The organism is Acinetobacter sp. SK-43 (assembly GCF_015351505.1).
GTDB lineage: Bacteria > Pseudomonadota > Gammaproteobacteria > Pseudomonadales > Moraxellaceae > Acinetobacter > Acinetobacter junii.
Window position 1 is genome coordinate 1 of record NZ_JADKPY010000031.1, and the last position, 42,718, is coordinate 42,718.

The 42,718-nt window shown below is 38.1% G+C and carries 37 protein-coding genes, 1 tRNA gene and 4 pseudogenes; 28 read left to right on the forward strand and 14 right to left on the reverse strand.

The features are described from left to right. Positions 1-63: 63 nt before the first annotated feature. Positions 64-1,407, reverse strand: a complete 1,344-nt coding sequence (argG, locus tag IRT38_RS07390; protein WP_004913003.1) for an argininosuccinate synthase — start codon at positions 1,405-1,407, stop codon at positions 64-66. Positions 1,408-1,700: 293 nt separating this feature from the next. Here argG and IRT38_RS07395 point away from each other — a divergent pair, with 293 nt between their 5' ends. The 3 genes from IRT38_RS07395 (at position 1,701) to IRT38_RS07405 (ending at position 5,287) form a co-directional block, all read left to right on the forward strand. Then, positions 1,701-3,731 carry an NADPH-dependent 2,4-dienoyl-CoA reductase gene (locus IRT38_RS07395; RefSeq protein WP_004913000.1) on the forward strand — a complete coding sequence of 677 codons (2,031 nt, stop codon included), beginning with the start codon at positions 1,701-1,703 and terminating at the stop codon, positions 3,729-3,731. A gap of 86 nt (positions 3,732-3,817) precedes the next feature. Next, positions 3,818-3,907, forward strand: a tRNA-Ser gene (locus tag IRT38_RS07400). Positions 3,908-4,075: 168 nt separating this feature from the next. Beyond that, positions 4,076-5,287, forward strand: a complete 1,212-nt coding sequence (locus IRT38_RS07405) for a tyrosine-type recombinase/integrase (protein ID WP_194597333.1) — start codon at positions 4,076-4,078, stop codon at positions 5,285-5,287. Between the two features lie 97 nt (positions 5,288-5,384). Here IRT38_RS07405 and IRT38_RS07410 read toward each other — a convergent pair whose 3' ends face one another. The 5 genes from IRT38_RS07410 to IRT38_RS07430 form a co-directional block, all read right to left on the reverse strand. Continuing rightward, positions 5,385-6,437, reverse strand: a complete 1,053-nt coding sequence (locus tag IRT38_RS07410; protein ID WP_194597334.1) for a hypothetical protein — start codon at positions 6,435-6,437, stop codon at positions 5,385-5,387. 359 nt (positions 6,438-6,796) lie between these two features. Next, positions 6,797-7,060 carry a Txe/YoeB family addiction module toxin gene (locus tag IRT38_RS07415; protein WP_194597335.1) on the reverse strand — a complete coding sequence of 88 codons (264 nt, stop codon included), beginning with the start codon at positions 7,058-7,060 and terminating at the stop codon, positions 6,797-6,799. After that, entirely contained in the window at positions 7,044-7,307 is a 264-nt protein-coding gene (locus IRT38_RS07420) for a type II toxin-antitoxin system Phd/YefM family antitoxin (RefSeq protein WP_194597336.1), read from the reverse strand. Before IRT38_RS07420 ends, IRT38_RS07415 begins: the two co-directional genes overlap by 17 nt. Positions 7,308-7,713: 406 nt before the next feature. Further along, complete coding sequence (locus IRT38_RS07425) at positions 7,714-7,980, reverse strand: helix-turn-helix transcriptional regulator (RefSeq protein WP_194597337.1); 267 nt, start codon at positions 7,978-7,980, stop codon at positions 7,714-7,716. A 22-nt stretch (positions 7,981-8,002) separates the two neighbouring features. Next, positions 8,003-8,290, reverse strand: coding sequence for a pyocin activator PrtN family protein (locus IRT38_RS07430; protein WP_194597338.1), 288 nt, complete (start codon positions 8,288-8,290; stop codon positions 8,003-8,005). Positions 8,291-8,353: 63 nt separating this feature from the next. Between IRT38_RS07430 and IRT38_RS07435 the strand changes: the two genes are divergently transcribed. Continuing rightward, positions 8,354-9,628 carry a hypothetical protein gene (locus tag IRT38_RS07435; protein ID WP_194597339.1) on the forward strand — a complete coding sequence of 425 codons (1,275 nt, stop codon included), beginning with the start codon at positions 8,354-8,356 and terminating at the stop codon, positions 9,626-9,628. A 64-nt stretch (positions 9,629-9,692) separates the two neighbouring features. Here IRT38_RS07435 and IRT38_RS07440 read toward each other — a convergent pair whose 3' ends face one another. Further along, entirely contained in the window at positions 9,693-10,625 is a 933-nt protein-coding gene (locus tag IRT38_RS07440) for a hypothetical protein (RefSeq protein WP_194597340.1), read from the reverse strand. A 548-nt stretch (positions 10,626-11,173) separates the two neighbouring features. Here IRT38_RS07440 and IRT38_RS07445 point away from each other — a divergent pair. From IRT38_RS07445 to IRT38_RS07465, 5 genes and pseudogenes are all read left to right on the forward strand, one after another. Beyond that, positions 11,174-12,094, forward strand: a pseudogene (locus IRT38_RS07445) (inovirus-type Gp2 protein). Positions 12,095-12,184: 90 nt separating this feature from the next. After that, complete coding sequence (locus tag IRT38_RS07450; RefSeq protein ID WP_194597341.1) at positions 12,185-12,451, forward strand: hypothetical protein; 267 nt, start codon at positions 12,185-12,187, stop codon at positions 12,449-12,451. A gap of 17 nt (positions 12,452-12,468) precedes the next feature. Continuing rightward, a complete protein-coding gene (locus IRT38_RS07455) occupies positions 12,469-13,515 on the forward strand; it encodes a DUF932 domain-containing protein (RefSeq protein WP_194597342.1) in 1,047 nt (348 codons plus the stop codon). Positions 13,516-13,673: 158 nt separating this feature from the next. After that, positions 13,674-14,750 (forward strand): YqaJ viral recombinase family protein, encoded by a 1,077-nt coding sequence (locus IRT38_RS07460; protein ID WP_194597343.1) that lies wholly within the window; start codon positions 13,674-13,676, stop codon positions 14,748-14,750. Between the two features lie 242 nt (positions 14,751-14,992). Beyond that, positions 14,993-15,889: a hydrolase or metal-binding protein gene (locus IRT38_RS07465; RefSeq protein WP_194597344.1), complete on the forward strand. Its 897-nt coding sequence runs from the start codon at positions 14,993-14,995 to the stop codon at positions 15,887-15,889. A 103-nt stretch (positions 15,890-15,992) separates the two neighbouring features. Here IRT38_RS07465 and IRT38_RS07470 read toward each other — a convergent pair whose 3' ends face one another. The 3 genes from IRT38_RS07470 to IRT38_RS07480 all read right to left on the reverse strand — a co-directional run bounded on the left by IRT38_RS07470 (position 15,993) and on the right by IRT38_RS07480 (position 17,610). After that, on the reverse strand, positions 15,993-16,265 hold the full coding sequence (locus IRT38_RS07470; protein ID WP_194597345.1) for a hypothetical protein: 273 nt from the start codon (positions 16,263-16,265) through the stop codon (positions 15,993-15,995). 14 nt (positions 16,266-16,279) lie between these two features. Beyond that, complete coding sequence (locus IRT38_RS07475; RefSeq protein WP_004880444.1) at positions 16,280-17,161, reverse strand: copper resistance D family protein; 882 nt, start codon at positions 17,159-17,161, stop codon at positions 16,280-16,282. A 68-nt stretch (positions 17,162-17,229) separates the two neighbouring features. Beyond that, the gene (locus IRT38_RS07480) at positions 17,230-17,610 is read right to left on the reverse strand and encodes a copper resistance protein CopC (RefSeq protein WP_005198558.1); all 381 of its coding nucleotides are present in this window, start codon (positions 17,608-17,610) and stop codon (positions 17,230-17,232) included. A gap of 281 nt (positions 17,611-17,891) precedes the next feature. Between IRT38_RS07480 and IRT38_RS07485 the strand changes: the two genes are divergently transcribed. After that, a complete protein-coding gene (locus IRT38_RS07485) occupies positions 17,892-20,255 on the forward strand; it encodes a heavy metal translocating P-type ATPase (RefSeq protein WP_017480637.1) in 2,364 nt (787 codons plus the stop codon). A gap of 73 nt (positions 20,256-20,328) precedes the next feature. Here the strand turns inward: IRT38_RS07485 and IRT38_RS07490 are convergent, their stop codons facing one another. Together IRT38_RS07490 and IRT38_RS07495 are read right to left on the reverse strand one after the other, a co-directional pair. Then, positions 20,329-21,705, reverse strand: a complete 1,377-nt coding sequence (locus IRT38_RS07490) for a heavy metal sensor histidine kinase (RefSeq protein ID WP_042893650.1) — start codon at positions 21,703-21,705, stop codon at positions 20,329-20,331. After that, positions 21,695-22,378 (reverse strand): heavy metal response regulator transcription factor, encoded by a 684-nt coding sequence (locus IRT38_RS07495; RefSeq protein WP_002058525.1) that lies wholly within the window; start codon positions 22,376-22,378, stop codon positions 21,695-21,697. Before IRT38_RS07495 ends, IRT38_RS07490 begins: the two co-directional genes overlap by 11 nt. A gap of 150 nt (positions 22,379-22,528) precedes the next feature. On the opposite strand from IRT38_RS07495, the gene IRT38_RS07500 reads away from it, so the two are divergent. The 8 genes from IRT38_RS07500 (at position 22,529) to IRT38_RS07535 (ending at position 32,705) form a co-directional block, all read left to right on the forward strand. Further along, the gene (locus IRT38_RS07500; protein WP_002058521.1) at positions 22,529-22,879 is read left to right on the forward strand and encodes a hypothetical protein; all 351 of its coding nucleotides are present in this window, start codon (positions 22,529-22,531) and stop codon (positions 22,877-22,879) included. An 88-nt stretch (positions 22,880-22,967) separates the two neighbouring features. Further along, positions 22,968-24,887 (forward strand): copper resistance system multicopper oxidase, encoded by a 1,920-nt coding sequence (locus tag IRT38_RS07505; protein WP_194597346.1) that lies wholly within the window; start codon positions 22,968-22,970, stop codon positions 24,885-24,887. Then, positions 24,874-25,755, forward strand: coding sequence for a copper resistance protein B (locus tag IRT38_RS07510; protein WP_004658646.1), 882 nt, complete (start codon positions 24,874-24,876; stop codon positions 25,753-25,755). Before IRT38_RS07505 ends, IRT38_RS07510 begins: the two co-directional genes overlap by 14 nt. Before the next feature lie 111 nt (positions 25,756-25,866). Continuing rightward, positions 25,867-26,262, forward strand: coding sequence for a hypothetical protein (locus tag IRT38_RS07515; protein ID WP_002071399.1), 396 nt, complete (start codon positions 25,867-25,869; stop codon positions 26,260-26,262). Between the two features lie 80 nt (positions 26,263-26,342). Beyond that, positions 26,343-27,647, forward strand: coding sequence for a TolC family protein (locus IRT38_RS07520; protein WP_005237512.1), 1,305 nt, complete (start codon positions 26,343-26,345; stop codon positions 27,645-27,647). After that, entirely contained in the window at positions 27,647-29,146 is a 1,500-nt protein-coding gene (locus tag IRT38_RS07525) for an efflux RND transporter periplasmic adaptor subunit (protein WP_194597347.1), read from the forward strand. The genes IRT38_RS07520 and IRT38_RS07525 overlap by 1 nt, the downstream gene beginning before the upstream one ends. A gap of 13 nt (positions 29,147-29,159) precedes the next feature. After that, positions 29,160-32,306, forward strand: a complete 3,147-nt coding sequence (locus IRT38_RS07530) for an efflux RND transporter permease subunit (RefSeq protein ID WP_194597348.1) — start codon at positions 29,160-29,162, stop codon at positions 32,304-32,306. Between the two features lie 33 nt (positions 32,307-32,339). Continuing rightward, positions 32,340-32,705 (forward strand): copper-binding protein, encoded by a 366-nt coding sequence (locus IRT38_RS07535; RefSeq protein WP_004726733.1) that lies wholly within the window; start codon positions 32,340-32,342, stop codon positions 32,703-32,705. 192 nt (positions 32,706-32,897) lie between these two features. Here the strand turns inward: IRT38_RS07535 and IRT38_RS07540 are convergent. Further along, positions 32,898-33,410, reverse strand: a pseudogene (locus tag IRT38_RS07540) (IS3-like element ISAba29 family transposase); the annotation flags it as partial. A 61-nt stretch (positions 33,411-33,471) separates the two neighbouring features. Here IRT38_RS07540 and IRT38_RS07545 point away from each other — a divergent pair. After that, on the forward strand, positions 33,472-34,176 hold the full coding sequence (locus IRT38_RS07545; RefSeq protein WP_194597349.1) for an IS6-like element IS1006 family transposase: 705 nt from the start codon (positions 33,472-33,474) through the stop codon (positions 34,174-34,176). 27 nt (positions 34,177-34,203) lie between these two features. Here IRT38_RS07545 and cadR read toward each other — a convergent pair whose 3' ends face one another. After that, entirely contained in the window at positions 34,204-34,614 is a 411-nt protein-coding gene (gene cadR, locus IRT38_RS07550; protein WP_092621670.1) for a Cd(II)/Pb(II)-responsive transcriptional regulator, read from the reverse strand. Positions 34,615-34,704: 90 nt separating this feature from the next. Between cadR and IRT38_RS07555 the strand changes: the two genes are divergently transcribed. The 9 genes and pseudogenes from IRT38_RS07555 to IRT38_RS07595 all read left to right on the forward strand — a co-directional run. Beyond that, the gene (locus IRT38_RS07555; RefSeq protein ID WP_194597350.1) at positions 34,705-35,985 is read left to right on the forward strand and encodes a cation transporter; all 1,281 of its coding nucleotides are present in this window, start codon (positions 34,705-34,707) and stop codon (positions 35,983-35,985) included. 11 nt (positions 35,986-35,996) lie between these two features. After that, positions 35,997-36,248, forward strand: a complete 252-nt coding sequence (locus IRT38_RS07560) for a ferrous iron transport protein A (protein WP_151211842.1) — start codon at positions 35,997-35,999, stop codon at positions 36,246-36,248. 7 nt (positions 36,249-36,255) lie between these two features. After that, positions 36,256-37,185 (forward strand): annotated as a pseudogene (locus IRT38_RS07565) (IS5 family transposase). Positions 37,186-37,385: 200 nt separating this feature from the next. Continuing rightward, positions 37,386-37,733, forward strand: coding sequence for a hypothetical protein (locus IRT38_RS07570; protein WP_194597351.1), 348 nt, complete (start codon positions 37,386-37,388; stop codon positions 37,731-37,733). Positions 37,734-37,780: 47 nt separating this feature from the next. Beyond that, entirely contained in the window at positions 37,781-39,592 is a 1,812-nt protein-coding gene (locus IRT38_RS07575) for a copper resistance system multicopper oxidase (protein ID WP_194597352.1), read from the forward strand. Next, on the forward strand, positions 39,579-39,917 hold the full coding sequence (locus tag IRT38_RS07580; RefSeq protein ID WP_194597353.1) for a hypothetical protein: 339 nt from the start codon (positions 39,579-39,581) through the stop codon (positions 39,915-39,917). Before IRT38_RS07575 ends, IRT38_RS07580 begins: the two co-directional genes overlap by 14 nt. Beyond that, positions 39,904-40,848: a copper resistance protein B gene (locus IRT38_RS07585; RefSeq protein ID WP_194597354.1), complete on the forward strand. Its 945-nt coding sequence runs from the start codon at positions 39,904-39,906 to the stop codon at positions 40,846-40,848. Before IRT38_RS07580 ends, IRT38_RS07585 begins: the two co-directional genes overlap by 14 nt. Positions 40,849-40,961: 113 nt before the next feature. Continuing rightward, a complete protein-coding gene (locus IRT38_RS07590) occupies positions 40,962-41,576 on the forward strand; it encodes a thiol:disulfide interchange protein DsbA/DsbL (protein WP_194597355.1) in 615 nt (204 codons plus the stop codon). Between the two features lie 158 nt (positions 41,577-41,734). Beyond that, positions 41,735-42,388 (forward strand): annotated as a pseudogene (locus IRT38_RS07595) (IS5 family transposase); the annotation flags it as partial. Positions 42,389-42,718 lie beyond the last annotated feature (330 nt).

Genomic DNA, 42,718 nt, shown 5'->3' on the forward strand with positions numbered 1-42,718 from the left:
GATATTAAAAAAGGCTGAATATATATTCAGCCTTTTCTGTAAGATAATTTACTTATCAATCGCTTACTTTGATTTGCTTTCCAATTGAGGAATTGCAGAACCTTGACCAACAGCAAGTAAACCTGTTTCAGTGTAGATACCAAGTTTTGCACGTGTATCCGTAATGTCGAGGTTACGCATCGTTAACTGACCGATACGATCCATTGGTGTAAACATTGAATCACCTTTCTCCATTGTTAAACGCTCAGCTTCATAAGTGAGGTTAGGAGATTCGGTATTCATAATCGTATAATCATTACCACGACGTAATTCTAAAGTGACAGTACCAGTAATCGCTTTAGCTACCCAACGTTGTGCTGTTTCACGAAGCATAAGCGCTTGAGAATCGAACCAACGACCTTGGTAAAGTAAACGGCCTAAACGTAAACCGTTGATACGATATTGTTCAATCGTGTCTTCGTTATGAATACCTGTAACTAAGCGCTCATAAGCGATATGTAATAGAGCCATACCAGGCGCTTCATAAATACCACGAGATTTTGCTTCGATGATACGGTTTTCAATTTGGTCAGACATACCAAGACCATGACGACCACCGATACGGTTAGCTTCTAAGATCAGCTCAACAGGATCTTCGATACGTTGACCATTTAATGCAACAGGGAAACCTTCTTCAAAAGTAATTGAGACTTCTTCTGCATCAATTTTTACATCTTCTTTCCAGAAAGCAACGCCCATAATTGGGTCTACGATTTTAATACCTGCATTGAGATATTCTAAATCCTTAGCTTCGTGAGTAGCACCCAACATATTAGAGTCAGTTGAATACGCTTTTTCCTTTGACATTTTATAGTCAAAACCGTTGTCGATGAGGAACTGTGACATTTCCGCACGACCGCCTAACTCATCAATAAAGGTTTGGTCTAACCACGGTTTGTAGATTTTTAGAGCTGGATTGGTCAATAAACCATAACGATAGAAACGTTCAATATCGTTACCTTTATAAGTAGAACCATCACCCCAGATGTTCACATCATCTTCTTTCATTGCTGTCACAAGCATAGTACCTGTTACTGCACGACCTAAAGGTGTTGTGTTGAAATATGGTACTCCGCCAGTGCTAATATGGAAGGCACCACATTGAATTGCAGCAATACCTTCAAGAGCAAGTTGTAAACGACAATCGATTAATCGAGCTTTGACTGCACCGTATTGTTCAGCTTTCTTTGGAATAGCATCATAGTCATCTTCATCAGGTTGACCTAAGTTTGCTGTATAAGCATAAGGTTCCGCACCTTTTTGCTTCATCCACAATAAAGCTGCTGAAGTATCGAGACCACCAGAAAAGGCAATCCCAACTTTTTTGCCTACAGGTACGTGCTGCAAGATAGTTGCATTATCAGTCATTGCTTGTCCTAACGTTTATTAGTAAAGACCCCGAATAGGTGGTCTTGAGAATAAAAAATCGGAGCTATTGTAACACTTTTCATTGAGCTTGTTTTCCTCAAAGAAAAACTAAGCAGAAAAATTATGTGCGCTTTCATGTGGAATATTGAATTTTTAAGATGTAAATCATAACGGTTACATTTGTTTTGACTTTAGTGTCAGCATTTTCTTAAAAAAAGTCATAAACACGTATAAAAATTCAGTTAAAGTACTATGCAACAAGTTGCAAAGCCAATAAATATAGAAGGAATACCATGACTAGCTATGCAAATATCTTAAAACCATTACATTTGGGTTTTACGACCATTAAAAACCGTGTTGTGATGGGTTCAATGCACTCTGGTTTAGAAGACCGTTTTTTTAACTATCCTAAACTTGCAGCTTATTTTGGTGAGCGTGCAAAAGGGGGCGTAGGTCTTATTATTACTGGTGGTATTTCTCCAAACCGTCAAGGTTGGTTATTGCCAGCGGGTGGTACGATGAATAGTTTGGTGGATATTCCTCATCACCGTCTTGTTACTCACGCTGTGCATAAGCATGGTTCAAAAATTCTTATGCAGATTTTGCATTCTGGTCGTTATGGATATCATCCATTTTCAGTTTCTTCTTCGCCAATTCAAGCACCAATTAACCCATTTAAACCACGACAAATGTCAGATTCACAAATTCTGGCTACAATTGATGACTATGCACGCTGTGCAAGCCTAGCTAAAAAAGCAGGGTATGACGGTGTTGAAATCATGGGTTCAGAGGGATATTTAATCAATCAATTCCTTAGCAGCCACGTGAACAAGCGCACCGATCGCTGGGGTGGTGATATTGAAAACCGTATGCGTTTTCCTGTGGAAATTGTAAAAGCAATCCGTGCCAAAGTGGGTGAGAAGTTCATTATCTGCTTCCGTTTATCCATGCTGGATCTCGTGCATGACGGAAATACAATGCAGGAAGTGATCGTAGTAGCAAAGGCACTTGAAAAAGCAGGCGTGACTTTATTAAATACAGGGATTGGCTGGCATGAAGCACGTATCCCAACGATTGTGACTTCTGTACCTCGTGCTGCATTTGTAGACTATACGGCTCATGTTAAACAGCATGTTTCTGTTCCAATCATTGCTTCAAACCGTATTAATATGCCTGATGTTGCAGAAGAAATTATTGCTTCAGGTAAAGCAGATATGGTGCAAATGGCAAGACCATTTTTAGCTGATCCATACTGGGTAAATAAAACTGCAACCAATCGTGTAGATGAGATTAATACCTGTATCGCGTGTAACCAAGCATGTTTAGATCATGCGTTTAAAAATCAACGTGTGAGTTGTTTAGTTAACCCACAAGCGTGTTATGAAACTGAATTGGTTTATATCAAGACTAAAAAACCAAAACGTATTGCTGTTGTAGGTGGTGGTGTTGCTGGAATGTCAGCAGCTACAGTTGCTGCAAGTCGTGGTCATGCAGTGACGTTGTTTGAAGCAAGTGATGATGTCGGTGGTCAATTTAACTTAGCGAAAGTTGTCCCAGGAAAAGAAGAATTCCATGAGACGATTCGTTACTTTAAAGTTCAACTTAAACAAACTGGAGTTGATTTACGTTTGAACACTCGCGTAAATCGTGAACAACTTGAACGTGAAGGTTTTGATGAAGTTATCGTGGCAACAGGTGTTGTTCCTCGTGCTTTAAAAATTCAGGGCAGTACTGCTCCACAAGTTTTATCCTATGCTGACGTTTTAAGAGGCGCTGAAGTTGGGCATAAAGTCGCAGTTATCGGCGCGGGTGGTATTGGTTTCGATGTGTCTGAATTTTTGTTAAAGCCACCGCATCAGCCTCAACCACAACCTTTAGCTGAATGGCAGCGTGAATGGGGTGTTGATCCAAATCCAGACTATATTTCTGAAGGTGGAACTCAACGTCCTGAAGTGGAAATGCCAGTTCGTCAAATTTATTTATTACAACGTAAAACGACACCTCTAGGTATCGGTTTAGGTAAAACATCTGGTTGGGTTCATCGAGCACAACTCAAAAAACATGCAGTACGTATGTTAAGAGGCGTTCAATATAAATCTGTGACTGATGAAGGATTGTGGATTGAGCACAATGGTCATGATCAGTTATTGCGTGTTGATACGATCGTGGTATGTGCTGGTCAAGAATCTGTAAAAGATTTGATGCCAAAAGAAGGTGAGAATACCTTTGCCAATTATCATATTATTGGTGGTGCAAAGCTTGCTGCTGAGCTTGATGCAAAACGTGCGATTCGTGATGGTGCTGAATTAGCAGCAAAACTTTGATAATTGATGAAACATTATGCATTTGAATACATTGCAGTTAAATTTTTCTTGAATAAAAGAATCAAGCTTTGTATTCTTACGCACATGGAAGCGTGGCAGAGCGGTTTAATGCACCGGTCTTGAAAACCGACGAGGGTGTGAGTCCTCCGTGAGTTCGAATCTCACCGCTTCCGCCAAATTCAAATTTCTGACACTGTTTAACACTATATAAGATTTTGATTTATAAGGTTAAAGTTGGAAATATACGATATGACAAGCCTTGACGCACTACGCCAATCCGTAGTTATAAAGTAGTAAAAAATGCAGTAAGATTATTTCTTACTGCATTTTTTTATGTCTGAACTATGGCAACTCGTGGAATCAATAAGCTTAGTGCTTTACAAGTTAAAAAAGCCAAACCTGTCCCTGATAAGATGTATAAGCTGTCAGATGGTGGAAATCTTTATCTGCGTATTGATCAGGGCGGTAGCAAATACTGGATATTCAATTACACACGCCCATTCTTAGGCAAGCGTAACGATTTATCTTTAGGTACTTACCCAGAAGTTTCGTTAGATGATGCTCGTACTATGCGTGATGAATATAAGAAACTCATCAAGCAGGGGATTGACCCAGCAATAGAACGAATTGAAACTAAGTCGCAGAAACAGAAAGAGGCTGAGAACACATTTCGTATTGTTGCTGAAGCATGGTTGTATAAACGTGAGCTGGAACAAAAACAGGATGAAGAAACCGTCCGTCGTTTAAAGCACGATGTCTATCCCTACGTTGGTGATTTAACCTTTCCGCAGCTTACATTAGAAATTCTTGAGATTCAGGTCTTTAAGCGCATTATTGAGCGTGGAGCTTTATCTGTTGCCAAACGCCTTAAATCAGACCTCAACCAGATATTTAAGTCTGCACGTAAGAAAAAGCTCATCCAGTACAATCCAATTGAAGATATTGAATTACCAAAACCACAGAGCAGAAACTTTGCAGCTGTGACAGAAGAGCAGGATTTAGCTCCAATGTTAAATAAGATTTGGAACTATTCTAAGCTTTATACACGTTGTTTATTGACCACGCAGGTAGCATTAAAAATCTCTGTACTGACCTTTCAACGCCCAGGGGAAATACGCAAGCTGAAAAAGGAGCATTTTTATCGTGAGGAGAGATGCTTTAAATTTACAGCAAGCAAAACCAAACAACTTCATATTGTGCCATTGTCAGATCAAGCTTTTGACTTGATCGAGTCAATCATTGATTTGCATCCATATAGCGAATACATTTTTGTGGGGCGGGATGGTAAAACCTTTATTTCTGATAATACCATTAACTCCGCTTTAAGACGTTTAGGTTATGGCGGGGAACAGACAGCACACGGTTTCAGGGCGACTGCACGTACTATGCTGGATGAGATTCTAGAGCAGCGTGTGGATTTCATTGAGCATCAGTTGGCGCATAAGGTAAAAGATAACAATGGTACGGCTTATAACCGAACCAAGTTTCTTAATAACCGTCGTGAAATGATGCAAGAGTGGGCGAATTATTTAGTGTCTTTGTTTGAGCCAAGTTAGTTAAGAAGATAGAAAGTTATCATCTTCGAATTGAATGTGTTGGCAAAATATTACATAGAAAATTGGGGGGATAAAGGTGAGTTTATTTTCTACTCGTTTAATTTTTAGTAGCATTATCTGTTGATTGGGTGTCATCCACAATCTCAGATATTTTATTGGTTACTTTATATGTTGTTGGTTGTATATATTGATGACTCATTTCATCCCAATTTAACTTTGTATGGAGATCAATTTTACGTTCAAGTTCATGAATTAGCTGAATATATCTGGTAATTTCTTCTGGTTCAATATTTGTTTCGTGGCTAGCATGTGCTAAAGAGTTCCTAACTTTCACTAATGATAGGATTTCTTTATGTAAATTAAGTGGAATGACTCCAAAGTTTATTGCCAACTCATTAACTATATTTCGAAGAGAGCCATTACGATTATTAGGTACAAATCCGTTATATCGAGAGTAAGCTTTTCTTAACTTACTTTCAAAAGAAGAGAATGCTATAAAAAAGCTACCTAGAGTATCTGAGAAACTCTTCTTTTCTAACTCTTCAAGTTCTGAAGGGAGTTTTCTAAAATCATTAGTTTTAAGTTCTTCCATGTGAGCTGTCTGTGGTGCTATCTCCTTTGCTTCTTCTATGGGATCAGGAATAAAATCTTTTAGCTCATTTTTACTTTCTTCGAGTACCTGATCATTATTGTTTTGAACAGCTTCTGGAGAAAATGATCTATGAACAAATCTAATTAATGCATAAGTAAAAATGAGTAATGATATAAAACTCATACTCATGAAAAAATCCTGAAAAATGGTATATTTAAATAATGTTAAAACCAAGAGACTAGCAGAAATTGATAAAACTCCAATTAAAATAGTGATGGTTAGATCTTTAAAAGCATTAATCTTTGTTAAAAAAATTGCATCTTCTAAAGAAGTATCTATGTTAACTTTTTGATTAAGTTCTGTATTTAGGTGGGTATATGCTACTAGGCTAAGAGCAACTAGTGCAGCTATAACCTGAGCAGATGTCGCATGTAAATATAGAATAGAGTTTTCGGTGAGCAATATTGGATATATTTTAAAAAATGCGATTATTACACTTGGAATAAGACAAATGATAGTATATATAAGTAATTGCTTGGAAATAGATGAGTTTTTCAAAATTAATTTTTCAAAAAAAGAAATAATTTAATGTTTTTTAGAATTCATTTCAATGGTTTATTTTTAATTACATTTTTATTTTACAGTCTAAATTCACTCCATCAATATATAAAGATTAAAGATGTTAAGAATTTCTAAAATAATAGAATAAAAAAATGTGAAATGTAATTATTTAATTTAAATTTTTTAATAAATCAACCTGTCAATGACAGGCCTCTTATATTTATGCTACTTAGGATGCTTTCTGTTTAAGCTAATCATTTATATGGCTTTCAGTCCAAGTACAGTTATTGCTGTAGCGTAGGTTATATAGTAAATGGTTTATGTAAAGAAACCCTAACATTAAGTTAGGGCTCTTTTTATTCGTAGTGATAACGACAAGAAATGATGGTTATCGCTGCATCAGTTACTTCATAGACTAATCTATTTTTTTCATCTATTCGTCTGCTCCAAAACCCCGCTAAATCACCGAGTAATGGTTCAGGCTTGCCAATACCTTCAAAAGGTGTACGGAGACACTCTTTGATCAATGTATTGATGCGCTTAAGAGTTTTTTTGTCTTGGCTTTGCCAGTACACGTAATCCTCCCAAGCTGTTGGAGTAAAACTAGTCTTCCGTTTCATCTAAAAGTTCTCTTTCGATTGCTTTAGATGCTCGTAATTCTGCAATTGAATTTGCTAGGTGCACTGCGTTACTCGGAGAAGACATGAGATACAATGTTTCCATTATACTATTGTAATAGTCTTGTCCCATTACAACTGCATGTTGACCTTCTTTCCTCGTAATTACTGCAACATCTGAATCATCAATAACACGGTCTAAAACCGTTTTCAGATTATTGCGAGCATCGGTATAAGTGAAAATTTGCATAGTCTTAATTTTCCTATTACTCAAGCATTACAAGTCATTAATTACGATCTGTAGGATATTCGCCACTATATTTTGACATTTCATTTAGCACTATTTTGGTCACTTCTTTAGATACATTGATCATTACATTTGGACACTATGGTTGGCTGTATTTTCGTCATTCACTTTTGGGCATTAGATTTAGATACTTAGATAGACACTAGTTAGCTTATTACTCTTACAATTGCGACTAAGCATATTAACTATAAGTCTCTTTAACTTAAGTGTCAATATTCTGTACAGACAATATGTTGTACATAATATATTGATGGGAGAAAATACTGTAACAAGATATAAATTTCTAATGGAATCTACACTTTAAGTATCTATATAAAAAACCAGCCTATCGTCGATAGGCTGGCTGTATTTATGCGACTCGATTTTCTTTTTGTTCAAGCCAATGTTTAATCTGACTTTCTTTCCAAGATGGCATACTTGCTGTTAAGTATGTCGGTTCAGGAAAATCACCACGACGAATCATTTTCCAGAAAGTTGACTCTGCAACATTCAATAAGCCCTTACTCGCTGGTTTATGAGAAAGACGACGTCTACGGCCACTACGGTCAATATAGTCCTTTGCAGGTCGCTCGGGGTAGTTAACTAAATCTTTTACACGATAGCGAGCTTCTAACATTTTATTCCTTCTATCTAACGAGTTAGTTCTTTGAATGAATTGATTTTTGTATAGAGCTTTGAAAGCTCTGATAACTATTTAAATAAATTTCATCCAAAACTCTTGCTAGTTCATGGATTTCAACAAACAGAAAACCTTTTTGGCTTTCATCAATACGAAAGCATGTAAATGGAAATTTTTGCTGGCGCACTTTTTCGAGCACTTTCTCTTTGCATAAGTGAGGATAGAACTCTTTACAAACATCATCTAGCTTAATGAATGTTGAACGAAATTTTAAAAATAAATAATCGGCTGTGTTTACTTGAAGCATAAGGTTTTCCACTTTAAAGATTAATTGAGACCTGAATTTTCTTAAAAAAATCAGAAGTTCTATGTGGAAGACATTGTAGAAAAAATAAATCGTGCTAAAAATGTTGATATAAGTTTCCCCAATTTAGACACTAAATATATGCCTAGACTTATTGAAACCCAGAAAATTGCTTTCGATGTTATTGACTATTTATATTTTTACGACATTGCTGCTTTAGAGGTATTCACCGAGGAAAAAAAACATGTCTATAGTCTGTTAGTAAAAGTGATCCATAAGAGACTTTCAAAAAAAAATTTAGATTCAAGACAGTACGAAATTTTAAAGCATTATCTTTTATGTGGAATTGAAATTGTTTTAAATGAACCTGATAGACTTGATTTTTCATTACATGATTTATATACGCCCTTAAATGAAAATAAGGATGTAAATTTCATGAGGCAACAAATCGCATTGAATGCTTTAGTGAATGAAATGAAAAAAGGTGGGGTTTATTATCATGGATTCATTGGGGATATCTATAAGATAATAGGTTCATCACAGATAGATGAAGCATCAAAACCTGTAAAATTTAGACTTGTAAGTCAGGTGTTGTGGTCTGAATTTGAGGGAAGTATAGCTGCTCATATATATCGAAAATTTATAAATTTAAAAATACTAAGTGTAGCTAAAAGTAGCCCTACAAACAGTTATGACGAGACAAAGAATGAGCATGTATTTTTAAGAGCACTACTCTTCATTGAGTTTGAAGTATTAAGAAAAAAGTTGCATTTGAGATATGATCTTAAAGGCGTTACTCAATCTGTAGATGTTAAGAATCTTTCAGCTTCACTACAGGAAAAACGAGCAATCTACTATGAGAAATACTCTCGTTTACTGAATAGCCGTGATTTTCCTAAAATCTATACTTATGATCAGGATATTGAAAGTCAAATAAAGGATTATCTACAAAAACTCTCTCCTAGTTTTTGCCACAATCGTATTTTTACTAATAGAAATATATGGACTAGTTTATTGGGAGGCTGGGAATTAAAGTATGAAAAGAAAACAAATCTAAAAAAATCAATTTGTGGAGAGGTTAGTAAAGGACAGACTTGTAGCGAGATAGCAAGTCATGTAATGAGAGAGCGATATGGATTAACGGTTAATCCGAAAAACTTATATTGGTATTACAAGGAAAAATTAAATTCTTACGATTTTATAAGAGAAGTTGTTATGCTGATGGGGGAAGAAATACAAACAGGGTTTATGTCACCAGACTTATCTAGTTATTTTTACTACTATCCTGATATGTCTGAAAAGATTAATGATTTGTTGAATGATCTTATAGTCACGAAATAGATATTTAAGTATTCTATTTAGGGATAGACCCTCTAAAAAATTTAGAGGGCGGTTAATTGACTAGTTAACAAGAATACATGGATTGTCCTGAATAATCAGCACAGTCTTCAACAAAACATTTGTTAATTAAATGCTCGATCATCTTCTCTTCAGTCTTGTCATACTTTCGGCTGAGTACTTTTAAACTCTCTAATGCTTTATCCGTTAGGAAGTAACGATGAGCTTTGCCTTTATTTTTAGCACGATAAATTTTTTGATACCAAGCATTTGCTAGTTTGTCCTTTAAGGCTGAATAGATGTGGAGATTTTCGATATACATCCTATCAAAAATTGAATTCACAATAATGCTAAAGTCAGAGTCTTCAATAGGAGTAATAAGAGAGCTGTTGAACTTTCTATAATTGTCTTGATCTTGATCCATGTAATTTTTAGCCCATTTATAGAACGCTACATGATCATATTTTTTAAAGTGTAATGATTTTTCAGTCATGAGTTGGGCATAAGCCTTCTCTATGTAATCAAGTTCACGATTATTACGATAGTATTCTCTGAATATAAAAATAATATAAAGAAAGCGAATATATGGATTTGAAATTAAATTAATTAATTTTGAAACTTCTCTATCTTTAATTTTTATCTCATTCAGTGCAAAAAATAATAAACGTTTATTGGATTGATATTGGAACATATTTCGGCCACGTATCATTAATGATTCTTTGTATTTATTAACATGAAATATTAAATCCTCTGCTAATTCCTCATGGTAATTTGAGATCTCTATAATAATATTATTTTTTAGTTCATTTAAATTTTTAGAAGAGTTTAACCTGTTAACATCCATCTCAATGAGTTCGAGATCATTATTGTCTAAAATTCTAAGTTTTAAGTCATATATGATTTTCTCTTTATTAATAATATGTAATATCCAAACAAAATCTTCGTCACCAAGTTCTTTGACTAATTTGATTAGCACATTACGGTATTTCATAGAGTCCATAAGTCTTTCCTTACAATAAGATTTGCATAAAATTTATTGTAAGTGTGGATAGGTTGCAAGTGAGTTTTCCGAACGATACCAGTCGATTTTAGCTTATTTTTTTTAATTTTTGAATAAGAGAAAAAGTCTGAATTTAGCTCCTAAGGCATCTTGGCCTACCAATTTTTTTACTTGAAGAAATGTAATGGAAATTCATTTTATTCAAAGTATAAGTAATAGTATTGTAAGGCGATTTTTTCAAAAATTTAGATTATTTTGTTATATTTCTTATCTCGGATAACTTAAACTTTGTTATTTTGTTTTTATACAAGCCGTATTAATAGTGAAACCTTTGTTTTTCTATATTTTAAAATAATATTTATGCCTTAATTTTAATCTCTAAAAAAAGTGTAATGACTATGTTTATATAAAAGATAATTTATATATTTTTCTTTATATGGTTTATAAATTTATATCCTATACATTAGTTCTTATTTAATTTTATGTCCAGAAGTTAATTCACTACAGATTCGCCATTTCTTATAGTTCCAAACTATAGGTAAGTGCCCATGTCTCATCGAGCTAATTGTGAAGAATCATTCAATTCAAGTAATGAAGCAATTTTAACTATCGAAATTGAAGAGTTTATTCAATCCTGTATACAAGCAACTAGACAACCTCGATCCTTCTATGAAAACTTTCGTGATTTGTTATGGGAGTTTGACCAAATTTATAACCCCGATTTTAGCTACTCAAGCTTAATCGAACTATTTTGTACCCTATTGTATGACTACCAAAAAGAATTAGATTCACCTGTAACGCTCTACCGAGCTCTGAAACAAAGTACCTACGGACAATGGCGGCAGTATTTCATCCAAACTCTGGCAGCACATCAGAATGATATGGCCCAGCATCGTTACAATGAAAAACTAAATGCTGTGGGTTTGGATGAGAGATTATTAGAGCTTATTGATTAGTATCAAGCCTTATTGGTGGTACGTGTTGATTTAGCTTATATCCAGAGTCCAAATATCCAGAAAGTAGAACAAGATTTAGAAAAAATCCGCAGGAGAATCAATCGCTCTAAATATGGCGATGAAATATTACTTTTGGTTTGGGCTTTAGAGCAGGGGGCATCGAAAGGCTATCATTGCCATCTAGCATTGATTTTTGATGAAAGAGATAGAATAGGGGCTTGGAGCATAGCAAAAGCAATTGGTGAACTTTGGGAGGAGATAACAAATGATCAAGGATGTTATTTCAATTGTCATGACCGTAATTATCTGAATCTTTTTGCAAGGAGAGATGTCATTGGTATTGGTATTATTTATTGTAATCTGGCTTATCAAGTTGAGAAGATGCGCTCAACACTGACGTATCTTACAAGGCCTGATAAAAGACAACATCTAAGAGTTAAGACTTCTAAGAAAAAGAGATCCTTTGGGATGTCACAACGTCGATTCAAAAAAATCATAGATATATATCATTAACATGAAGATTGAATGTTTTATTTTTCCCTACATTCAAAAACATAGGCTTATCGATGGATAAGCCTTTTTTCATTTAATGAGGTATATCTTATGAATATTACATGTCCATATTGTTATTCAGACAATATTAGTCGTGCAACCACACAGCAGTCTAGTAATAACAGTTTTTCTTCGATGGCAGGTGCAGGTATTGGGGCAAGCATTGCTAAAAGTTTGCCTACACCGTTTTCACCATTATTGGGGGGATTGGCTGGTGCTGTTGTTGTTGGCTTGATTGATAGCTTTATTCAACCCTCACAACCACAGCGACCAACAGGCTATTTCCATTGCAACAATTGTCAGTGCAATTTCAACTAAGGACAGGGGAAATCATCATGGCACATCAACTTGAACAAATGGCCTATGTCGGTGAAACCCCTTGGCATGGTCTAGGCAATCAGCTTACTCCAGATCAGCCAATCGAAGTCTGGGCACAACAGGCAGGAATGGATTGGCGTATTGAATCCTCCAATGTCAGCTATATGGCTCAGAATGAGAAAGGTCAGAGTATTATTATGCCTTTTGAAGAGCAACGAGTTTTGTATCGTTCTGATACCCATGCACCGTTATCTGTTGTTAGCCAACGCTTTCAAGAAGTGCAACCAAGTTCTATTTTGGAGTTTTATCGAGACCTCACTGAACAATCAGGTTTTGAGCTTGAGACAGCAGGTGTACTCAAAGGCGGTAAGAAGTTCTGGGCATTGGCTAAGACTGGGCAGACCGCAGCCTTAAAGGGCAAGGATGTCAGTAATGGCTATATTCTATTAGCAACGGCTTGTGATGGAACACTTGCTACAACTGCACAATTCACTTCAATTCGAGTGGTCTGTAATAACACTTTGGCGATTGCGCTAAAAGGACAGAATAGTGCAGGCGTTGTTAAAGTCCCACACAGCACTCGTTTCGATGCAGAAAAAGTAAAGCAGCAATTGGGTGTTTCAGTTCGTACATGGGATGAGCATATGTACGAGATAAAGCAACTCAGTCAACGGAAGGTAACACAGCAAGAAGCCGCAGCTTACTTCGATGCGGTGTTTAACAATACCAATCTAAGCATTGCTGAACAGGATGAAAGCATCATTCAGTTCTACCGTAGTGCTGCAATGCCTAACCAAATAAATTCATCTCGATCAGACAGTAAAACTGAGCCGAATGGACGAGCAATGTCAAAAGTCATGACGATGTTCAATGGACAAGGGCGTGGGGCAGAACTCAGTTCAGCCAAAGATACAGCTTACGGTTTACTTTGTGCCATTACAGAGTTCTGTGACCATGAACGACGAGCGATGAGTACCGACCATCGATTGGATTCGGCTTGGTTTGGTATGGGGGCAGCCATTAAACAACGAGGAGTAGAGCAAGCGTTAAGAATGGTGGCTTAAACTCAACATACATAGGGGCTCATTTATTAAATGAATAGCCTAAGCTGAACCTTTCCTGAATCAATTTTAATAAGTCGTTTTTCCTTTTGCCGCACCACCCCCAGGTGCGGCTTTTTTTATGCCCAAATTTTTAATTTTTTACAGATATGGAGAATATGATGAATCCAAATACTCAAACCTCATCAAGTCATGCAATCGCTCATTTGCCTTTAAACCTAAATCCACCCCAAACCACTCAGACTTCTAGATCACAGCCAAATTCAGCTAAACGTTTGGCTAAAACCAAAGGTATGAGTCGTGAGCAATGGTTACAAGTACGAAAACAAGGAATTGGAAGTAGTGATGCCGCAGCAGCTTGTGGTTTAAATCCACATATGTCGATGTTGGAACTATGGATGATTAAAACAGGTCGAATGCAAGCGCCTCCAGATCAACCTTTTAAGAACCATTATTCACCTTTGTATTGGGGGAACAAGTTAGAACCGTTGATTGCAGATTACTATCAACAGCGTACTGGTAATAAGGTTCGTCGGGTCAATGCAGTTTTACAACATCCCGATGAAGACAAAGCTTTTATGTTAGCCAATCTGGATTATGCAGTCGTAGGCAGTGAAGAAGTACAACTTCTAGAATGTAAATCAGTTGGAGAGTGGGGAACCAAGCATTGGCGAGACGGTGTACCTTTGTATGTGCTCATTCAAGTACAGCATCAATTGGCTGTTACGGGTAAACAAGCAGCACATATCTGTGCCTTAATCTGTGGACATGAAGCCAAGATATATAAAGTTGAACGCAATGAAATTGTGATCAATCGTCTGATTGCTTCAGAAAAAATCTTCTGGTCTTGTGTAGAAAAGGATATACCACCTCATGTCGATGCCAGTGAGTCAGCAGCTAAAGCTTTACAACTCTTATACCCGCAGCATATACCTTTACAAACTGTGGATCTGTCTACTTTATCAGGAGTAGATCAGCTATTTACTGATCTACTGAATGAGGAGAAGCATCTAGCACATCATCAAACCAAATATGACTATCTCAAGCATCGTATTCAGATATTAATGAAGGATGCTGAAAAAGCCATATTTAGTCAGGGCAGTGTGACATGGAAGAAATCGAAGGATAGTGTGGTGTTAGACCAGAAAGCATTACTCCAAGCACAGCCCGAATTATTACATCAGTATCCTCAAACCCGTATTGGTAGTCGCAGATTTAATATTCATTCAAGTTCTTAACCAACTCTAGCCCTCCTCCTTAAACCTAAAAAATGCGCAAAGCCGCCCCACTTGCCCTCCCTCCAAATAACAGAGAAAGGGCGTTGGAGAAGCTTTGCGTAAATCTTTGATGCACTCAATCTCTTGTGACCGATGAATAAAGAGAGGTGATTGATCAGGCTGAAAAGGAATAGGTGAAGAGGTAGTGCTTTACAGTAAATATCGTGACTTCGTAAATATTTAACAAAATAAGGATTCATCTCATGATTAAAGGTTTAGCAATCACACCACCCATTTTAGGTCGTATCAGTATTGGTAAGATCGTTGAAAAGAACGGCAAACGCGTCCCTGAAAAGGATGACCAATTTACGATTACCAGCCAAATTCAAGGAAAGGATGGGTGGATCAAGCATCCCTTGGATGAACAACTCCGAGCTAAAGCACCCAATCAAAAACTCAGAACCATTCCAGTGCGGATGATCTTCAATGATCCCGAACTGAGTCTACGGGCAGAGTACAGCCTATTTGACCGCCAAACAGGACGCTTAATCTGTTCAGGCAATGGAGAAACTTGCCAGCGACTTGGACAAAATGGGATTGAGCAACATCCATGTCCATCCCCTGATTTATGTCCATTGGCACAAGGTGGACTGTGTAAGCCTTACGGGAGACTTTACGTCAATTTAGACGAATCCGATGAGTTCGGTACCTTCATCTTTAGAACCACAGGTTTTAATAGCATCCGCACTCTGGCAGCGCGATTACGTTATTACAGCTCGGCTTCAGGTGATTTACTTTCATGCCTACCTTTGCAACTTACTCTCAGAGGCAAAAGTACCACGCAAAGTTACCGTACTCCGATTTACTACGTGGACTTGACCTTACGTGATGGTGTCAATTTGCAGGAAGCGATTAGCAATGCCAAGCAAATCAGTGAACAAAGCAAAGCAGCAGGGTTCTATCAAGAGGCATTGGATCAAGTAGCGAGGATAGGTTATGGCAATGCCAGCTTTGAGGTGGGAGGTGAGGAAGGGATGGACATTGTTGAGGAGTTTTATACGGAGGATTCCAAACCAGAACAGCGTAAGCAAACGCATGACCTGAATCATGTTCAGGATATTCAGAAAGGGTTGCAGCAGTCGGTGCAGGCTTTGAATTAAATACTGTTGGGGGCTAAGAAGCCCCCAACAGTAATATTGCTACTATTTTTTATTAAAAAATTTGAACTACTTATTGAATCAATAAACATTACTTAAGTATCGTTTATTTGGAGGGCGGTAGTACGTTAGGCTTTTGTAACATTAATCCATTTATAACTTTTTGTTGTCTACTATCCTCATTACGTAGTTGTTTATCTTTGGAATGATGGTCATCTTTATTCTCATCAACTTTGGTATCGCCATGGTTATGATCAGTAATATTACGTAAATCAGTATCATCTAAGGAGCGAATCGTTTTTGAAGTGCTAGGTTCAGCCCAAGATATTGTATTTAAAAATATGAGAAATAATAAATAGTACTTCATCCATGAAGTCATAGCGTGATCCTTTTTTACTCAATACCGACTACAGTGGTGATATAACCAGTGGCTAAAAGAATTGATAGACCTAATGACATCTCAAATAAAATGGCATAGCCCAATTGTTTCGCAAATTTCGGGTCTTGTAAGCGAGGTGTGAAATACCATTTGTTAAAGGCTGCTAACAATAAAATACTTAGGACAAATAATATTTTAATAATAAATCCATGCCCATAAGGTGTATTGATTAGAGTATTAAAATCTTTAAAGAGTAATAAAGCAATACTAAGACCACAAGCGATGAGTATTCCTACAATAAAGGCTGCTATTTGCCCAAATAGATGCATACGTTCTTTAAGTGGTAAGCCATTAATTTTTTTGCTTGTTTTCCATAATGGATAAAGCGACCCCATCCATAAGGACATTACAAGTACATGTATTGTTAACAAAGCTTGAGCGAAAAAGGGTAAATTCGTGACGTGTCCGAGTTGTGAAAAACTTAAAACGATTGGTGTGAGCAGTATGGTAAAGATTGCTCCTTCAGTTTTGGAAATATCAATCGTCCCTTTACTAAGTTTGACTATCATAAATATGAGTAAAAGTGCAAAACTGATTGATCGAATGATATAGACATGTCCAGTAGGAGTATTGACTAGTATATTTATATAGTTGCTATCCCACATACCTGAAAGGCCAGTGTTGGCAAAACTTCCTATAAGAATGAAGAAGCCGAGAACACTTGAAAAAAGACCTAATCCTGTACCAATAGTTATGTATTTGAGAATAGTTCCCTTTATTTCAACATAACGTCCAAGTAAGAAATAGCAGAAAGCACCACCTATAATAAATGCAATCCCTAAATATAGAATGACTTTAACCAACCATGTTGCGTATATCCAAGTCTCAGGAATCATATTTTTCTCCCACAGTTATAGCCAACGTGTAAGCAAGCTGCTTGCATGTTGGCTATTTGCATTTATTGTTATTTTACCGATTTAATAGTGAAATTATATTCACCATTCATGTTATGGCCATCGGTACCCATTGTGGTCCAAACCACCGTATATTTTCCTTTTTTTAGTTTTGGAACCGCTACGTCAAATGATTTTTTCATATCATGAGTTATTTGGTAGTTCAAAGGGATATCCTTACGTTGGGCATCAAGTAACTTAACGTTCATTAGCATGACTTCTTCACCAAAATTGAGTGTTATGTTTTTTGGTTGACTTGCTACAGAAGCATTGATCGCAGGAATTGCACTTTCAAGTTTCACGTGTGCAAATGCACTTGAAGCAGTAACAATCAGTGTTGCACCTACGAGAGTGTTACGTAGAGCTGACATTTTATTTTTGAAAATTTTCATTTCTTCATCCTCTTTAAACTAATCTTGGGCTCAGTAATGACCGAATGAAATGCATCAATTGGTTGCTTGGTCATCACCTTTCTCATGCTTATTATTAAAGGATGAGAGAAACATCCCGATGACTTCAAAATTACATTTTTGTCATTTTAAAAATTAAAAAACCACAAGTGGTACACTGGCTTTAAAGAAAACAATGATCACTAAACAAACTAATAAGAGGGAGTCTATTTCCATCTTAATGAAATTATTAATTTAAAAAATTAAATATGAAGGAGGCTTTTATGGACCATCATCATGAAAACAAAGTACTCAATAACAGACTTACTGACCCTGTCTGTGGTATGACAGTTACAGAAGCATCCAAGTTTTATGAAGAAGTTAAAAATAGAACTTTTTACTTTTGTAGTGAGAAATGCCACATAAAGTTTAAAAGTGATCCTCATTTTTATATTACTAAAGTTGAGAATGTAGTTACGTTAAAAGAACCACAAAAGAGGGATGGTGAGGATTCAAATGAAGTTAATCAGCCTGCTCATGTTAATACCTTCACGATATACACTTGTCCAATGCATCCTGAAATTAGACAGAACCATGCGGGAAATTGTCCGATCTGTGGTATGTCGTTAGAGCCTTTACTTCCTGACTTAGATGACGCTGATAAAAACCCAGAACTCAAGAATTTTAAGCATAGATTTTGGTGGACCTTACCGCTAACCATTATTGTAGTTTTCTTAGCAATGTTTGGTCATCAATTGAACTGGTTCGAAATGCAGGTGCAAAGCTGGATTGAACTGGTACTGACTTTACCAATTGTTTTGTGGGCAGGAATGCCATTTTTTGTGAGATGTTGGCAGTCAATCCTTAATCGGAGTCCAAATATGTGGACCTTGATTGGAATTGGTACAGGAGCTGCTTTTATATACAGCCTTGTTGGAACAATAGTACCTCAAGTATTTCCAGACTCATTTGTATCTATGGGGCGTGTTGCTGTGTATTTTGAGGCCACAGCAGCCATTATTTCGCTGACCTTATTAGGCCAAGTTCTTGAGTTGAAAGCTCGATCACAGACCTCGGCAGCAATTAAATCTTTACTTGGGCTAGCACCTAAGACTGCAAGAAAAATAAATGACGATGGTAAAGAAGAAGATATTCCTCTTTCCCATGTACATGTTGGAGATTTGCTCCGAGTACGACCAGGTGAAAAGGTCCCTGTTGATGGAGTTGTTACTGAAGGGTCAAGTTCTATTGATGAATCAATGTTAACAGGAGAACCTGTTCCCGTTACAAAACGTGAAGGCGATCAAGTAATAGGTGCAACAATAAATATGAATGGTTCATTAGTAATGCGTTCAGAAAAGGTTGGATCTTCAACGGTACTGTCTCAGATCGTACAAATGGTATCGCAAGCTCAACGTTCTAAAGCGCCGATGCAAAGAATGGCAGATCATGTTGCAGGTTGGTTTGTTATGGTAGTTATTGCTATTTCTGTGCTTACATTTTTTGGTTGGGGGGTATTTGGCCCAGAGCCTAGTTGGGTTTACGGGTTAATTAATGCTGTCGCAGTGTTAATTATTGCTTGCCCATGTGCTTTAGGCTTAGCGACACCTATGTCAATTATGGTGGCAACAGGTCGTGGTGCATCGAATGGTGTACTTTTTCGTGATGCAGCTGCAATAGAAAATTTACGTAAGATTGATACTTTAATTATTGATAAGACAGGTACTTTAACTGAAGGCCAACCCTCATTCGATAAGGTTATCGCTCTTTCGGGCTATGAAGAAAATGAGGTACTTCGGTTAGCAGCTAGTCTGGATCAGGGGAGTGAACACCCTTTAGCTGATGCAATCGTACGTGCTGCCCGTGAAAGAGATCTTGTACTGTCTAGACCAACATCTTTTGAATCTGGCTCTGGGATTGGTGTTAAAGGAGAGTTAAATGGACAACAATTATCTCTTGGTAATACAGCATTAATGGAACAGCTGGGAATATCAGTTAAAGCATTTGTTCCCGAAGCTGAAAAGTTAAGAGCCGAAGGTGCAAGTGTCATGCATTTAGCTGTGGATGGAAAACTGATAGGGTTAATAGCTGTTTCAGATCCAATCAAAGCAAGTACACCTGAGGCTGTTCTTTCATTAAAAGATTCCGGTCTAAGAATCGTAATGGCTACTGGTGATGGATTAACAACAGCTAAGTCTGTTGGCGCTAGATTAGGTATTGATGAGGTTTATGGTGAGGTTAAACCCGCAGATAAATTAGAATTGGTTAAGAAATTGCAAAAAGAAGGAAGAGTGGTTGCGATGGCTGGTGATGGGATCAATGATGCCCCAGCTTTAGCTCAGGCTGATATCGGAATTGCAATGGGTACAGGAACAGATGTAGCAATGAATAGTGCCCAAGTTACTTTGGTAAAAGGTGACTTACGTGGTATTGAAATTGCTCGTTCTTTATCAGAGGCAACTGTTAAAAATATGAAACAAAACTTGATGTTTGCTTTCCTCTATAATGGATTAGGTATCCCTTTGGCTGCTGGTGTACTGTATCCATTTACTGGCTGGTTACTCTCGCCTATGATCGCAGCATTAGCAATGAGCCTAAGCTCAGCATCGGTAATTGGTAATGCTTTACGACTACGTAGCCAAAACTAAGTTTTTCTGACTACTCATTATTTTTAACTATTAAAGATGAGTAGTCAGTAGTTGTTTATTTTTATATAAGTGATTAATTTTTAAAAATAATTTTAAAAGTTATGCGGCCATTATGATAGTCTGCTCTAATTGTTGCGCCATGTACATCAAGAATGGATTTGGTAATTGCTAGCCCTAAGCCAGTACCTTCCTCAACTCGCTGTCTGGAAGCATCTGTTCTATAAAAACGGTCAAATAATCGATTTAGCTGGTCTGATGATAAAGGTGAGCTTTCATTCTCAATTGTAAAAACAGTTTTATCAAAGCTTTGTTGGCAATTGATTTTGATCACTGAATCTGTTTTTCCATATTTGATCGCATTTGATAATAGATTACTGAGTGCTCGACGTAACATTGAAGGATCGCCATTTACATAACCTAGACCAGTTTGTTCTAAAGTCATTTTCTTTTCAGAAGCAATAGCATCATAAAAGTCAAATAAAGCTGAAATTTCTTTGACCAAATCAATTCTTTGTAAGTTTGGTAAATGCAAACCGTGTTCGGCTTTGGCAAGGAATAACATATCTGAAACCATCCGAGCTAAACGTTCAAACTCTTCTAAGTTAGAAAAGAGAACTTCCTGATAAGTATTGATATCTCTACTACGGGATAAACATACTTGGGTTTGAGTCATCAAATTATTAATAGGTGTGCGAATTTCATGAGCAAGATCAGATGAGAAGTCTGATAATTTCTCTACAGCAGATTCCAGTCTATCTAACATATCGTTAAAAGCTATGGCTAAGGATCTAAGCTCTGTTGGCGTGTTTTCGACTTCTAAGCGTTCAGAAAGATGTTGAGCAGATATACCTTCTGCCACTTTTGCCATTTTTTGAACTGGGCGTAACCCTCGCCATGCTGCGAACCACCCTAAGAACATTAAACAAATTGTACCCACAAATCCAATGTATAGAAGTTGACGTCTAAAGTCATTTAAGAAATGTAGATGCTCAGAAGTATCGATGCCAACGACAATTTGAGCTGACATAATTGAGTCTTGATGATTAAAAGACTTTGTATAAATTAAACCACGGTAGGTTTTATTTTGAATGCTCCATTCAACCCAAGGCTTTCGTTTTGATTTATTGAGTGTTTTGGTATGAATGGTGGATGGTGCTGAACTAAAAATAATTTGACCCGTTGGTCGTTCAATTTGAACAATTAGATCATGATGACCAACTAAGGCATCTTTTAAATATAAATTCAATTCTTGAGAATTAGAAGGATTCTGTTCTAATAGATTCTCTATAAGTTGAATTTTACCTTCTAATTGAGTTCGGTCTTGAGCTTCGAAATGATGCATTACGAGTTGATGAATAACTAGTCCCATAATCATTAGAATGATTACGGTAGATAGAGAAAAAATAATAGCTATACGAAAGCTGATTGCATTAAACAATTTACGAGTCATCTTCAACCTCTAGAACATAACCCATTCCCCGTATGTTCTGGATTAGCTTAGGGCTAAAGTTACTGTCAATTTTACTTCTCAAACGTTTAATAGCGACTTCTACGACGTTGGTATCACTATCAAAATTCATATCCCAAATTTGAGAAGCTATGAGTGCGCGAGGTAAAATTTCACCACGTCTACGCATAAATAATTCCATCAGCGCGAATTCTTTAGCTGTTAAGTCAATACGTTGCCCAGCGCGAGTGACGCGGCGTTTACGAAGATCAAGTTCAAGATCAGCAATTGTAATAAGGTTACTATCTTCTTTTTGTTGTCCCCGTCGGAGTAAGCTTTTAATGCGTGCTAATAACTCAGCAAAAGCAAAAGGTTTTACGAGGTAGTCATCAGCTCCCAAATCTAATCCCTTAACTCGATCTTCAATTTGATCACGCGCTGAAAGAAATAGAATAGGCATTGTCTTTCCGCTTTTGCGAATATCATAAATGATATTCCAGCCATCTAATTTTGGTAACATAACGTCCAAAATGATGAGGTCATATTCTTCGGAAAGTGCTTGATGTTTACCTGATAATCCATCTGTGACCCAATCCGTAATATACCCAGCTTCAGATAGACCTTGTTTAAGGTAGTCACCAGTTTTTTGTTCATCTTCAACTAGTAAGATTCTCATTGATAAAAATCCAATATCACTCATTAAGAATATAATAACGTTATAAATACGTGATTCTTTGTAGATTACAAAAATGTCATTTTCATGTCATATAGATGTTTGGTGGTAGCCTTTAAGGTATTTGTATAAAGTTAATTTTTGGAGCAAAACATGAAAACTCTATTCCGTCGTAGCTTAACTACACTTATGTGTATTGGAACTTTAATTGCAGGAACTCAGTCTTGGGCAGCCGATGCTAAACAGGGAACCACTGTAGTCACTGAAACTAAAGCGGACTCAAAAATGTCAGAGAAATGCCAAAAACCTTGTAATATGAAGAATGATGAGAAAACCCAACAGGATCATAGTCAGCATGAGCATGGCAATATGGCTGATATGTCTCAGATGGATCACTCTAAGATGATGAATATGGATCAGTCTAAAATGGGTAATATGGATCATTCAAATATGATGAACATGGACCACTCAAAGATGAACATGTCAAATACATCAAATAAATAACAAATACGATAAATGAAAGATTGGGGAGATTAAAGCGAATAATTGGTTTGCTTGAGCTCCCCATCTTTATATTAGATAGGTGAAATAAATGTCTAAAAAATTAAGTCATGTCCTTTTAATAGGAGTTGGTTTATTTTCATCAACTTGGGTAATGGCGGCAGTTAAAGAATATGATTTAACAATCGCTGAACAAACTGTAAATATCACAGGAAAACCAGTTGAGAGAATTACTGTAAATGGTAAATTCGTTGCACCACTTCTTGAATTTGAAGAAGGTGATGAGGCCGTTATCCGTGTTCACAATAAGTTAAAAAATCAGGACTCTTCAATCCATTGGCATGGCTTATTATTACCTGGAATTATGGATGGTGTACCTGGATTTAACAAATTTCATGGCATTGCCCCTAATAAAACTTATGAATATAAGTTTAAAGTCCGCCAAAATGGTACTTATTGGTATCATTCACATAGTAAAGGACAAGAACAAGACGGTTTATATGGTGCTTTTGTTATTTATCCTAAAGATAAAACTCCACTAACAGCTGCTGAAAAAACCGATAAAGATTACGTTGTTTTGCTTTCTGATTTTCATAATTCGACAAGTGATCAAATTATGAAAAATATTAAAAAAGAAGCAGACTACTATCAGAACCGCCGCGAAACAGTATTCGATGTATTAAAACAAGTTAAACGTGATGGGCTAAAAGCGACTTGGCAAGACCGTTCTATGTGGAATCAGATGCGAATGCTGAAAACAGATATGTCCGATGTGACTGGTTATACATTTTTAATGAATGGCAAAACACCTCAGCAAAACTGGACCGGTAACTTCAAAGCTGGTGAAAAAGTTCGCCTTCGTTTTATTAATGCTTCCGCTATGTCATTCTTTGATGTACGCATTCCAAACCTAAAAATGACTGTAGTCAGTGCTGATGGTCAACCTGTAAAGCCCGTTCCTGTAGATGAGTTCCGTATTGGTACTGCTGAAACCTATGATGTCATTGTGGAACCAAAACAAGCACATTACCAAATTGAAGCTGAATCTATTGATCGTACCGGTTTTTCAGTGGGAACATTACATGAAGAAAGCAGCCCAGCAGTCAAACAAATTGAGATGCCTAAGCCTCGTCCTCGTGCTTTATTAACTATGGAAGATATGGGGATGAGCCATGACATGTCATCTATGAAAGATATGAATCACGATATGTCTTCTATGAAAGGTATGGATCATGATATGTCTTCTATGAAAGGCATGAATCACGATATGTCTTCTATGAAAGGTATGGATCATGATATGTCTTCAATGAAAGATATGAATCATGATATGTCTTCTATGAAAGGCATGAATCACGATATGTCTTCTATGAAAGGTATGGATCATGATATGTCTTCTATGAAAGGTATGGATCATGATATGCCGATGAATAGCGCTACTGTTAAGTCGGCTTCAGACAAGAATGATAATACCGTATTTGGATGGGCAAATGCTTCAACACCCGTTGGTCAAAAAGCACTCCAGTATAGTGATTTACAATCTTTAAACCCTCAACCAGATACTCGTGCCCCTGAACGTGAAATGGAAATCCGTCTTGGTGGGAATATGGAGCGCTACATTTGGACAATTAATGGTAAGAAGTTTAATGAAACAGAACCATTCAAAGTGAAATATGGGGAACGTATACGCTTGAAATTTGTGAATGACAGTATGATGGCTCACCCAATGCACTTGCACGGTATGTTTATGCAGCTTGAAAATGGTCAAGATCCAAGTAATATGCCAAATAAACACACGATCATTGTGCCACCAGGGAAAACAGTTACAACTTTACTTACTGCTGATGAATTAGGTGAATGGGCTATCCACTGCCATTTGTTATATCACATGGCAGCTGGAATGATGAACAAACTCATTGTGGCAAATGTAGATAGCAATGATGTTGATTCAAAAAGTATCGTTGCCCAACCCCATGCAAATGATAAGGGAGTGAATCAACATGCAAACCACTAAAAAACTTTTTTCAAAAACACTTTTATCAGTTGCTTTAATTGGTTTAGCAGGTATGGCATTTGCTAATGATAATTCGACTGAAAATCTAAATAAGAGTACGTCAAGTATGAATGTGCTTTTAAAAGAAGCTGGAGGATTAGGCTATGTTGAACGTAATGCTGCTCAAAGTACTTCAAAAGGCAAATTAGCTCTTAGCCAAAATCATGATAAACATCTGAACGAGCATGGTGGACAGATTTACCAAACAACTAAATTTTCCAATGAGTGGGTAATTGATAACGATGGTAAGGGTAGTTTAGGTTCTAGTTTCGAAACATTGATTGGAACAGATGAGAATCGAGTATTTGTTGAAGCCAATCTGAATAAAGCAGAGAGTAATGATCCCAATTATGATGTGTCTGCACTTTATAGCCGTAATGTAGCACCATTTTGGGATGTACAAGCTGGTCTAAGATACAGCGAGGATAAAAATAACAAGAACAGCGATCGAGTCGATGGTGTCGTTGGTATATTAGGTCTTGCTCCTTATTTCTTTGAGACCAAAGCTTACCTTTATGGTGGAAAAGACAACTTCTGGGGAGCTAGTTTTGATTTCGACCGTGATTTATTACTCACTCAAAAGTTGATTACTCAGCCATATATTGAAGCAGATGTTGTGTTTAATGATAATTCTGACTTTGCATCAAAGACGGGGTTGTCAGAATTGAAGACAGGTATTAAAACTCGTTATGAGATTACCAAACGTATCAGACCATTTGTTGATATAGCCTATCAATATGAGAAAGGAAAAAAATCAACTCCTTTTCAAGAAGCAACAGATTCTGAAAAGGGATGGCTATATGGTGCAGGTATTGAATTAGTTTTTTAATTTGTCTCGATATTAAAATAGCAGCCTTAAGGCTGCTATTTTAATGAATAAAATTGCTAATTTTTTCTAAATATGTAAAACTAAAAAAGCTTAAATTTTGGTCATGACATTATGCAGTGGTTAAAAACATGCCTATCGCTGTTTTTATCGTTTGCTATTCTTTTAGTAGGATCGGCTGCTGCTGCTTCGTCTGTACATAAGCGGTGTTTAATGCCATCTGAACAGATGAAATCCATGCAAATGGAAGCATCTCAAAACCAGGATATGATGCATACCGACTGTATGAAAGTTGAAGCAAAGGTCAAAAAAACGCTACATGATCCTTCCTGTATGTCTGAGCAAGATTGCATTATGTCTTTTGCCAAAATTGCGTACGCCAGTGATCCTCAAAGCATTTTGCACTCAACGGTATTCTCACCCGTAGAGCGATCAGTCTTTTATTTTCCAGATCAAAATCTTCCTGCTCCATACCCTTCAGGTTTATGGAAGCCCCCACGCTCTAACTAATTTGATAATTCTTCGTCATTCATAGCATTTTTTATGGATGTTCTGCGCGTGCGCGTGTATATCATTTTAGAGCTAAAAATATGAAATTTTATAAAGAAAAGCTATCTCGCAGGGTGAGATGGCCGATAGGTGTGATCTGTTTTTCTCTAGTCTATGGTCAAGTCTATGCCCAGCCACTGACTTTGGATACAGCTTTGAAGCTTGCTGAGCAATATGCTCCAACTTTAAGAGTAAATAGTGCCCAAATTGAAGGGGCTGAGAATGTAGTTTTAGCTTCAGGTATTTTACCCAACCCTAAATTATTTGTCGGTTTGGAGAATTATCCTATATCTGGTGATGCGTCATGGTCAGTCACACAAGATGGCATGACCATGCAGAAAATTGGCGTTATGCAAGATTTTCCAAACCGCGCCAAAAGACAAGCCGAGGTCGAGTTAGCAAAAGCTGAATTGGGTTCAGTCACTGCTCAAACTGAGATTCTACGTATTGAGTTACGTCAAAAAGTTGCATCTGCTTGGTTTAAACGTTTTTATCTTGAGCGTAAATTGGCGCTATACGATGAACTGTTTTCAGAGAATCGATTACTTTCTCAGATGACCCAAACACAGGTCACCTCTGGTCGGACAATGGTTGCTGATGCACTTGATCCAAAACAAGAAGCCACGGTATTGCTTGACCAGAAGGATGATTTGCTTCGTGATTTAAATAAGGCCAAGCTAGAGTTGCATCGCTTGATCAGTGCAGAGCCTACCGAAAACCTTACTCAAATTGAAACCTTACCTGACCAAGCTCCATCCATCCATCTTGATTCATCAAAGTTATATCATCATTTGCATCAACATCCTGAATTAAAAGCATTTCAGGCAGAAAAGAAAACTGCTGAAGCAAAACTGAAGCAAGCTCAGGCTTTACAGAAACCAGATTGGGGGATTGAGCTTGCTTATCAGCATCGAGCACGCGAATTTGGCGATATGATCGGGGTTCAACTCACAACAGAGCTTCCAGTATTTTCAAAAAGACGTAGTGGGCCGCTCGTTCAGGCAGCTTTAGCCGAACAAAACCGGATCATTGCCGATCAAGAAGTTCAATACCGTGAACATCTCACCATGCTGGATGATGGGTTATCTGATCTTGATGCGCTTGGTCAACAAATTAAGCGTACGATACAGACAAGTATTCCACTCGCCAAACAAAAAGTGGGTTTACAGTTAGCAAGTTACCAAGCAGGCAAAAGCAATTTGTCCAATGTCATTACCGCCCGGCAAGCTCTTTTAGAACAACAGCTGCGTCTTATTGATCTTCAACAACAACAAGCAATTACAACAGCACAACTTTATTTTGCCTTTGAAGAGCCGACCTTAAACCATGCTGAGGAGCAGCCATAATGTTAAGAAATAAATTGGCAATGACTGTCATGGGAGTTGCCACAATTAGTCTTGTCGTAGGTGGCGGTGCCGGATATTGGTTTGCTCATCAGGAAGAGGGTTCTCAATCGGCATTGGTAAGCCAGAAGCAGGATGCTAAAGTGCTTTATTGGTACGATCCAATGAAACCAGAACATCATTTTGATAAGCCAGGCAAGTCTCCATTTATGGACATGCAACTGGTACCTAAATATGCAGACGAAAATACTGCGATGACGGATGAAAGTCGTCCTACAGTCAAAATAGATCCATCTCTTCAACAAAATTTAGCCATCCGTTACGGCACTGTTGAACAGGCTGTAATTGGAAATGCCATGTTTACTAATGGCATATTACAAGCAAATGAACGGCAAACAGCTATTTTACAAACTAGAGCAAGTGGCTTTGTTCAGCGAGTGTATGGGCATGCTGTTGGAGATATGGTGACCGAAGGAAGCCCTATAGCTGATATTTCAATACCCGAATGGACTGGAGAGCAAACTGAATTTTTAGCTGTGCTCCGTACTGGAGATCGTTCCCTTATTCAAGCAAGCCGTCAACGTTTGCAGCTTTTAGGAATACCACAAAATGTGATTCATCAAGTTGAGCGAACTCGTCGAGTGCAATCTAATATAACTTTGCAAGCTCCCATTAGTGGATTTATTGATTCACTAGAAGTCCGCAATGGTATGGCTTTGGCTATGGGACAAACCTTGGCCACAATTAAAGGTATCAACCCGATTTGGCTAGAGGCAGCCGTTCCTGAAAAACAAATTGCTGGAATCAAACGAGGTATGAGTGTAGAAGCCAATTTTGCTGCTTTTTCTCAAAAAGTAACTGGCAAAGTTATCGACATTTTGCCTACCTTAGATACAACATCAAGAACTATTAAAGTTCGGATTGAATTATCAAATCCTAGTGGTCAACTTAAGCCAGGGATGTTTGCTTCTGTCAATATAATAAATAATCCCCAAAGCAGTTTGGTTGTACCAGAGCAAGCTGTTATACGGACAGGTACTCGGAATGTTGTCATTGTAGGGCGTGAGCAAGGACGTTTTGAACCAGTTGTTGTACAGTTAGGGCAAAGTGATGGCAATAAAATTGCAGTCCTGCAAGGGTTGAAAGCTGGTCAGAGAGTAGTGATTTCAGGACAATTTCTGATTGATTCTGAAGCAAATTTGCAAGGCGTATTGGATAAGCTCAACACTGGGCAACCAATTGCATCATCTCAAACGATTAAGAGGTCAACATATCAAGGTCTTGGTAAAGTTGAAAAAGTCACAAATCAAGATATTACCATTTCACACCAAGCTATTCCTGAGTTGGGCTGGGGTGCTATGACCATGAGCTTTAAACAGCCCGTACAACCATTTACCCGAATTCAGCAAGGTGACCAGGTCCGTTTTGGGTTTACAAAAGTTGGAAATTCTTATGTCATTTCTGACATTTCAAAGATGTCTATGGCATCTTTGAAGAACTAACGGGAGAACTATTATGATCGCCCGTATTATTCGTTTTTCAATTTTGAATCGTGTATTTGTCTTATTGGCAGCTTTAATTCTGGCAGCTTGGGGTGTTTGGGCTGTAAAAAATACTCCGGTTGATGCTTTACCAGATTTATCTGATGTGCAAGTGATTGTCAGAACTAATTACCCAGGTCAGGCACCACAAATTGTTGAAAATCAGGTGACGTACCCTTTAACAACAACCATGTTATCGGTGCCCGGTGTTAAAACTGTTCGCGGTTATTCTTTTTTTGGTGATTCATTTGTATATGTCATTTTTGATGAACATACCGATCTTTATTGGGCCCGTTCGCGTGTATTGGAATATCTAAATCAGATTCAGGGAAGAATTCCTGCAAATGCGAAATCTTCATTAGGGCCAGATGCCACAGGCGTTGGCTGGGTTTATGAATATGCGTTAGTTGATCCAACAGGACAACATGACCTTTCACAACTGAGAAGCATACAAGACTGGTTTTTAAAGTATGAACTAAAGACATTACCCAATGTGGCTGAAGTTGCCACGATTGGGGGAATGGTGAAGCAATATCAGGTTGTTTTAGATCCAAGTAAAATGGCCGCCTTAGGAGTTACTCAAAACAATGTCATTGAAGCGATTCAAAAGGCCAATCAAGAAACCGGTGGTTCAGTTCTGGAGATGGCTGAAACTGAATATATGGTACGAGCTTCTGGTTATTTAAAGACATTAGAAGATTTTCGACAGATCCCGATAAAAACAAATAGTTTGGGTGTTCCTGTTTCTTTAGGTGATGTTGCAACAATTCAACTCGGACCGGAAATGCGTCGTGGTATCACTGAGCTGAATGGACAAGGTGAAACTGTTGGTGGTGTTGTGATTTTACGGGCTGGTAAGAATGCACGTGAAACGATTACTGCTGTGAAAGCAAAACTGGCTGAATTGCAACAAAGTTTACCTAAAGGAGTGCAAGTTGTTCCTGTATATGATCGCAGTAAACTGATTGATCGGGCAGTCGAGAATCTCAGTCATAAATTAATTGAAGAATTTATTGTCGTGGCTTTAGTCTGTGGACTTTTCCTCTGGCATTTACGATCAGCAATGGTAGCTATTGTTTCTTTACCACTTGGGATTTTGTCGGCTTTCTTAGTCATGTACTATCAGGGCCTAAATGCCAATATCATGTCACTGGGGGGGATTGCCATTGCTATTGGCGCTATGGTTGATGCAGCGGTTGTGATGGTTGAAAATGCACATAAGCATATAGAGACTTGGCAGCATGAACATCCCAATCAAGTATTAGAAACTCAAGCACGCTGGAATATTATTGCCCGTTCCGCCAGTGAAGTTGGTCCTGCTTTATTTTTCTGCTTACTTATCATTACCTTATCTTTTATTCCTGTTTTTACTTTACAGGCGCAAGAAGGACGTTTGTTCTCGCCTCTGGCGTTTACCAAAACCTATGCCATGGCAGCGGCAGCTGGTTTATCCATTACCCTGATTCCTGTTTTGATGGGTTATTGGATCCGCGGGAAATTACCCTCAGAACAGCGTAATCCATTGAACCGTTTCCTCATCAAAATATACCGACCTATGTTGGATCAGGTTTTAGCTCATCCAAAGACCACTTTATTTGGTGCGTTGCTAATTTTCCTTATTAGTCTTTTACCTTTAACTCGATTAGGTGGAGAATTTCTACCGAATATGGATGAAGGTGATTTACTGTATATGCCTTCAGCTTTACCAGGATTGTCCGCAGCTAAGGCCTCAGAACTGTTACAGCAAACAGATCGAATGATTAAAACGGTTCCAGAAGTTGCGACAGTATTTGGTAAAGCAGGGAGAGCTGAGTCAGCAACAGACCCTGCGCCTTTAGAAATGTTTGAAACCACGATTCAGTTCAAACCACGGTCTGAATGGCGCTCAGGTATGACACCTGACAAATTAGTAAAAGAACTGGATAAAGCAGTTCAAGTACCGGGTTTAACGAATATTTGGGTGCCACCTATTCGTAACCGGATTGATATGTTGGCAACTGGGGTGAAAAGTCCAATCGGGATTAAGATTTCAGCAAATGATCTGCAAGATATTGATCGGGTAGCACAGCAAATTGAACAAGTGGCTAAACAGGTGCCCGGAGTTAGCTCGGCTTTGGCTGAACGACTCACAGGTGGTCGATATGTTGATGTCGATATTAACCGTATGCAGGCTGCACGATATGGCCTCAATATCAACGATGTGCAGCAAATTGTATCATCTGCGATTGGCGGGGAAAATATTGGTGAAACTGTTGAGGGATTAGCAAGATATCCTATTAATGTACGTTATCCACGAGAGATTCGAGACTCATTGGAAGCTTTGAGAAATTTACCGATTGTAACTGAATCTGGACAACAAATTGTATTAAGTAGTGTTGCCAATATTCAAATTACAGATGGCCCTCCAATGCTGAAGAGCGAAAATTCCCGCCCTAGTGGTTGGGTTTATGTAGACGTACAAGGACGTGACTTAGCTTCGGTTGTGCAAGATTTGAAGCAGTCTATTGATCAAAAAGTAAAACGCTCCTCTGCCATGAGCATTAGCTATTCAGGGCAATTTGAGTTTATGGAACGTGCTAATGCGCGTTTAAAAGTTGTTATTCCAATTACTTTGATGATTATTTTTCTACTGCTCTATTTGATTTTTAGACAAGTACAAGATGCAGTTCTGATTATGGCAACGCTACCTTTTGCTTTGATTGGTGGTATATGGGCCATGTATTTGAGCGGTTTTCACTTTTCAGTTGCGATTGCAGTTGGTTTTATCGCACTTGCAGGTGTTGCTGCTGAGTTTGGTGTAGTCATGTTGTTCTATTTGAAGCAAGCAGTTGAACATGCACAGCAAAACCTATCTTCTTCAACGACATCCTTAACGGAGCAACAACTCAATGATGCAATCCGAACAGGAGCTGTACTACGCGTTCGTCCTAAAGCCATGACGGTTGCCGTCATTTTGGCAGGCTTAATTCCTATACTTTTAGGGACTGGGACAGGTTCTGAATTGATGAGCCGTATTGCTTTACCTATGGTTGGGGGCATGATTTCAGCTCCTCTACTGTCAATGTTTGTTATCCCGGCTGTATATCAGCTTTTAATCAAAAGAAAACTATCAACACATTGATCGTTTTATTATTTCGTCTAAAGAGGTTTTATTATGTTGAAATTCATGAAAATTATTGCTCTTGTTACCACTATTGCTGCATTAAGCGCATGTAGTAAAAATGAAGCATCAGAGCAGAAGAAAGCAGACGCACCTATGGAGCAGATGAATAAGGAGTCTTCTACCGCTACAACGGCTCAAGCCGTTGGCGTGATTACTGCTATTGATACGAAAGAAAATATTTTAACACTCGACCATGAAGCAATTCCTGCGATTAATTGGCCAGCAATGAAGATGGGCTTTAAAGTTGCTGACCCATCCTTATTAAATGGTTTAACTGTAGGAGATAAAGTTGACTTTGAATTAAAAGCAGAAGGAGAAAATTATATAGTCATCACTGTGAAGGCTAAAAATCTATAACAGCCTTAGTATATGATGCCAGTAGTGCTATATCCTTTAGACGCTATTGGCATTTTTATAGAAGTTAAATAAGATCGCTTTAAAAATTCCAGTTTATATAGTTCAATTCTTGAATTTTATTTTATCAATTCCACTGTAAGGCAAGAAAGCATTTGAACCGTACCGGGTTTGTCGGAGAGTTTTTTATTTAAGTTAGGCCACCTGACCTAACGGGTTAATCTTATCATAGTACATTGCTTCAAAATCAAAAGGTGATACATAACCTAATGCACTATGTACACGCTCTTTATTGAACCAATCTACCCAATTTAGTGTCGCAAGTTGTACATCCGCTAAACCTTGCCAATCTGCTTTTAGATATTCAATCACCTCTGTTTTGTATAAGCCATTCACCGTTTCAGCCAAAGCATTATCGTATGAATCACCAGTTGTACCGACTGATGCTCGTAAATTTGCAGCTTCTAAACGATTGGTATAGCGAATAGAAAGATATTGAACACCTCTATCGGAATGATGAATCACATTCTTTGGCATGCCTCGATCGTGCAATGCTTGCTCAAGTGCATCGAGTACCATATCTGTATTCATCCGTGTAGATACTTTCCATCCAACAATTGCTCGTGAGAACACATCAATAATAAATGCAGTATAAACCCAGCCTGAATGAGTTTGAATATACGTAAAGTCACTGACCCATAATTGGTGGCACTGTTGCAAATAACCACGAATGGTAAGCTGAAGACTGTTTTAGCTAAAGGTGCAGCATATGAATCCTTTCCATGGTCGGCATTTTCAGGGCGAAATCATTCTTTGGGCTGTGCGCTGGTATTGTAAATATGGCATTAGCTATCGTGAACTGCAGGAAATGCTGGCCGAACGGGGTGTGAATGTTGATCACACGACTATTTACCGTTGGGTTCAACGTTATGCTCCTGAAATAGAAAAACGTTTACGCTGGTATTGGCTTAATCCTACAGATCTGAGCTCGTGGCATATTGATGAAACCTATGTAAAAGTGAATGGACGATGGTCTTATCTGTATCGTGCAGTCGATCAACGTGGCGATACCATTGATTTTTATCTTTCTTCTAGACGTAATACCAAATCAGCATATTGTTTTCTTGGAAAAATTTTAAATAATGTGAAGAAGTGGCAAATTCCACAAGTGATCAACACGGATAAAGCACCCACATATGGACGTGCTTTATCACGGTTAAAACGGGAAGGTAAATGTCCACCAGACCTTGAGCACAGGCAGATTAAGTATAAAAATAACGTGATTGAATGTGATCATGGCAAGCTAAAGCGGATCATCAGGGCCACATTAGGATTCAAATCTATGAAGACGGCTTATGCCACAATTAAAGGTATTGAAGTCATGCGTGCACTACGTAAAGGACAAGCATCGTCATTTTATTATGGTCAGCCTCAGGGTGAAGTGTGTCTAATCAACAGGGTTTTCGGTCTCTAAGTACTTTTTAAAGGGAACATCATCGACTCAAATCTCTATTTGCAACAGTGCCAGATTTTTTAAAACTCCACATTGGTCAATTGTACATAAGCCATCACAAGTACCTCTTAAATCAGATAATTGTTCAATAAGCTTTTGTTGCTTGATTATATTTTCTCTGATAGCACTGACATGTAAGTCAATTAATTCATTCACATCTGAACAATTTTTCTTGGGATTATCTTTATAGGTGAGTAATTGACGAATTTCATTCAAACTCATATTTAAAGTTCGGCAATTCAAAATAAACTTAATTCGCTCAACATAGCCTATATCGTAAAGGCGGTAATTTCCTTCCGTTCTTTCGGGTTTCGGAATTAAACCTTCCTTTTCATAAAACCTAATTGTTAATACTGAACATGAGGTTTTTTTAGAGAGTTCACCAATTTTTAAATGCATTGAGTTGGTATTTCCAAAAAATCTTGACTCTATAGTAACTATAGGGATTCTAATATTCAAAGTTTATAAATTTTTTTAATGGGTATAACTATGAGTGGCTGTGGATGTAGTAAAGAAACACCATGCGAAGATAAGAAATCTCAACAAGAAAATCATCCATCAATTGCAAAAGCAAGCAATTCAAAGAATTGTGATAATACGCCTAGCTGTTGTGGTGAAGAGGAAGAAGAAAAATCTTCATCTCCTTGCTGTAACACTTCAAACAGTTGTGAAGATACCGCTCAATCCTGTTGTGGTTCTGATCCCAAAGAAAATTTAAGCACTGAAAACGTTTTAAAAGATTCGCACTACATGAGTGAATACTTAGTTCCCAAAATGGATTGTTCTGCGGAAGAACAGATGGTTCGTATGGCGCTATCTTCAATTGATGGTGTTCAAAAACTCATCTTTGATTTACCTAACCGGTCTTTAAAGGTTCTACATAATCAAAAAGATGAAAATATAACCACCAAACTTGAAGCTTTGGGTTTTGGTGCAAAGCTTGTGAAGACTGAAACTTATATAAGCAATCAACAGGCTAAGCAAACAAGTACCTACACCATTCCTAAAATGGATTGCTCTGCTGAAGAGCAAATGGTCCGTATGGCTCTTGCAGATATTGAAGCAGTTAAAGGTCTTACTTTTGATCTTCCCAATCGAAAACTGAAAGTCTTCCATAATGAAGGGATTCAGCAAATTACGGCTAAACTCGAAGGACTGGGTTTTGGGGCGAAACTTGATGAAACACAGCTTTCTTCAGGCGATATACCTAATGAACCTGATCCTGTGAGACAAGCTAAAGTACTTAAACTGTTATTAGGTATTAATGCTCTACTTTTCTTTATAGAATTCATCAGCGGTATTATTGCTGCGTCTACAGGATTGATTGCTGATTCTCTAGATATGTTTGCCGATGCAGCCGTTTATGGTATTGCGCTATATGCCGTCGGAAAAGCTGCGAAATATCAAATAAAAGCAGCCCATTTCGCAGGTTGGATTCAGTTATTACTTGCTGTTATCGTGATTGTTGATGTCATTAGACGATTCATGTTTGGAAGCGAGCCAGAATCAACGCTCATGATTGTTATTGGCCTGCTCGCACTTATAGCTAACGTGACATGCTTATATCTTATTTCTGGTCATCGAGAAGATGGCGCACATATGAAAGCCAGTTGGATTTTCTCGGCGAATGACGTTGTCGTAAATATGGGCGTTATATTTGCCGGTGTACTCGTGGCGTGGACGGGATCAGCTTACCCAGACTTAATCATTGGCATCCTGGTTTCTTTATTCGTGCTTAATGGTGCTCGAAAGATTTTGGCTTTGAAGTAAGAGTATCGAAAATGAATCTATTTCAAGTTAAACAAAATCAGATCGTCAAAATTAGAGATCTCAAAAAAGGTAATCAATACAGTCATACCACTGATCCCATATTGGAACGGCTCCAACTATTAGGTTTTAGAGAGGGTGAAACTCTACAAGTACTCGCTAAAGGTGTTTTTGGCGGAGATCCTGTTTTAGTTCAAATTGAAACTTCAAGATTCGCATGGCTTTGTTGCACAAACCTATCTGTAAAGGGTTTTTCAGCGATATAATTTTCAAATGAAGAAGCCTACACAGAAAATCTACCGCACAACCAATTGGCCAGCATATAACCGAGCACTCATGAGTCGCGGAAATATTGCCATTTGGTTTGATCCTGCTACGCAATGGTATGCGCCATCAAAAGGCAAACAAGGGCGAAATCAAACCTACTCCGACGCAGCCATCCAATGCTGCTTAATGATTAAATCCTTATTCCGTCTGTCTTTACGTATGGTCACTGGCTTTGTGCAAAGTCTGATTAAACTTTGCTGATTAAATTGGATAGCTCCAGATTACACCACGCTTTGTAGAAGACAAAAGCATATTGATATTGCAATCAGCTACCAAAAAAGTAGCGATGGGCTGCATCTACTCATGGACTCTACAGGCATGAAGTTTCTAGGTGAGGGGATGGAAACGCAAGAAACATGGACCTGAATATCGTCGCCAATGGCGTAAACTTCATATTGGTATAGATGCTAAAACCCTACAAATACGAGCAGTTCAGCTTACAACCAATAATGTCAGTGATTCACAGGTGCTTGGTGATTTACTTGCTCAAATTCCCTTAGATGAACGAATTGATTCGGTCTATACCGATGGTGCTTATGACACGAAGCACTGCAGACAAGTCATTCTAGATCGAGATGCACATGCGCTCATTCCGCCAAGAAAAAATGCAAAACCATGGAAAGATCAGAAATTGAGATCTTTAGAGCGGAATGAGTTACTGAAAACAGTTAAACGTTTAGGAAGAACGCTTTGGAAAAAATGGTCTGGTTATCATCGTCGAAGTTTAGTTGAAACCAAGATGCATTGCATCAAACTATTAGGTGATAAATTAACAGCAAGGAGTTTTTCTAGTCAGGTGAATGAGATTCATGCACGCATAGCCGTATTGAACAAATTTACAGAATTAGGCGTCCTCATACCCAAGTTACGCCTTAAATTTAGCTCAATTAGGGGCGCTTTGCATTTCAAATCTTTGTGCAACAAAGCCACTAAATTATATTGAGTTGTAAATATTTGAAAATTCCGTTAAGAAATTTTGGATTAAATTCTATTCCTAGATAGCATTCGTGTTGACTCATCTCTCCAAAAAACTTTGGTTTTGTTTTCTTATGGTTTTTGCCATAGGATGGAGTAGTGTGTCTGTTGCATCAGTAAAGATAATGCATATCAATATGCAAACTGAAATGAGCCAAGATCATTGTTTAGATCAAGCACAGCAAGTCACTCAACATGGTATTAATCACGAAGTACAGACGAATACCGATTGCCATAATCATTTAGCTCTTAATCAGAATATAGATCACAAAAAGTGTCAGGAATGTTCTAGCTTATCCTGCCAGACACAGATCTCATGTCTTCATTCTTTGCAAAGCTCGCTAGATCCCCTAGATACCTTCTATTCTATAGATCAGCCTAATTTTTATTACTCCAACCAATATCTAAATGGGTATTGGCAAGAAATTTCACGTCCTCCTAAAACTTAACCAATTTTTTTAAAATTTATTTATTTTTCAAAAATTAAGGTTAAGTTATGTCTCATAAAATTAGTTCGTACCTATTAGCAGGTATTTGTTTTGCATCGTCGCCTTTGGTTTTTGCCGAAGTGCGTGAATATCAGCTTGTTATTGATGAAGCAGTGGTCAGCCCAACTGGAAAGCCTGTAAAGCGCATTACCGTAAATGGTCAATTTCCTGCGCCTTTGCTTGAGTTTGAAGAGGGTGATGAAGCCATCATTCGCGTGAAAAATAATTTAAAAAACCAAGATTCTTCTATTCATTGGCACGGACTGTTGTTGCCGGGCATTATGGATGGTGTACCGGGATTTAATGGTTTTAACGGTATTAAGCCTCAAAGCGAGTATGTTTATAAATTCAAGATTCGCCAAAGCGGGACTTATTGGTATCACGCTCATTCTAAAGGACAGGAACAGGACGGCTTATATGGTTCTTTTGTGATTTATCCAAAAGGTAAAACACCATTGGCAGCACATGAAAAAGCTGAACGTGACTATGTGGTGATGTTGTCAGATTTTCATGAAAAAACCAGTGATCAAATTCAGAAAGATCTTAAAATTTCAGCTGAATATTATCAAGATCAGCGTGAAACCTTGGGTGATGTTTGGAAGCAGGTTAAACGTGATGGCATAAAAGCGACATGGTCTGACCGCAAAATGTGGAATCAGATGCGTATGCTAAAAACCGACATGTCGGATGTTACAGGTTATACCTTCCTCATTAATGGCAAAACACCTGAACAAAATTGGACAGGAATGTTTAAACCGAATGAAAAAATTCGCCTACGTTTTGTGAATGCATCTGCGATGTCTTTCTACGATGTCCGTATTCCTAACTTGAAAATGACTGTGGTCAGTGCTGATGGTCAGCCTGTAAAACCTGTTGCTGTGGATGAGTTTCGTATTGGCACAGCTGAAACTTATGATGTGATTGTGGAGCCAAAAGGCGGACATTATCAAATTGAAGCTGAGTCAATTGACCGTGCAGGCTATGCGATTGGTACACTGCACAATGAATTAAATCCTATGAAACATGGCATTCATATGCCTGCACCACGTCCACGCTCACTTTTGACCATGGAAGATATGGGACATGGTGGCGGTGATCATGCAGGAATGGATCATTCGAAAATGAACCACGGCAATATGCAAGGCATGGATCACTCGAAAATGGATCATTCAAAAATGAACCATGGCGATATGCAAGGCATGGATCACTCGAAAATGGATCATTCACAGCATGGCACAGCAAAACCACAAGAAAATGATCAAGTGGTTTATGGTTGGGCAAATGCATCTACACCTGCGGGCAATAAAGCCTTGCAATATAGTGATTTAAAATCTTTAGAACCGCAAAAAGATACTCGTGAAGCTAGCAGTGAATTAGTAGTGCGTTTGGGCGGTACTATGGAGCGTTATATTTGGACGATTAACGGTAAAAAATTCAGCGATGCTGAGCCATTAAAAGTGAAGTATGGCGAGCGTATCCGTATCAAATTTATTAATGACAGTATGATGGCGCACCCCATGCATTTACATGGCATGTTTATGCAGTTGGAGAATGGTCAAGAGTCGGTAGATATGCCGAATAAACACACATTGATTGTACCACCGGGTAAAACAGTGACTGCTTTATTAACTGCGGATGAGTTGGGCGAATGGGCAATCCATTGTCATTTGTTGTATCACATGAGTGCAGGAATGATGAACAAGTTGATCGTGGCAAATGTTAGCGATGAACAAGTGTCTACAACGCCAATTCAAGGTACAAATTCGACTCAAACTCACCAAGTAACTGAGCAAAAAGGAGCTGGACATGCACATCACTAATTTTGTATTTAAAGCGTTTTTTTCTGTTGCGGTATTGAGTTTAACAAGCTTAAGTTTGGCGCACGAAGGGCATCATTCAACTGCTCAGACTGATGGAAAAAATGTACCATCAATGAATCATCAAGCGATGTCTGAGATGGATCATTCACAGCATTCTCCACAAGAGCATGTACAACACATGCAGATGATGGGGAAAATGAATCATGCTGCACATTCAGCACCGATGAACCATCAACATGCAGGTCAACAGCCAATGCATCACAAATCAACAGAGAAACAGCAAGATCAAAAAGTACAGAAAGGAGATCAACATGCGCACCATTAATCTTTTTTCTAAAACTGTTTTAGCAAGCTCTTTGTTGATGGTCAGTGCAGTGAGTTTGGCACATAATGGTGAAGATCATAGTGCGCCTGAAAAAATGACAGTTGCTACATCTTCTAGTCAAAATCAGCCGATGCAAATGGATCGCTCTCAAATGAACCATAGCCAAATGAATCAGGCACAACATCAGGCAACATCTACGGTTAATCATTTACATCATGTACCAGATGCGAATGCTCAGCAGAGTTCGCATTATGATCATCGCTCAGAACACGGTGCGCAAATTTATGCGATTACGACAGTGGACAATAAGTGGCTTGTCAATGAAGATGGCACAGGCGGTTTAAAGTCAGAGTTTGAAACCCGTATTGGCACAGATGAAAATAAGGTTTTTATTAAAATTCATGCCGATAAAGAAGAATCGCATGATGCACATTATGATGCCAAACTTTTATATAGCCGTATGATTTCAGACTTTTGGGATGCACAGATTGGTGCACGTTATCGCAGTGAAAAAGTTGAACTCGATGATCATCGCAAAGACACCGAAGAAAATGTTGATGCAGTGATTGGCTTACATGGTATGGCACCATATTTCTTTGAAACTGATGCTTATCTCTATGCAGGAGAAGACAGTTATGCGGGCTTTAGCCTAGAAACGGAACGTGATTTTCTGATTACGCAAAAGTTGATTATTCAACCTTATTTAGAGTTGGATGCGATCTTTAGTGATGACTCTAAATATGCGAAAAAAACTGGTTTAAGCAGTGCAACCGCAGGGCTTGAAACTCGCTATGAAATCAGTAAAAAGATCATGCCGTATATCGACATTGCCTATGAGTATTCAAAAGGTAATGATGAAACGTTGTGGCAAATAGAATCAAACTCTGAGAAAGGTTGGTTATATGGAGCTGGTGTTAGGTTTAGATTTTAATTAATCTAATGATTACTAAATAGCTTCATTTAAATAAAACTCTAGCTTAATGTGGCCGGAAGCAAAATGTTAACTTATTTTGCATCCTTATGATTTAAAGGACGATAATCCCAATGAAAAAATTCCTTTTAGGTGCTGTTGCCGCATCTGTTTTGGCCTTTTCAGGTAGTGCTATGGCCAATTTTGTGGCAGGTCAGGACTATCAGGTGGTTGCAAAACCAGTCAAAGTCGAAAAACCGGGCAAAATTGAGGTACGTGAATTCTTCTGGTATGGCTGTGGTCACTGTTTCGCGCTTGAACCACATATGCAGGGCTGGTTGAAAAAATTACCAAAAGATGTACGTTTTGTACGTACGCCGGCTGCAATGAATCCACTCTGGGAGCAGGCAGCGCGTGCTTATTATGTGTCTGAAGCATTGGGTGTGCGTCAAAAAGCACATTTACAATTATTCCATGATATTCATGACAAGCAGCGTCCAATTTTAGAACAGGCGCAATTGGCCAAGTTCTATACCCGTTATGGTATTTCTGAAGAGAAATTTAACACGACTTATAAATCATTCCCGATTTCGTCAAAAATTGCCCAAGCCAAAAATCTGGCTGCTCAGTATCAGTTAAGTGGTGTTCCGGCAGTGACCGTGAATGGTAAATATATTGTGCAGGGTAATGATGCCAAAGTCATTCAGGTGGTGAATTACCTGATCGAGAAAGAGCGTAAAGCCAAATAAGACGCGATTGATTATCTCTAAAAAAAACCTGCATCGAATCTGCAGGTTTTTTTATTTAAACTGGAGAAATGGTTATTTACGTCCTGACTGCCGGATCTGGTGTTTCTATCGGCGGGCGATACCAGTGTAAAATTCCTCGGAATAAGAGCTGCATCTGCAACACGCTTTGTAGAAGACAAAAGCATATTGATATTGTAATCAGCTACCAAAAAAGTAGCGATGGGCTGCATCTACTCATGGACTCAACAGGCATGAAGTTTCTAGGTGAGGGCGAATGGAAACGCAAGAAACATGGACCTGAATATCGTCGCCAATGGCGTAAACTTCATATTGGTATAGATGCTAAAACCCTACAAATACGAGCAGTTCAGCTTACAACCAATAATGTCAGTGATTCACAGGTGCTTGGTGATTTACTTAATCAGATTCCACAAGATGAGCGGATTGACTCTGTTTATACCGATGGAGCTTATGACACCAAGCAATGCCGTCAGGTCATTGCAGATCGGCAAGGGCATGCGGTGATTCCACCTAGAAAAAATGCGAAACAATGGAAAGATACAAAGAGTAGCTCGCTAGAGCGAAATGAATTACTTCGAACAATTAAACGTTTAGGCAGGACACTATGGAAAAAATGGTCAGGCTATCATCGGCGAAGTTTGGTTGAAACTCAGATGCATTGCATCAAATTATTAGGAGATAAACTCAGTGCAAGGAGTTTTGATAGCCAAGTGAATGAAATCCATGCACGTGTAGCAGTCCTTAACAGATTTACGGAATTAGGTCGACCACTTACCCAAGTTACGCCTTAAATTTAGCTCAATTAGGGGCGCTTTGCATTTCAAATCTTTGTGCAACAAAGCCTCGTGAACATAGCATTGTCCTGTGGTCATATTGAGCTTGTTTTTAAATTAAAGCCTGTATGTTTTATATACTTTGAAGTACTTCAATCTGTTCATTAATTTTCTTTCCTACCCAAAAACCTGTCCTACCTGCAATAATCAGAATTAGAGGATCTGATGTGTGCTGAATTAGCAGGAGACTTTCACTTGGGAGATTCTAGGCAGCTAACCAATAAAAGTCTTCTGCCATTTGATTTGGTGTCTTAAAATCCAAGCCTTTTTGAATTCTTCGCTGATTAT

Bases quoted from the DNA above. Each gene is read 5' to 3' on its own strand.
- IRT38_RS07525 (WP_194597347.1), top strand. From the start codon at position 27,647: ATGTTAAGAAATAAATTGGCAATGACTGTCATGGGAGTTGCCACAATT.
- IRT38_RS07585 (WP_194597354.1), top strand. From the start codon at position 39,904: ATGCGCACCATTAATCTTTTTTCTAAAACTGTTTTAGCAAGCTCTTTG.
- IRT38_RS07425 (WP_194597337.1), bottom strand. From the start codon at position 7,980: ATGTTAGAAGCTCGCTATCGTGTAAAAGATTTAGTTAACTACCCCGAG.
- IRT38_RS07560 (WP_151211842.1), top strand. From the start codon at position 35,997: ATGAATCTATTTCAAGTTAAACAAAATCAGATCGTCAAAATTAGAGAT.
- IRT38_RS07440 (WP_194597340.1), bottom strand. From the start codon at position 10,625: ATGGACTCTATGAAATACCGTAATGTGCTAATCAAATTAGTCAAAGAA.
- IRT38_RS07495 (WP_002058525.1), bottom strand. From the start codon at position 22,378: ATGAGAATCTTACTAGTTGAAGATGAACAAAAAACTGGTGACTACCTT.
- IRT38_RS07500 (WP_002058521.1), top strand. From the start codon at position 22,529: ATGAAAACTCTATTCCGTCGTAGCTTAACTACACTTATGTGTATTGGA.
- IRT38_RS07580 (WP_194597353.1), top strand. From the start codon at position 39,579: ATGCACATCACTAATTTTGTATTTAAAGCGTTTTTTTCTGTTGCGGTA.
- IRT38_RS07450 (WP_194597341.1), top strand. From the start codon at position 12,185: ATGAATATTACATGTCCATATTGTTATTCAGACAATATTAGTCGTGCA.
- IRT38_RS07405 (WP_194597333.1), top strand. From the start codon at position 4,076: ATGGCAACTCGTGGAATCAATAAGCTTAGTGCTTTACAAGTTAAAAAA.
- IRT38_RS07530 (WP_194597348.1), top strand. From the start codon at position 29,160: ATGATCGCCCGTATTATTCGTTTTTCAATTTTGAATCGTGTATTTGTC.
- IRT38_RS07460 (WP_194597343.1), top strand. From the start codon at position 13,674: ATGAATCCAAATACTCAAACCTCATCAAGTCATGCAATCGCTCATTTG.
- IRT38_RS07515 (WP_002071399.1), top strand. From the start codon at position 25,867: ATGCAGTGGTTAAAAACATGCCTATCGCTGTTTTTATCGTTTGCTATT.
- IRT38_RS07505 (WP_194597346.1), top strand. From the start codon at position 22,968: ATGTCTAAAAAATTAAGTCATGTCCTTTTAATAGGAGTTGGTTTATTT.
- IRT38_RS07485 (WP_017480637.1), top strand. From the start codon at position 17,892: ATGGACCATCATCATGAAAACAAAGTACTCAATAACAGACTTACTGAC.
- IRT38_RS07430 (WP_194597338.1), bottom strand. From the start codon at position 8,290: ATGCTTCAAGTAAACACAGCCGATTATTTATTTTTAAAATTTCGTTCA.
- IRT38_RS07465 (WP_194597344.1), top strand. From the start codon at position 14,993: ATGATTAAAGGTTTAGCAATCACACCACCCATTTTAGGTCGTATCAGT.
- IRT38_RS07475 (WP_004880444.1), bottom strand. From the start codon at position 17,161: ATGATTCCTGAGACTTGGATATACGCAACATGGTTGGTTAAAGTCATT.
- IRT38_RS07395 (WP_004913000.1), top strand. From the start codon at position 1,701: ATGACTAGCTATGCAAATATCTTAAAACCATTACATTTGGGTTTTACG.
- IRT38_RS07545 (WP_194597349.1), top strand. From the start codon at position 33,472: ATGAATCCTTTCCATGGTCGGCATTTTCAGGGCGAAATCATTCTTTGG.
- argG (WP_004913003.1), bottom strand. From the start codon at position 1,407: ATGACTGATAATGCAACTATCTTGCAGCACGTACCTGTAGGCAAAAAA.
- IRT38_RS07415 (WP_194597335.1), bottom strand. From the start codon at position 7,060: ATGAAACGGAAGACTAGTTTTACTCCAACAGCTTGGGAGGATTACGTG.
- IRT38_RS07510 (WP_004658646.1), top strand. From the start codon at position 24,874: ATGCAAACCACTAAAAAACTTTTTTCAAAAACACTTTTATCAGTTGCT.
- IRT38_RS07535 (WP_004726733.1), top strand. From the start codon at position 32,340: ATGTTGAAATTCATGAAAATTATTGCTCTTGTTACCACTATTGCTGCA.
- IRT38_RS07480 (WP_005198558.1), bottom strand. From the start codon at position 17,610: ATGAAAATTTTCAAAAATAAAATGTCAGCTCTACGTAACACTCTCGTA.
- IRT38_RS07470 (WP_194597345.1), bottom strand. From the start codon at position 16,265: ATGACTTCATGGATGAAGTACTATTTATTATTTCTCATATTTTTAAAT.
- IRT38_RS07590 (WP_194597355.1), top strand. From the start codon at position 40,962: ATGAAAAAATTCCTTTTAGGTGCTGTTGCCGCATCTGTTTTGGCCTTT.
- cadR (WP_092621670.1), bottom strand. From the start codon at position 34,614: ATGCATTTAAAAATTGGTGAACTCTCTAAAAAAACCTCATGTTCAGTA.
- IRT38_RS07575 (WP_194597352.1), top strand. From the start codon at position 37,781: ATGTCTCATAAAATTAGTTCGTACCTATTAGCAGGTATTTGTTTTGCA.
- IRT38_RS07520 (WP_005237512.1), top strand. From the start codon at position 26,343: ATGAAATTTTATAAAGAAAAGCTATCTCGCAGGGTGAGATGGCCGATA.
- IRT38_RS07420 (WP_194597336.1), bottom strand. From the start codon at position 7,307: ATGCAAATTTTCACTTATACCGATGCTCGCAATAATCTGAAAACGGTT.
- IRT38_RS07490 (WP_042893650.1), bottom strand. From the start codon at position 21,705: ATGACTCGTAAATTGTTTAATGCAATCAGCTTTCGTATAGCTATTATT.
- IRT38_RS07455 (WP_194597342.1), top strand. From the start codon at position 12,469: ATGGCACATCAACTTGAACAAATGGCCTATGTCGGTGAAACCCCTTGG.
- IRT38_RS07555 (WP_194597350.1), top strand. From the start codon at position 34,705: ATGAGTGGCTGTGGATGTAGTAAAGAAACACCATGCGAAGATAAGAAA.